This is a genomic window from Tsukamurella sp. NPDC003166 (genome assembly GCF_040611135.1).
GTDB lineage: Bacteria > Actinomycetota > Actinomycetes > Mycobacteriales > Mycobacteriaceae > Tsukamurella.
In genome coordinates this window covers 1-56539 of record NZ_JBEXNL010000012.1, presented here as the reverse complement: position 1 = coordinate 56539, position 56539 = coordinate 1, and the positions used below count along the sequence as shown (strand labels likewise).

At 71.0% G+C, this 56539-nt stretch carries 50 protein-coding genes and 3 tRNA genes (1 of these 53 cut by a window edge); 18 read left to right on the top strand and 35 right to left on the bottom strand.

What is annotated here, in order from left to right; all coding sequences use genetic code 11:
• A protein-coding gene (locus tag ABZX10_RS14665) for a DAK2 domain-containing protein (RefSeq protein WP_355540878.1) crosses the window boundary here: on the bottom strand, nt 1-706 show its 5' portion. 953 nt of this gene lie to the left of the window's left edge; only the first 706 of its 1659 coding nucleotides appear in the window; its start codon is at nt 704-706; its stop codon lies beyond the left edge, outside the window.
• Nucleotides 707-879: 173 nt separating this feature from the next.
• Between ABZX10_RS14665 and rpmB the strand changes: the two genes are divergently transcribed.
• The gene (gene rpmB / locus ABZX10_RS14660) at nt 880-1071 is read left to right on the top strand and encodes a 50S ribosomal protein L28 (protein ID WP_068521417.1); all 192 of its coding nucleotides are present in this window, start codon (nt 880-882) and stop codon (nt 1069-1071) included.
• A 90-nt stretch (nt 1072-1161) separates the two neighbouring features.
• On the opposite strand, the gene ABZX10_RS14655 is transcribed toward rpmB, so the two are convergent.
• Together ABZX10_RS14655 and ABZX10_RS14650 are read right to left on the bottom strand one after the other, a co-directional pair.
• Nucleotides 1162-1857, bottom strand: a complete 696-nt coding sequence (locus tag ABZX10_RS14655) for a uracil-DNA glycosylase (protein ID WP_355540874.1) — start codon at nt 1855-1857, stop codon at nt 1162-1164.
• Nucleotides 1854-2873 (bottom strand): thiamine-phosphate kinase, encoded by a 1020-nt coding sequence (locus tag ABZX10_RS14650; protein ID WP_355540871.1) that lies wholly within the window; start codon nt 2871-2873, stop codon nt 1854-1856. Before ABZX10_RS14650 ends, ABZX10_RS14655 begins: the two co-directional genes overlap by 4 nt.
• A 19-nt stretch (nt 2874-2892) precedes the next feature.
• Between ABZX10_RS14650 and ABZX10_RS14645 the strand changes: the two genes are divergently transcribed.
• Nucleotides 2893-3486 carry a DUF3515 domain-containing protein gene (locus ABZX10_RS14645; RefSeq protein WP_355540868.1) on the top strand — a complete coding sequence of 198 codons (594 nt, stop codon included), beginning with the start codon at nt 2893-2895 and terminating at the stop codon, nt 3484-3486.
• A 29-nt stretch (nt 3487-3515) separates the two neighbouring features.
• Here the strand turns inward: ABZX10_RS14645 and ABZX10_RS14640 are convergent, their stop codons facing one another.
• Both ABZX10_RS14640 and ABZX10_RS14635 read right to left on the bottom strand, forming a co-directional pair.
• The gene (locus ABZX10_RS14640) at nt 3516-4610 is read right to left on the bottom strand and encodes a D-alanine--D-alanine ligase family protein (protein WP_355540865.1); all 1095 of its coding nucleotides are present in this window, start codon (nt 4608-4610) and stop codon (nt 3516-3518) included.
• Nucleotides 4611-4686: 76 nt separating this feature from the next.
• Complete coding sequence (locus ABZX10_RS14635) at nt 4687-5718, bottom strand: NAD(P)H-dependent glycerol-3-phosphate dehydrogenase (protein WP_355540862.1); 1032 nt, start codon at nt 5716-5718, stop codon at nt 4687-4689.
• Nucleotides 5719-5836: 118 nt separating this feature from the next.
• Between ABZX10_RS14635 and cofC the strand changes: the two genes are divergently transcribed.
• The 3 genes from cofC to ABZX10_RS14620 all read left to right on the top strand — a co-directional run bounded on the left by cofC (nt 5837) and on the right by ABZX10_RS14620 (nt 9677).
• Complete coding sequence (gene cofC / locus ABZX10_RS14630) at nt 5837-6538, top strand: 2-phospho-L-lactate guanylyltransferase (protein ID WP_355540859.1); 702 nt, start codon at nt 5837-5839, stop codon at nt 6536-6538.
• Between the two features lie 86 nt (nt 6539-6624).
• Nucleotides 6625-8727, top strand: a complete 2103-nt coding sequence (locus ABZX10_RS14625) for an RNA degradosome polyphosphate kinase (RefSeq protein ID WP_355541119.1) — start codon at nt 6625-6627, stop codon at nt 8725-8727.
• Nucleotides 8724-9677 carry an NUDIX hydrolase gene (locus ABZX10_RS14620; RefSeq protein ID WP_355540856.1) on the top strand — a complete coding sequence of 318 codons (954 nt, stop codon included), beginning with the start codon at nt 8724-8726 and terminating at the stop codon, nt 9675-9677. Before ABZX10_RS14625 ends, ABZX10_RS14620 begins: the two co-directional genes overlap by 4 nt.
• Here the strand turns inward: ABZX10_RS14620 and ABZX10_RS14615 are convergent.
• Together ABZX10_RS14615 and ABZX10_RS14610 are read right to left on the bottom strand one after the other, a co-directional pair.
• The gene (locus tag ABZX10_RS14615) at nt 9660-10334 is read right to left on the bottom strand and encodes an LpqN/LpqT family lipoprotein (RefSeq protein WP_355540852.1); all 675 of its coding nucleotides are present in this window, start codon (nt 10332-10334) and stop codon (nt 9660-9662) included. The two genes, ABZX10_RS14620 and ABZX10_RS14615, sit on opposite strands and share 18 nt — an antisense overlap.
• 22 nt (nt 10335-10356) lie before the next feature.
• Entirely contained in the window at nt 10357-13698 is a 3342-nt protein-coding gene (locus ABZX10_RS14610; protein ID WP_355540849.1) for a BTAD domain-containing putative transcriptional regulator, read from the bottom strand.
• A 113-nt stretch (nt 13699-13811) separates the two neighbouring features.
• Here ABZX10_RS14610 and ABZX10_RS14605 point away from each other — a divergent pair, with 113 nt between their 5' ends.
• Complete coding sequence (locus ABZX10_RS14605) at nt 13812-14480, top strand: hemerythrin domain-containing protein (protein WP_355540846.1); 669 nt, start codon at nt 13812-13814, stop codon at nt 14478-14480.
• A 34-nt stretch (nt 14481-14514) separates the two neighbouring features.
• Here ABZX10_RS14605 and ABZX10_RS14600 read toward each other — a convergent pair whose 3' ends face one another.
• From ABZX10_RS14600 to leuC, 3 genes are all read right to left on the bottom strand, one after another.
• Nucleotides 14515-15237: an HU family DNA-binding protein gene (locus ABZX10_RS14600; protein ID WP_355540843.1), complete on the bottom strand. Its 723-nt coding sequence runs from the start codon at nt 15235-15237 to the stop codon at nt 14515-14517.
• Between the two features lie 168 nt (nt 15238-15405).
• Nucleotides 15406-15993 (bottom strand): 3-isopropylmalate dehydratase small subunit, encoded by a 588-nt coding sequence (gene leuD, locus ABZX10_RS14595; RefSeq protein WP_355540840.1) that lies wholly within the window; start codon nt 15991-15993, stop codon nt 15406-15408.
• Nucleotides 15994-16023: 30 nt separating this feature from the next.
• Nucleotides 16024-17457 carry a 3-isopropylmalate dehydratase large subunit gene (leuC, locus tag ABZX10_RS14590; protein ID WP_355540837.1) on the bottom strand — a complete coding sequence of 478 codons (1434 nt, stop codon included), beginning with the start codon at nt 17455-17457 and terminating at the stop codon, nt 16024-16026.
• Between the two features lie 86 nt (nt 17458-17543).
• Between leuC and ABZX10_RS14585 the strand changes: the two genes are divergently transcribed.
• Nucleotides 17544-18266: an IclR family transcriptional regulator gene (locus ABZX10_RS14585; protein ID WP_355540834.1), complete on the top strand. Its 723-nt coding sequence runs from the start codon at nt 17544-17546 to the stop codon at nt 18264-18266.
• A 30-nt stretch (nt 18267-18296) separates the two neighbouring features.
• On the opposite strand, the gene ABZX10_RS14580 is transcribed toward ABZX10_RS14585, so the two are convergent.
• The 4 genes from ABZX10_RS14580 to ABZX10_RS14565 all read right to left on the bottom strand — a co-directional run bounded on the left by ABZX10_RS14580 (nt 18297) and on the right by ABZX10_RS14565 (nt 21601).
• Nucleotides 18297-19433, bottom strand: coding sequence for an AAA family ATPase (locus tag ABZX10_RS14580; protein WP_355540831.1), 1137 nt, complete (start codon nt 19431-19433; stop codon nt 18297-18299).
• 2 nt (nt 19434-19435) lie between these two features.
• Nucleotides 19436-20473, bottom strand: a complete 1038-nt coding sequence (locus ABZX10_RS14575) for an aliphatic amidase (RefSeq protein ID WP_355540828.1) — start codon at nt 20471-20473, stop codon at nt 19436-19438.
• A gap of 54 nt (nt 20474-20527) precedes the next feature.
• Nucleotides 20528-21142 carry an AmiS/UreI family transporter gene (locus ABZX10_RS14570; RefSeq protein ID WP_355540825.1) on the bottom strand — a complete coding sequence of 205 codons (615 nt, stop codon included), beginning with the start codon at nt 21140-21142 and terminating at the stop codon, nt 20528-20530.
• A 105-nt stretch (nt 21143-21247) separates the two neighbouring features.
• Nucleotides 21248-21601, bottom strand: coding sequence for a MarR family transcriptional regulator (locus ABZX10_RS14565; RefSeq protein WP_355540822.1), 354 nt, complete (start codon nt 21599-21601; stop codon nt 21248-21250).
• A 145-nt stretch (nt 21602-21746) separates the two neighbouring features.
• Between ABZX10_RS14565 and ABZX10_RS14560 the strand changes: the two genes are divergently transcribed.
• On the top strand, nt 21747-22793 hold the full coding sequence (locus ABZX10_RS14560) for a substrate-binding domain-containing protein (protein WP_355540819.1): 1047 nt from the start codon (nt 21747-21749) through the stop codon (nt 22791-22793).
• Nucleotides 22794-22812: 19 nt separating this feature from the next.
• On the opposite strand, the gene ABZX10_RS14555 is transcribed toward ABZX10_RS14560, so the two are convergent.
• The 7 genes from ABZX10_RS14555 to ABZX10_RS14525 all read right to left on the bottom strand — a co-directional run bounded on the left by ABZX10_RS14555 (nt 22813) and on the right by ABZX10_RS14525 (nt 28249).
• Nucleotides 22813-24186: a cytochrome P450 gene (locus ABZX10_RS14555; RefSeq protein ID WP_355540816.1), complete on the bottom strand. Its 1374-nt coding sequence runs from the start codon at nt 24184-24186 to the stop codon at nt 22813-22815.
• A 38-nt stretch (nt 24187-24224) separates the two neighbouring features.
• Complete coding sequence (locus ABZX10_RS14550; protein WP_355540813.1) at nt 24225-25376, bottom strand: LuxR C-terminal-related transcriptional regulator; 1152 nt, start codon at nt 25374-25376, stop codon at nt 24225-24227.
• 142 nt (nt 25377-25518) lie between these two features.
• Nucleotides 25519-25591 (bottom strand) — tRNA-Glu (locus tag ABZX10_RS14545).
• A gap of 72 nt (nt 25592-25663) precedes the next feature.
• Nucleotides 25664-25736: transfer RNA gene (locus ABZX10_RS14540), tRNA-Glu, on the bottom strand.
• Nucleotides 25737-25773: 37 nt separating this feature from the next.
• Nucleotides 25774-25845: transfer RNA gene (locus ABZX10_RS14535), tRNA-Gln, on the bottom strand.
• A gap of 92 nt (nt 25846-25937) precedes the next feature.
• Nucleotides 25938-27452, bottom strand: a complete 1515-nt coding sequence (gene gltX / locus ABZX10_RS14530) for a glutamate--tRNA ligase (protein ID WP_355540810.1) — start codon at nt 27450-27452, stop codon at nt 25938-25940.
• Between the two features lie 23 nt (nt 27453-27475).
• Nucleotides 27476-28249, bottom strand: coding sequence for a fumarylacetoacetate hydrolase family protein (locus ABZX10_RS14525; RefSeq protein WP_355540807.1), 774 nt, complete (start codon nt 28247-28249; stop codon nt 27476-27478).
• Between the two features lie 89 nt (nt 28250-28338).
• Between ABZX10_RS14525 and ABZX10_RS14520 the strand changes: the two genes are divergently transcribed.
• Entirely contained in the window at nt 28339-29553 is a 1215-nt protein-coding gene (locus ABZX10_RS14520) for an MFS transporter (RefSeq protein ID WP_355540804.1), read from the top strand.
• 78 nt (nt 29554-29631) lie between these two features.
• On the opposite strand, the gene ABZX10_RS14515 is transcribed toward ABZX10_RS14520, so the two are convergent.
• The 3 genes from ABZX10_RS14515 to ABZX10_RS14505 are packed head-to-tail and all read right to left on the bottom strand — an operon-like array spanning nt 29632 to nt 33536.
• Nucleotides 29632-30651 (bottom strand): 3-isopropylmalate dehydrogenase, encoded by a 1020-nt coding sequence (locus tag ABZX10_RS14515; protein WP_355540801.1) that lies wholly within the window; start codon nt 30649-30651, stop codon nt 29632-29634.
• Complete coding sequence (gene serA / locus ABZX10_RS14510) at nt 30648-32234, bottom strand: phosphoglycerate dehydrogenase (protein ID WP_355540798.1); 1587 nt, start codon at nt 32232-32234, stop codon at nt 30648-30650. Before serA ends, ABZX10_RS14515 begins: the two co-directional genes overlap by 4 nt.
• Nucleotides 32235-32273: 39 nt before the next feature.
• On the bottom strand, nt 32274-33536 hold the full coding sequence (locus ABZX10_RS14505; protein WP_355540795.1) for a helix-turn-helix domain-containing protein: 1263 nt from the start codon (nt 33534-33536) through the stop codon (nt 32274-32276).
• Nucleotides 33537-33684: 148 nt separating this feature from the next.
• On the opposite strand from ABZX10_RS14505, the gene ABZX10_RS14500 reads away from it, so the two are divergent.
• Genes ABZX10_RS14500 through ABZX10_RS14485 form a run of 4 tightly spaced genes read left to right on the top strand, consistent with a single transcriptional unit; the run spans nt 33685 to nt 38754 of the window.
• Nucleotides 33685-35157, top strand: a complete 1473-nt coding sequence (locus ABZX10_RS14500) for an AMP-binding protein (protein WP_355540792.1) — start codon at nt 33685-33687, stop codon at nt 35155-35157.
• A 27-nt stretch (nt 35158-35184) separates the two neighbouring features.
• Complete coding sequence (locus ABZX10_RS14495) at nt 35185-36969, top strand: DUF3556 domain-containing protein (RefSeq protein WP_355540789.1); 1785 nt, start codon at nt 35185-35187, stop codon at nt 36967-36969.
• The gene (locus ABZX10_RS14490; protein ID WP_355540786.1) at nt 36966-38378 is read left to right on the top strand and encodes an NAD(P)/FAD-dependent oxidoreductase; all 1413 of its coding nucleotides are present in this window, start codon (nt 36966-36968) and stop codon (nt 38376-38378) included. Before ABZX10_RS14495 ends, ABZX10_RS14490 begins: the two co-directional genes overlap by 4 nt.
• A gap of 52 nt (nt 38379-38430) precedes the next feature.
• The gene (locus ABZX10_RS14485) at nt 38431-38754 is read left to right on the top strand and encodes a DUF4286 family protein (protein ID WP_068744563.1); all 324 of its coding nucleotides are present in this window, start codon (nt 38431-38433) and stop codon (nt 38752-38754) included.
• An 18-nt stretch (nt 38755-38772) separates the two neighbouring features.
• On the opposite strand, the gene ABZX10_RS14480 is transcribed toward ABZX10_RS14485, so the two are convergent.
• A complete protein-coding gene (locus ABZX10_RS14480; protein WP_355541116.1) occupies nt 38773-39759 on the bottom strand; it encodes a diiron oxygenase in 987 nt (328 codons plus the stop codon).
• 152 nt (nt 39760-39911) lie between these two features.
• Nucleotides 39912-40934, bottom strand: coding sequence for an AsnC family transcriptional regulator (locus tag ABZX10_RS14475; RefSeq protein WP_355540782.1), 1023 nt, complete (start codon nt 40932-40934; stop codon nt 39912-39914).
• A gap of 127 nt (nt 40935-41061) precedes the next feature.
• Between ABZX10_RS14475 and ABZX10_RS14470 the strand changes: the two genes are divergently transcribed.
• Both ABZX10_RS14470 and ABZX10_RS14465 read left to right on the top strand, forming a co-directional pair.
• Nucleotides 41062-42282, top strand: coding sequence for a M20 family metallopeptidase (locus tag ABZX10_RS14470; RefSeq protein ID WP_355540779.1), 1221 nt, complete (start codon nt 41062-41064; stop codon nt 42280-42282).
• Complete coding sequence (locus ABZX10_RS14465) at nt 42279-43619, top strand: MFS transporter (RefSeq protein ID WP_355540776.1); 1341 nt, start codon at nt 42279-42281, stop codon at nt 43617-43619. The genes ABZX10_RS14470 and ABZX10_RS14465 overlap by 4 nt, the downstream gene beginning before the upstream one ends.
• A 46-nt stretch (nt 43620-43665) precedes the next feature.
• On the opposite strand, the gene ABZX10_RS14460 is transcribed toward ABZX10_RS14465, so the two are convergent.
• The 5 genes from ABZX10_RS14460 to ABZX10_RS14440 all read right to left on the bottom strand — a co-directional run bounded on the left by ABZX10_RS14460 (nt 43666) and on the right by ABZX10_RS14440 (nt 48230).
• Nucleotides 43666-44034: a DoxX family protein gene (locus ABZX10_RS14460; RefSeq protein ID WP_355540773.1), complete on the bottom strand. Its 369-nt coding sequence runs from the start codon at nt 44032-44034 to the stop codon at nt 43666-43668.
• Complete coding sequence (locus ABZX10_RS14455; RefSeq protein WP_355540770.1) at nt 44031-44630, bottom strand: TetR/AcrR family transcriptional regulator; 600 nt, start codon at nt 44628-44630, stop codon at nt 44031-44033. The genes ABZX10_RS14460 and ABZX10_RS14455 overlap by 4 nt, the downstream gene beginning before the upstream one ends.
• Before the next feature lie 87 nt (nt 44631-44717).
• Nucleotides 44718-45731 carry a ketol-acid reductoisomerase gene (gene ilvC / locus ABZX10_RS14450; protein ID WP_355540767.1) on the bottom strand — a complete coding sequence of 338 codons (1014 nt, stop codon included), beginning with the start codon at nt 45729-45731 and terminating at the stop codon, nt 44718-44720.
• Between the two features lie 43 nt (nt 45732-45774).
• Nucleotides 45775-46278 (bottom strand): acetolactate synthase small subunit, encoded by a 504-nt coding sequence (gene ilvN / locus ABZX10_RS14445; protein ID WP_068744571.1) that lies wholly within the window; start codon nt 46276-46278, stop codon nt 45775-45777.
• The gene (locus tag ABZX10_RS14440) at nt 46275-48230 is read right to left on the bottom strand and encodes an acetolactate synthase large subunit (protein WP_068744573.1); all 1956 of its coding nucleotides are present in this window, start codon (nt 48228-48230) and stop codon (nt 46275-46277) included. Before ABZX10_RS14440 ends, ilvN begins: the two co-directional genes overlap by 4 nt.
• A gap of 306 nt (nt 48231-48536) precedes the next feature.
• On the opposite strand from ABZX10_RS14440, the gene ABZX10_RS14435 reads away from it, so the two are divergent.
• On the top strand, nt 48537-49049 hold the full coding sequence (locus ABZX10_RS14435; RefSeq protein WP_355540762.1) for a PH domain-containing protein: 513 nt from the start codon (nt 48537-48539) through the stop codon (nt 49047-49049).
• Between the two features lie 86 nt (nt 49050-49135).
• Entirely contained in the window at nt 49136-50980 is a 1845-nt protein-coding gene (gene ilvD, locus ABZX10_RS14430; RefSeq protein WP_355540759.1) for a dihydroxy-acid dehydratase, read from the top strand.
• Between the two features lie 60 nt (nt 50981-51040).
• On the opposite strand, the gene ABZX10_RS14425 is transcribed toward ilvD, so the two are convergent.
• The gene (locus tag ABZX10_RS14425; RefSeq protein ID WP_355540756.1) at nt 51041-52186 is read right to left on the bottom strand and encodes a DoxX family protein; all 1146 of its coding nucleotides are present in this window, start codon (nt 52184-52186) and stop codon (nt 51041-51043) included.
• 78 nt (nt 52187-52264) lie between these two features.
• Between ABZX10_RS14425 and ABZX10_RS14420 the strand changes: the two genes are divergently transcribed.
• Nucleotides 52265-53395, top strand: coding sequence for a PQQ-dependent sugar dehydrogenase (locus tag ABZX10_RS14420; protein ID WP_355540753.1), 1131 nt, complete (start codon nt 52265-52267; stop codon nt 53393-53395).
• A gap of 22 nt (nt 53396-53417) precedes the next feature.
• Here ABZX10_RS14420 and gatB read toward each other — a convergent pair whose 3' ends face one another.
• The 3 genes from gatB to ABZX10_RS14405 all read right to left on the bottom strand — a co-directional run.
• Nucleotides 53418-54929 (bottom strand): Asp-tRNA(Asn)/Glu-tRNA(Gln) amidotransferase subunit GatB, encoded by a 1512-nt coding sequence (gatB, locus tag ABZX10_RS14415; RefSeq protein ID WP_068744582.1) that lies wholly within the window; start codon nt 54927-54929, stop codon nt 53418-53420.
• Nucleotides 54930-54954: 25 nt separating this feature from the next.
• Entirely contained in the window at nt 54955-56178 is a 1224-nt protein-coding gene (locus ABZX10_RS14410; RefSeq protein WP_355540749.1) for a hypothetical protein, read from the bottom strand.
• 67 nt (nt 56179-56245) lie between these two features.
• Nucleotides 56246-56539: 6-phosphofructokinase (locus ABZX10_RS14405; protein WP_355540746.1), on the bottom strand; the 294-nt coding region annotated here is incomplete at its 5' end.

The window sequence follows — 56539 nt, the reverse complement described above, 5'->3', positions numbered from 1 at the left end:
CGTGGTGATGCACGTGCCCTTCGCTCTCGCCGACGTGCACGTGCGGCGCGATCCGCCGGCTGAACCGCGGCCGCTCGGGCGCGGTGCCGGCGGTGACCTCGACGAGCGCGTCGAGGAGCACGAGCAGCCCTCGGCCGCCGGCGTCGACGACCCCGGCTTCGGCGTTGTCGGCCAGCTGGTCGCGGGTGCGCAGCAGCGCGTCGAACGCCGCGTCCGCGGAGCCCCGCGCACAGGCGGGCAGATCCGCGCCGCCCGCGAGGGCGGCCCCGGCACCGTCGGCCCCCGCCCGCAGGACGGACAGGATGGTGCCCTCGATCGGCTCGGCGACGGCGGTCGTCACGAGGTCGGTACCCCGGCGCAGGCCGGTCGCGAGTCCCTCCGCCGTGAGGTCCGCGTCCGGGCCGAGCTCCCCCGCCAGACCGCGCATGATCTGGGAGACGATGACCCCCGAGTTGCCGCGGGCGCCGGCGACCGCCCCGGCGACCGTCGCCCGAGCCACCGCGTGCGGCCCCTCGGTGCGGTCCGCCACCTCCGCCGCGCGCGCCGCGGCACGGAGCGTGACCAGCATGTTCGTCCCCGTATCGGCGTCCGCCACGGGGAACACGTTCAGCGCGTTGATCTCGTCCACGGCACGTTCCAGGCCGAGGACCGCGCGCTGGAGCCAGGCGACCACCACGCGCCCGTCCGCCACCATCGGTCCCGTCACGACCGCAAGCCTAGTGGTCGGGTCCGACCGATACGGGCCCGCAGAGCGGTTTGGCTCCGTCGGCGGCCTCGGCTATGCTTGCAGGGTTGCCTCGCGTCCGGGCATGTGTTCCACATGTTCAGGGCCGGCGGGGCGAAGCACAGGTTTTCAACTATTGCGAGGAGTACACGACTATGGCTGCCGTCTGCGACGTCTGCGACAAGGGCCCCGGCTTCGGTAAGTCGGTCTCGCACTCGCATCGGCGTACCAACCGCCGGTGGAACCCGAACATCCAGACCGTGCGCGCCCAGGTCGCGCCCGGCCAGACCCGTCGCCTGAACGTGTGCACCTCGTGCATCAAGGCCGGCAAGGTCGTTCGCGGGTAGTACGCGAGGAGCGCTTTCCGCCAAGGCCCGTCACCTCCGAGGTGGCGGGCCTTGGCGTATCCGTTGCGTCCGAGGCCCGTGCCCGGCGGATCAGCGTGCCGCGGCGAGGTGCGGCAGCCGCCAGTCGATCGGCTCCGCTCCCAGCCCGGCCAACAACTCGTTCGCCCGCGAGAACGGCCGCGAGCCGAAGAAGCCCCGCGAAGCGGACAGCGGCGACGGATGCACCGACTCGATCCGCGGTGCATCCCCGAGCCGCGGCCCGAGCGACGCCGCGTCGCGGCCCCACAGGATCGCGACCAGCGGCGCGTCCCGGGCGACCAGCGCATCGATCGCGCACTCGGTGACCTTCTCCCAGCCCCTGCCGCGGTGCGAGGCGGCCTCGCCCGGACGCACCGTCAGGACCCGGTTCAGCAGCAGCACGCCCTGTCGCGACCACGGCGAGAGGTCGCCGTTCGCGGGCATCGGCAGGTCCAGGTCCTCGCAGTACTCGCGGTAGATGTTCTGCAGGCTCCGCGGGATCGGCCGCACCGACGGATCCACCGAGAAGGACAACCCGACCGCGTGCCCCGGGGTGGGGTACGGATCCTGGCCCACGATGAGCACCCGGACATCCGCGAAGGGCTGCCGGAAGGCGCGCAGCACGTTCGCGCCTGCGGGCAGGTAGCCCCGCCCCTCCGCGTTCTCCGCCCGCAGGAATTCGCCCATCGCGGTGATCTCGTCCGCGACCGGGGCCAGGGCACGCGCCCATCCGGCCTCGACGGTGTCCGTCAGGGGTCGCGCCGTCATCGTCCGTTCTCCTCGTCGCTCTCGGTGAAGGTGTTCCAGCCGCCCGCGGCGGGTCCCGCATCGCCGTCGACGGTGACGGTGCCCGCGGGCAGCGTCCCGGGCGCGAGCGCGGTGCCGATCGCGCGCCAGCCCTCCGGCAGGGCCGTCCGCGGGGGGAAGGCCGCGAGCAGGGCGTGGTCCTCGCCACCGGTGCGCACCCACCGATCCGCGTCGGCTCCGAGTGCCGCCGCGCAGGCGACCAGCTCGGCATCCGGGGCGAGCCGCGCACCGTCGAGCGCGATGGCGACGCCCGAGGCACCTGCGAGGGCCCGGGCGTCGCGGAGCAGACCGTCGGAGACGTCCGTGAGGGCGGTGGCCCCGGCCTCGGCGGCCTGCGGGCCGGCCGCGAGCGGCGGCACCGGGCAGCGGTAGGTCTCCACGAGGCCCTCGTGGCCGCCGACACCCGCGAGCAGCACGTCGAGGCCCGCGGCGGAGTGCCCGAGCGTGCCGCACACCGCGACCACATCGCCCGGGCGGGCGCCCGACAGCAGCACCGGCGCGCGGCCCTGCAGATCGCCGAGCACGGTCACGGCCAGCAGCACCTGATCGGTGCGCACCACGTCTCCCCCGGCGACGGCGCCGCCGGCGTCGGCCGCGCCGCGGGTGGTGCCGCGCGCGATCCCCGCGATCACGTCCGCGCCGGTGTCGGGCGGGCACCCCAGTGTGACCGTGAACGCGGTGCACACCGCGCCCATGGCCGCGATGTCGGCGGCGTTCTGCGCCATCGCGCGCCGCCCCACGTGCTCCGGAGTCGTCAGGTCGAACCGGAAGTGCCGACCCTCGACGATCGCGTCGGACGAGACCACGGTCCGGCCGTCGGCGGCGGCCACGACGGCGGCGTCGTCGCCCGGCCCCACCAGCACGCGGGGATCGGGCCGCACACCGGCGACGGCCAGCGCGATCACGCCGTCCTCCCCCAGTTCCGCGGCGGTGCGTGCAGGGGACTGCGCAGGGCTCGCCGGCTCCTGAAATGTCATCGCGGCTACGGTATCGGACGTGAGCGATGCAGACGACACGACCACCGAGAGCGCGCAGAGCGCCGCCCCGCGCACGCGCAGGAGCCCGGCCTTCCTCGCCACCGCGGTGGCCCTGCCGGTGGCGGTACTGGCCTGCTTCATCGCGTTCCTGATCCTGGCGCAGCAGAAGCAGGGCGACGCCCGCGACGCGGCGGAGGCCGGTCACCTGAAGTCGATCGCGGCACCGTCGTCGGGCGACGCGGCGTGCAGCGCCCTGCTCGGCGCGCTCCCGGCCGATGTCGACGGCTTCCGGCGCACCGACACCGCGGACCCCACCGGATTCGCACGCTGGACCAAGGAGAAGGCGGGGGCCGTCGAGCTGCGCTGCGGCACCGACCGGCCCGCGGAGCTGACCGCGACGGCGAAACTGCAGATCATCAACGGTGTGCAGTGGCTGCAGGCGGTCCCCGCGGGCGCGCCCGCCCCCGATGGGGGTGCCTACTGGACCGCTGTCGACCACCGCCCGTACGTCACACTCTGGGTGCCCGACGGTGCCGGGACCTCGGCCGTGCAGGCGACCTCGGACGCGATCCGCGCACGCCTGCAGCAGGCGTCACTGGATCTCGGGAAGTGACCGCGGGACGCACGGCCGGCCGGTGAGCCTCAGCGCAGGCCCGTACCCCGCGCCAACGCCGTCTCGATGAGCACCGTCAGCAGCTCGGCGTAGCCCACGCCCGACTCAGCCCACATCCGCGGGTACATCGATGTCGAGGTGAAGCCCGGCATGGTGTTGACCTCGTTGATGACCGGGCCGTCGGCGGTCTGGAAGAAGTCCACGCGGGACAGGCCCTGGCAGTCGAACGCGTGGAAGGCGCGCACCGCGAGGTCGCGGATCACCGACGCCTGCTCGTCGGTGAGGTTCGCGGGCACCGTGTACTGCGCGCGGTCGTCGAGGTACTTCGTCTCGAAGTCGTAGAAGGAGTGCTCGGCGTCGGCGGCCATCTCGATCTCCGCGATCGCGGACGCGGCGACGCTGCCGTCCGGCCGTTCGAGCACGCCGATCTCCACCTCGCGGCCGATGACGGCCGCCTCGATGATGACCTTCGGATCCCACTTGCGGGCCTCGGCGATCGCCGCCGGCAGCTCGGTCAGGTCGGTGACCCGGGTGATGCCGATCGACGACCCGCCCCGGGCGGGCTTGACGAAGAGCGGCAGCCCCAGCCGGTGCAGCACATCCGAGGGGACCTCGGTCTCGCGCTGGCGGAGCACGTGGAAGTCGCCGACCGGCAACCCGTCGGCCGCGAGCAACTTCTTCGCGAACTCCTTGTCCATGCCGGCCGCGGAGGCGAGGACGCCGGCGCCCACGTAGGGCACGCCGACCATCTCCAGCAGCCCCTGCAGCGTGCCGTCCTCGCCGTACGGGCCGTGCAGCACGGGGAAGACGACGTCGACGGCACCGAGCACGGAATCAACCGGGTCCGCACCGGCACCGGTCAGCGCCACCAGCTCGGCGCCGGGCAGGAAGGCGAGGTCGGTCGACCCCTCGGGGACGCTCGGGAGGGACCGATCGGCGAACCTCAGAGCCTGCGCGTCGCCGTCGGAGAGCACCCACTCGCCGGCGCGGGTGATCCCGACGGGGATCACCTGATAGCGCTCGGGATCGAGGTGCGCGAGGATGCTGCCCGCCGACACGCACGAAACCGCGTGCTCACTGCTGCGCCCGCCGAACACCACTGCCACCCTGATTCGCTCCGTCACGGTCGCCCACCTTACGTGGCGGCCGAGCGGAGAGCCACGCGGTCACCGGCGGGCGCGACCGCCCCGGACGGCGCGGCTACTCGTCGCCCTTCGGACGCCACTCGCCTCCGACATCGCGGTTGAGGAGGTCGTCCATCGCGCGGGAGACGGGGACCCCGTCGTAGCAGACGGCCCGCACGGCTTCGGTGAGCGGCATCTCGACGCCCACGCGGCGGGCGAGGTCGGCGATCGAGATGCACGACTTGGCCCCCTCGGCCACCTGCCCGTGCGCGGCGGCCTGCGCCTGCTCGACCGTCATCCCCTGGCCCAGGCGCGCGCCGAAGCTGAAGTTGCGGGACTGGGGCGAACTGCAGGTGGCCACGAGGTCGCCGACACCGGCCAGGCCGGCCAGGGTCAGCGGCTGCGCCCCGAGGGCAGTACCCAGGCGCAGGGTCTCCGCGAGACCCCGTGTGATGATCGCGGCTCGGGAGTTCTCGCCGAGGTTGATGCCGGAGGCGATGCCGCAGACCAGCGCGATCACGTTCTTAGTGGCGCCGCCGATCTCGCAGCCCACCACGTCGTCGCTGGTGTAGGGCCGGAAGTAGTCGGTCCGCGCCAGGTACTGGGTGCGGGAGGCGCGTTCGGCGTTGTCCGAGGCGACGACGGCGAGCGTGGGCTGCCCCTTCGCGATCTCCTTGGCGAAGTTCGGCCCGGTCAGCACGGCCAGGCGGTCCCGGCCGATGCCGGCGGCGTCGACGACCACCTCGCTCATCCGGTCGAGCGTGCCGATCTCGATGCCCTTGGCCAGGTTGACGACCGTGACGTCGGGGGGGATCAGGTGACCCCAGTCCTGCAGGTTCGCGCGCAGCGTCTGCGACGGGACCGCGAGCACCACCAGGCCCGCGCCGCGCATCGCCTCCGCGGGATCATGCGTCGCGGAGAGGTTCTCGGGCAGCACGCCCTCGGGCAGGTACTGGGCGTTGATGCGCGTGTTGTTGATCTGGTCGGCGACCTCCTGCCGGCGGCACCACATCGTGACCCGGTGCGGTTCCGGCCGCGTGGCCTCTGCGAACACCTTCGCCATCGCCGTGCCGAACGAGCCCGCCCCCATCACCGCAACGTCGACCATCGCACCCCAACTCCTCGCATCGCGCTCGCACCCACACCGACGGACGTGGGCATCGCAGGAGAGCGTATCGCCCGACCATGCGCGGCACCGTCGGTTCCGCACGCCTAGATTGGTCGTCATGACCGCACTGCGCGGCGCCGAGGCGCCCCCCGCCGTGGTGGTGGTGACCGCCGTGAAGTCACTCGACGCCGCGAAGACCCGGTTCGCCGCGCCCGGCGCCGGGCGGCGGGAGGCGGTTCCCGGGCTCGTGCTGGCGATGCTCCGCGACACGCTGGCCGCGGCGCGCGCCGTGCCCGCCGTCGCCGCCGTCCACGTCGTGTCGCCCGATCCCGTGGTCCGCGCGGCCGCCGCGAAGGCCGGCGCGTACACCGTCGACGAACCCCGGCCGGGCGGGCTCAACGCCGCCCTCGCCGCGGGCGCGGCCGCCGCGGTCGCCCAGTACGACGGGGCCGTGGCCGTGCTCGCGCTGCAGGCCGACCTGCCGGGCATCACCGCCGGCGAGCTGGGTGCGTTCCTCGCCGCGGCGAACGGCGTCCGCGCGTTCGTGCCGGACCGCGCAGGAACCGGCACCGCAGCGCTGTACGCGCCCGCGGGTACAGCGCTGCGCCCGGCGTTCGGTGTCGATTCGGCCGCGGCGCACCGGGCCGGGGGCGCCGTCGCGCACGCCGGGCCCTGGCCCGGTCTGCGCACCGACGTGGACACCCCCGAGGATCTCGCCGGCGCGCTCGTGGTGGGCGAGCACACCGCGGCGGCGCTCGCGGCGGCCGATCCGGACATCGCGTCGAACTCATGCGGTCCATGCGCCAGAATGGAGCGGTGACCACCGAGCCTCCCGCCTCCGCCGCCGAACCGACCGCCGCTCCGGGGGCCGTCGCCACCGAGAACTCCACGCCCCTCCCGGGCCGGATCACGGCGATCCCGACGGCGCCGCCCGCCGCACCGGCGGAGGTGACCAGCGACCTGCCCGAGGATCGGTACCTCAACCGCGAACTGAGCTGGCTCGACTTCAACGCCCGCGTGCTGGCGATGGCGGAGGACTCGTCGCTGCCCCTCCTCGAACGCGCCAAGTTCCTGGCGATCTTCGCCTCGAACCTGGACGAGTTCTTCATGGTCCGCGTCGCGGGGCTCAAGCGGCGCGACCAGATGGGGCTGTCGGTCCGGTCGGCGGACGGACTCTCGCCCCGCGAGCAGCTCCGGATGATCTCGCGTCGCACGCAGGAGCTGTCGCACAAGCACGCGCTGGTGTTCAGCGACGCCGTGCGTCCCGAGCTGGCGGGGCAGGGGATCGCTGTGCTGAGCTGGTCGGAGCTGTCGGCGGACGAACGCGAGCGGCTCACCGCGTACTTCCACAACCAGGTCTTCCCGGTGCTCACCCCGCTGGCGGTCGACCCGGCGCATCCGTTCCCGTACATCTCGGGCCTGTCCCTGAACCTGGCCGTCGCGGTGCACGACACCGCCACGGGCGGTGAGCATTTCGCTCGGGTCAAGGTTCCCGACAACGTGGATCGGCTCGTACCCGTGCGGTCCGAGCGGATGGACTACGCGGTGCTCCCCATGGAGGACCTGATCTCCGCCCATCTCGACGTCCTGTTCCCGGGGATGACGGTGGCCGAACACCACGTCTTCCGCATCACCCGCAACGCCGACTTCGAGGTCGAGGAGGACCGCGACGAGGATCTGCTGCAGGCGCTGGAGCGGGAACTGGCGCGGCGCCGGTTCGGCTCGCCGGTCCGGCTCGAGGTGGCCGAGGACATGTCCGAGCACATGCTCGAGCTGCTGCTGCGGGAGATGGACGTCGATCCCGCGGACGTGATCACGGTTCCCGGCCTGCTCGACCTCAACTGCCTGTTCGAGCTCTACGGCGTGGACCGGCCGGACCTCAAGGAGAAGCCCTTCGTACCGGTGACGCACCCGGCGTTCGGTGAGCGGGAGACGCCCAAGAGCGTCTTCTCGACACTGCGCGAGGGCGATGTCCTCGTCCACCACCCGTACGATTCGTTCTCCACCAGCGTCCAGCGGTTCATCGAGCAGGCGGCGGCCGATCCCCAGGTGCTGGCGATCAAGCAGACGCTCTACCGGACCTCCGGTGATTCGCCGATCGTCGAGGCGCTGATCGACGCGGCGGAGGCCGGCAAGCAGGTCGTGGCGCTCGTCGAGATCAAGGCGCGCTTCGACGAGCAGGCGAACATCAAGTGGGCGCGCAAGCTGGAACGCGCCGGCGTACACGTGGTGTACGGCCTCGTCGGGCTCAAGACCCACTGCAAGACCTGCCTGGTCGTCCGGCGCGAAGGTGCGACCATCCGCCGCTACTGCCACATCGGCACCGGCAACTACAACCCGAAGACGGCGCGCCTGTACGAGGACGTCGGCCTGTTCACCGCCGATCCCGATCTGGGCGCGGACCTGACGGACCTGTTCAACCGGCTCACCGGTTACTCCCGCAAGGAGGAGTACCGCAACCTCATGGTGGCGCCGCACGGCATCCGGTCGGGCATCATCGATCGGATCGACCGGGAGATCGAGCTGCACCGCGCCGGGAAGCCCTCGGGCGTGCAGCTCAAGGCGAACGCGGTGGTCGACGAGCAGATCATCGATGCGCTGTACCGGGCCGGGCAGGCGGGGGTGCCCGTCGAGGTCGTGGTCCGCGGCATCTGTGCCCTCCGGCCGGGCATGCCGGGGGTCAGCGAGAACATCACCGTCCGGTCCATCCTCGGCCAATTCCTCGAGCACTCCCGGATCCTGCACTTCCGCGGCGCGGACGAGTACTGGATCGGCAGCGCGGACATGATGCACCGCAACCTCGATCGGCGCGTCGAGGTGATGGCGCAGGTCAAGGATCCCCGGCTCACCCGGCAGCTGGCCGAGATGTTCGAGTCGGCGCTCGACCCCGCCACCCGGTGCTGGGTGCTCGACGCCGACGGCAACTGGAACGCCTCCCCCGTCCCGGGCGAGACGGTGCGCGACCATCAGCGGGAACTCATGCGCGCGCACCGCGCGAGCCAGCGGTGACCGGCGAGCACGACCGTGCCGTCGTCCGCGCCGCCGGGGGCGTGCTGTGGCGGCACGGCCCCGACGGTGCCGAGGTCGCCCTCGTGCACCGGCCCCGGTACGACGACTGGTCGCTGCCCAAGGGGCACGTCGAGCCCGACGAGCACCCCGTCGTGGGCGGGCTCCGCGAGGTGGTCGAGGAGACGGGCTTCTCCGCCCGCTTCGTCCGCGGGATCGGTCAGGTGTCGTACGACGTGCCGCGGCGCGGCCGGCACGGTCCGGGCGGAGCGACGGCGCGCAAGCGCGTGTCCTACTGGTCGGCGCTCGCCGGTTCCGGCGTGTTCGCGCCGAACGAGGAGACGGACGAGCTGCGCTGGCTCTCGGTGAAGGCCGGCACCGCGCTGCTGACCTACCCGATGGACAAGCGGATCCTGCGCGCCTTCGGCAAGCAGCCCGATTCGACGGCGACGATGCTGATCGTCCGGCACGCCAAGGCAGGACGGAAACAGGGCTATCAGGGCGATGATCTCGCGCGCCCGCTCGACCGGAACGGCCGGGCGCAGGCCGAGGCGCTCGTGGACCTGCTGGGCGCCTTCGGGCCGGGCAGGTTGCTCTCGGCTCCCCCCGTGCGGTGCACGCAGACCCTGGAGCCCCTGGCGGCCGAGACCGGCCTCCCCCTCGTCCTGGAGCCGACGGTGTCGGAGACCGCCTATGCGCGCGATCCCGCGGCGGCGCACCGTCGGATCCGCGAGATCGCGCGGACCGGTGAGGAATCGGGCACCGTTCCGGTCGTGTGCAGTCAGGGCGGGGTGATCCCGGAGCTCACCGCGTGGTGGGCGGGGGCCGACGGCGTCCGACTACCGCCCGCCCGCAACCGCAAGGCGAGCGTCTGGGTGCTCACCACGTCGGGCGGCCGCCTGCTGACCATGGACCACATCGACAGTCCGCTTCCGCTACACGCGAATACGTAGGTCCCGGTCGAGCCTCTGGACGGCGGCCTCGACGATCGCCTCCTGCGACCGCGCGCCCGTGACGCTGATCTGCGCGATGTAGGTCGCGTCGCGCCCCGTGATCACGACCGTCGATTGTCCGACGACGGCCGGCATACCGTCCAGGTCGTAGGTCGCGGCGATCTTGTACGCGCGGTGTCCGGCCAACGACTCCGTCCGCGGCGAACCGTGGGGTGCGTATCCGGCGAGGTTGCGCACCTCCCCCGGCGCGACGGCGAGAAGCGCGTCGTGATCGATCGCGCGGCCTGTGAGCCGCGACAGCAGGACCACCACGTTCGGCGTGTAATCCGTCGCGGCGACACCCGTGTACTTGACTGCGACGTAGGTGTTCTCGCCGGCCTGTTCCGTCGCGTCCACCCAGTCCGGCAGGGTCGGCAACTGGATCGTCGGCGCCGACGCATCGCCGACGTGCACGGGAGTCTCGGTGATGCCGACGTCCCGGAGGTAGTCGGCGATCGTCGTCTCGGCGCCGGGAGCCGCCGAGGCCGGCGACGCGGATGGGTGGGCGGGCGTGGCGTCGCCGGCCGAAACGCTGAGGCTGCACGCCGTCACGGAGAACACCGTCCCCAGCGAGATGAGCGCGGCGAGGAGACGGTGTACGAGGTTCGTCGAGGTCATGTTCCGACGGTGCGCCGGCCCACTAGGAGAACTCTTGGAGCCTGTTCCGCGCGGCCCGCGCCCACACCTCGTTCCCGCAGCGCTCCGCCAGCCGCACCGCCGCGCGGTAGTGGTCGGCCGCGCGCTCCGACTCGCCGAGTCGCGTCGCGAGATCGCCGAGGACCGTGTCGACGGGCCCGACCGCGTAGCAGCCCGTGTCGGCGCCGCCGAGTTCGCCGCGGTAGCGCAGGAGTTCGTCGTAGACGTCGGCGACCTCGTCGAGGCCGCCGATCGCCGCCACCGCGATTCCCCGGGTGGTGAGCAGCAGGGAGTGGAAGAAGTCCCGCCGCACCGGGCGGACCGCGCGCCGCACCCGTACCGCGTCGGAACGCCGACCCGCGGACAGCAGCGCCACCGCGACCGGATCGCACAGGACGTCCCCCGCGGACGAATCGATCGCGCCGAGGATCTCCGCGAACTCCGCGACGTCCCCCAGTGAGAGCCGGACGCTGAACTGTGCGAGCGCGATCATCCCCGCTCCGTCCGCGATCCGCTGACGAGCGAACACCTCGCCCGCTTCGCGGTAGTGCTCCGCCGCCTCGGCGAAGCGCCCACCCGCGTGCGCGAGCATCGCGTGGATCAACAGGTTGGAGGCGATCGCCTGCCCCCAGCGGAACATGCCCACGAGCCGGTCCATCTCCGCCAGGTGCGCCCGCGCCTCGTCCAATGCCCCTTCGGCACCCGCGGATTGCACGTGTGTGAAATGTCCGATGAGCCCGAACACCTCGCGATTCGCGGACTCCCCGAGGCCGATCAGCTCGTCCGCCAGTTCCGCCCGTTCCGCCGGCGGGGTGAGGGGGCGCGGCAGCGTCAGGTAGGCGACGAGCGCCAGCCCGCGCACGAGCGGATCACCCACCGTCGCGGACAGATCGAGCACCTCCCTCGCCGCAGCGGCCGCGAGCTCGTCCCGCTCGCCGTACACCTCCTCGATCAGGACGACGAGCAGGCGACATCGAACGTCCGGGGGCAGTTGGGTCTGCGCGAGCCGCTCGCGCACCGCATCGACGATCTCCGTGTCGACGGAGCCGTACCGTCGGGTGATCAAGGGCGTCGGCAGGTCCCACGCGGTGATGGCGGCGTCGATCCTCTCCGCGTCGGAGCGCTGCGCCAGCCGCACCGCCCGCAGCCTGGTCTCGCGGGCCTCGTCGAGTCGCCCGTCCGCGAGCAGCGTCCGGCTGAGCCGGCACAGGTGGGCGATCCGGTCCCGGGCGGCGTACCCCGGGATCCGGATGCACGCGCGCTCCGCGGCGCGCAGGTTCTCCGCGGCGACCTCGTAGGCGAACCTCGCGTCCGCGAGGTCGGCGGCGGCGAGGGCGTATCGCAGCGCCTCGGCGGCGTTGTCGGCGCCGAGGGCGGCGCCGTGGTGATGGGCGATGGCCGCCACCGCCGCGGGGTCGACCTCCTCCAACGCCCGGGCGATCCGACGGTGCCATCGCATCCTGCGCAGGCGCGGCAGGTCGCCGATGAGCGTGTCCCGCACCAGCACGTGGGTGAAGCTCACCGTGGTCGCGTCCACCTCGAGCAGGCCCGCGAGCTGGCCGGCGTCGAGACCGTCGAAGACGACCTCCTCCTCCACCTCCGCCGCCAGGACGAGCACGTCGAGGTCCGCCGTGCGGCCGACCAGGGCAGCGAGGCGGAGCACGGACACCGCGACGTCCGGCAGGCGCGACAGCCGCCGGCGCAGCACGTCCCGCACGCCGGCGGGGACCGCCGAGAGCGCGACGAGCTCGCCCTCGCTGCGCAGTAGGCGCGCGCTCTCCTTGAGATGGAAGGGATTTCCCCCCGTCCGCTCGAGCAGCCGCCGCATCGTGTCGGGCGACGGTGCCGTGTGCGCGAACTCGGCGACGAGCGAGGTGGCGTCATCGAGGGCGAGGCCGGGCAGCCGGAGTCGGAGCGGGTGCCGGACGGCGAGGGACCCGAGCGCGGTCTCGAGATGACGGCCGACCTCGTCGGGGCGGTACGCGCCGACGACCAGGACGGGGACCGCCGTCGCGACCTCGATCAGGAGGTTCAACGTCTCGGACTCCGCGCGGTGCAGGTCATCGAGGAGGATCGCCACGGGTCCGCTCGTCGCGGCCGCGGACAGGACATCGACGACGTCCTGGTGGAGCAGGAACCGGGACATCTCGGCGGAGCGTTCCGCGCCCGTCCGCCCCGTCGACTCCGCCCCCGCGAGCCGATTCACGAGCGCACGACACCGTCCCTCCCCGCCGCGTTCGCCCAGGGCCCCGAGCACCTGACTCCACGCCCACGCCGGAGGAGCGCCTTCGGCCTCGGGGCAACGGCCCGTGACCACCTCCCATCCGCGGGACCGCAGGACGCTCGCGACGTGCCCCAGGAGAGCGGACTTCCCGTCGCCCGCCTCCCCGGTGACCAGACACAGCCCGGGTTCACGCGTGGTGCGGACGGTCTCGGCCGCGTCGGCGATCGCGGTGACCTCCGTCGCCCGCCCCAGCAGGCCGCCACGCGGGGGTGCGGTGGCCTCCACCGCGCCGGTGCGGGCTCCGTCCGTCGCCGCAGAGACTGGAGCGGCCGGGCTCGCCGGCGTGGGCAGCGGTCGCCGGATCACATCGACGGGGATCCGCTGGGCCAGGATGTCCGCCTCCAGGGCCGCGAGCGCCGGTCCCGGATCCAGGCCGAGCTCGTCCGCGAGCACGGCGCGCGCCTCGCGCAGCGCGCCGAGCGACTCCCCCTGTCGCCCGGCGACGTACAGCGCGTGGGCGAGGATCCGCCACGCGTCCTCCCGGAGCGGGTGATCGCGCCGGAGGATGTCGGCGAGCAGCGCGGCTCCCGTCGCGTCACCGCACCGCAGGACGGCCTCGGCCTGCCGCACCCGGGCATCGGCGTGCAGTTCCTGGAGCCGTCCGATCTCGACGGTGGCCCAGGACGACGCTGCGAATTCGGCGTACGCCGGACCGTTCCACAGCGCGAGAGCATCCTCGAGGAGGCGGCGCGCGGCGGCCGGCTCCGCCGTCGAACCGGATTCCTCCAGCACTGCTTCGAACCGCCACGCGTCCACCTGCGCGGTGTCGAGTCGGATCGCGTATCCGGGCGCTCGACTCACGAGGATCTGCGCTGGCGCCCGCGGCGCGCGCTCGGGCTCGAGCTGCCGCCGGAGGTTGGAGACGTAGGCCTGCAGCGCTGCCAGCGCGCGGCGCGGGGGCTCCCCGTGCCACAGATCGTCGATGAGCCGGTCGACCGACACCACCCGGCCGCGGGCGATCACCAGGAGGGCGAGCACGGCGCGCTGCTTGGGGCCGCCGAGCTCGATCCGACCCCGCCGATCGAAGGCCTCCAGCGGCCCCAGTACCCGGATCTGCACCATAACGGTGCTCAGTGTAGGTGCCCCGGGCCGCCTCCGGGTGCGGCTTCCAAGTGCGCTACAAGCCACGGGGGCGATCGTCGGCACACATCCGCACCGACTGAGAAGGAGTCCCCATGACGACGACGGCGCACCGCCCGCAGACCGAGGAGATGGTCATCGTCCACACCCTCTTCCGCACCCACCTCGCAGCCCTGCCCGACCTGGTATCCGCTGTGCCGGACGGCGATCGATCACGCGCCGCCGACCTGGCCGGTTGGCTGACCGAACTGCTCACCGGCCTGCACCACCACCACGTCGGTGAGGACGAACTGATGTGGCCGGTGCTGGCGAGCAGGGCCCCGCAGGATCGCCTCCTCGTCCTGAGGATGGAGGAACAGCACAGCCGCATCGCCGATCTGGTGGCGGGCTGCCATCGGGACGGGGCCGCGTTCGCGGCGTCCGGTCGGCGCGCGGACGGCGGGACACTGGCGGCCACACTGCGCGACCTGAACGAGTCCCTCGCCGAGCACCTGTCGGACGAGGAACGGCACATCCTGCCGATCGTGCGAGAGGTGATGAGCGTCGACGAGTGGCGGGCGCTGGCCGACCGGGGCAACGCATCGATCCCGAAGGAACGGCGCCTCGTGTTCCTGGGTTTCATGCTCCACACGGCGACCCCGGAACAGCGGAATCTGCTCATGGCGCAGTTGCCGCTGCCGGCGCGCATGCTGTGGCGCCTCGTCGGCCGAAGGGACTTCGCGCGGGCGTACCGACAGATCTACGGCGTCGGCCCGCAGTGGTGAACACTGCGGGCCGGCACCGTCGAGGAGTCGCGCGCTACTTCTTCGCGGCCTTCTTGGCCGGGGCCTTCTTCGCCGGAGCCTTCTTGGCGGGGGCCTTGGCCGCGGTCTTCTTCGCGGCGGTGGTGGTCTTGGCCGGAGCCTTCTTGGCGGGCGCCTTGGCCGCGGTCTTCTTCGCGGCGGTGGCGGTCTTGGCCGGAGCCTTCTTGGCGGGCGCCTTGGCCGCGGTCGTCTTCGCGGCGGTCGCCTTGGTGGCCTTGGCCGGAGCCTTCTTCGCGGCGGCCTTGGTCGCGGCGGCCTTCGCCGGAGCCTTCTTCGCGGCGGCCTTGGTCGCGGCGGCCTTCGCCGGAGCCTTCTTCGCGGCGGCCTTGGTCGCAGTGGCCTTGGCGGCCGCCTTCTTCGCGGCGGTCTTCTTCGCGGGCGCCGCCTTGGTCGCGGTCGCGGAGCTGCGACGTACGGCGGGGCCCGAGGACGGCAGCTTGGCCGAACCCGAGATCACGGCCTTGAACTGCGCGCCGGGGCGGAACGCGGGAACCGAGGTGGGCTTGACCTTGACGGTCTCGCCGGTGCGCGGGTTGCGGGCGACACGGGCGGCGCGCTTACGCTGCTCGAAGACGCCGAACCCGGTGATGGTGACGGATTCGCCGGCGTGCACGGCGCGGACGATCGTGTCGACGATCGCCTCGACGGCTGCGCCGGCGGCGCGGCGGTCGGTGCCCAGCTTCTCGGTGAGCTCTTCGATCAGTTCTGCCTTGTTCATGAACAACTTCCCTCTGCGGTCGGTGGCTCACCGCTGAGCCAACTAGGGACACCGTAAACGCAGAATTGCATTCAATCCAAGAGCCACGCCATATTTGATGGCGGGTGTGTCGGAAAGACAAGCGGCGGCACCGGTTCGATCCGGCGCCGCCGCTTGCCTCTTCAGAAGCTAGATCGTGACGGGTTTGTATGCGGGCCTGCGGTTTTCGAACTCCGAGATCGCGTCCGCCTGCTGCAGGGTGATGCCGATGTCGTCCAGACCGGCCATGAGGCGGTGCCGGACCGGGTCATCGATCGTGAAGGGAACTACCAAGTCCCCGGCGGTGACGGTCCGGTCCTCGAGGTCGACGGTGACCTCGAGCCCCGGGTCGTTCTCGAGGGCTTTCCAGAGCAGCTCGACGTTCTCCTGCTCCACGAGAGCGGCCACGAGACCGGCTTTGCCCGAATTCCCCCGGAAGATGTCCGCGAACCGCGACGAGATGACGACCCGGAACCCGTAATCCATCAGCGCCCAGACCGCGTGCTCGCGGGAGCTGCCGGTGCCGAAGTCCGGGCCCGCCACCAGGACCGAACCACGATCGTACGGCGGGGTGTTGAGGATGAAGTTCGGATCGGTGCGCCAGGCCGAGAACAGGCCGTCCTCGAATCCGGTCCGCGTCACGCGCTTGAGGTAGACCGCGGGGATGATCTGGTCGGTGTCGACATTGGTGCGGCGCAGCGGGACACCGATGCCGGTATGGGTGACGATGGCTTCCATCTTCTACTCTCCTTCGACTGCGGGCGGGCGCTAGGCGCCGGCGACGGGGGCCAGATCGGCCGGGGCGGACAGGGTGCCGCGGACTGCGGTCGCCGCGGCGACGGCCGGCGAGACCAGGTGTGTACGGCTGCCCTTGCCCTGACGTCCCTCGAAGTTCCGGTTCGACGTGGACGCCGACCGCTCGCCGGCGGCGAGCTGGTCCGGGTTCATGCCCAGGCACATCGAGCAGCCCGCCTGACGCCACTCCGCGCCGGCGTCCAGGAAGATCTGTCCCAGCCCCTCCTCCTCGGCCTGCGCGCGTACCCGCATGGAGCCCGGTACCACCAGCATTCGGACACCGTCGGCGACCTTGCGCCCGCGGAGGATCTCGGCGACGGCCCGCAGGTCCTCGATGCGGCCGTTGGTGCACGACCCGACGAAGACCGCGTCGACCGCGATGTCGCGCAGCGGTGTGCCGGCCTCGAGGCCCATGTACTGCAGGGCCTTCGCAGCGGTCTCCTTCTCCCCGTCCGAGCCGAAGGACTCCGGATCGGGGACCGAGGCGCTCAGGGGCGCACCCTGTCCGGGGTTGGTACCCCAGGTGACGAACGGGGTCAGCGCGCTGCCGTCGATGTCGACCTCGGCGTCGAAGGTCGCCCCCTCGTCGGTGCGCAGGGCGTCCCACGCCTCGATCGCCGCGTCCCAGTCGGCACCCTTCGGCGCGTGCTCGCGACCTTCGAGGTAGTCGTAGGTGATCCGGTCGGGGGCGATCAGGCCGGCGCGGGCGCCCGCCTCGATCGACATGTTGCAGATGGTCATGCGCGCCTCCATCGACAGCTGCTCGATGGCGCTGCCGCGGTACTCCAGGACGTAGCCCTGGCCGCCGCCAGTGCCGATCTTGGCGATGATGGCCAGGATCAGGTCCTTCGAGGTGACGCCGGGCTGCAGCTCGCCGGAGACGTTGATCGCCATCGTCTTGAAAGGCTTGAGCGGCAGGGTCTGCGTGGCGAGCACGTGCTCGACCTCGGAGGTGCCGATCCCCATGGCGATCGCGCCGAAGGCGCCGTGCGTGGACGTGTGACTGTCGCCGCACACCACCGTCATCCCGGGCTGGGTCAGGCCCAGCTGCGGGCCCATCACGTGGACGATGCCCTGCTCACCGTCGCCCATCGAGTGCAGGCGCACACCGAACTCCGCACAGTTGCGGCGCAGGGTCTCGACCTGCGTGCGCGAAATCTCGTCGGCGATCGGCTGGACCAGCGTGTCCGTGGGCACGTTGTGATCCTCGGTCGCGATGGTCAGGTCGGGACGGCGCACCGGGCGACCGGCCAGACGCAGACCGTCGAAGGCCTGGGGACTGGTCACCTCGTGCACGAGGTGCAGGTCGATGTAGATGAGATCGGGCTCGCGCGACGCGCCCTCGCCCTCCCCCTTGACGACGACGTGCTGGTCCCAGACCTTCTCTGCCATTGTCCGCGGCTGCATGATTCCCACCTGCTCTGTGATCGGGCCCCGCCGGTGAGCGCGGGCTGCGCGTTGAATCCCACCATGCGAGAGCCTAGTATCGAACTATGGGACAGGATACCGCACCGACCGACGCCCCCGAAAGTCTCACCCCGGTGAGCGGCATCGGCGTGCTGGACAAGTCGGTGGCCGTGCTGCGCGCCGCTGCCGCGGAGCCCGCGACGCTGGCCGACCTGTGCGGCCGCACCGGCCTCCCGCGGGCCACGGCGCACCGTCTGGCCGTGGGACTCGAGCTGCACGGCTTGCTCACCAGGGACGGGGACGGCCTGTGGCGCCCCGGTTCCGCGCTGCGGGAGCTGGCGGCCAGCACCGCCGACGCGTTGGTCGACACCGCTGCCATGGTTCTGCCGCGGCTGCGGGAGATCACCGGGGAATCGGTGCAGCTCTACCGCCGCGAGGGCGATCACCGTGTGTGCATCGCGGCCGCCGAGCCGCCCTCCGGCCTGCGCGACACGGTACCCGTGGGCTCGCGACTGCCGATGACGGCGGGGTCCGGCGCGAAGGTGTTGGCCGCCTGGGGCGATCCGCGGGCCGAATCGTCGTTCAGCGAGCGCGCCCTCGCGGACATCCGCAAGCGCGGCTGGGCGCAGAGCGCCGGCGAGCGCGAAAGCGGCGTCGCCAGCGTCTCCGCACCCGTGCGCAATGCCCGCGGCGAGGTGATCGCGGCGATCTCGGTGTCCGGCCCCATCGATCGCATGGGGCGGCGCCCCGGCGCGCGCTGGGCAGCGGATCTGCTCCAGGCGGCCGAGGCGCTCCAGCGCCGGATCTGACGGAACCGACGGCGCCGGGACCGACGACCGCTACGGGGCCCCGGTCACCCGGCAGCGGACAGCGGCACCGTCGACCTCGAGGACGGCACCGACCCTGCTCGACGTGTCCGCCATCCGGGCGGCGCGGTGGGCGATGACGGCCTCGGCGACCACGGGCCAGGCGTCGTGCCGGATGGCGCGGCGCACGGACCGCGCGCCGTAGACCGGATCGAAACCGGTGTCCACCAGATGCTTCGCGACCGCGGCGTCGATGCTCAGGTCCACGCCGCGCTTGCGCGCCCGCTCGGCGAACACGTCCAGTTCGTGCTGTGCGACGGCCAGCGCGGTGCCACCGGAGAGCTCCTCGAAGAGCGTGACCTCATCGATCCGATTGAGGAACTCGGGATCGAAGAAGCGCGCGATCGACTGCTCCGAGATGCGGTCCAGGCGCCCCTCGAGGATCCGGTCCACGCGTTCCGACGCCGCCGCGGGGAGGACCCGCGTCACCGACCGCCCGGCGCGGTGCCACGGGCGCTCCTGCTCGGCCCGGAGCTCGCGGCTGCCGAGGTTGGAGGTCATGAACACCAGGCAGTTACGGAAGTCGTAGCGCTGCTGGCCGTTCGCGAGGGTCAGCTGCCCGCGGTCGAGAACGTGCAGCAGCGCCCGCAGGACCGTCGTGTGCGCCTTCTCGACCTCGTCGAACAGGACGATCCCCGGCATCGAGACGGTGCCCTCGATGCGGTCCCGGTCGAACACGCTCAGGCCCTCCTTGGAGCCCGAATAACCGGGTGGCGCACCGGCGAAGGACGCCGCGTAGTGCTCCTGCGCCATGGCGGACATGTCCACCTGGCAGAAATCGTCCGGGCCGGTCCGCAGCGCGGAGGCGAGTTGCCGGACGATCTCCGTCTTGCCGGTCCCCGTCGGGCCGACGAGCAGATGACTCGCCAGGGGGCGCGTCTTATCGGTGAGGCCGGCCTGCACGACGGAGAGGGTCTTGAAGATCGACTCGATCGCATGGTCCTGGCCGAAGACGTTCGCGCGCAACTGCGCCAGGATCCGCGCCGCGTCGACCCGCCCCACCGCCGCCTTGGCGAACTCGGCATCGGTGGGACGGGAATCGGAGGGGCCGGACGCCCGGCCGCCGATGTCGACTCCCTCGGCGGCCAGGCGATCGGTGATGAAGGGCACGGCTACGCCTCGTGGGTCTTCTCGGTGGGGATGGTGCCGACGGGACACTCGGCCACACCGATGGTGTCGCGCGTGAAGGACTCGACCTGCTCGCGGGCGGCCTCGGCGTCGGTGACCCACAGCTTGTAGAAGTCGAAGGGGCACTCCGCGACGCCCTTGTCCCCCTCGCCGGCGGCGTGGATGCCCGTGTAGCCGCGGTGGAGGATCTTGAACAGGTGGTTCTGCGACTGGTCGTGCTTGCGCGCGTCCCGGATCGTCGAGACGGACAGCTGCGCATACTGGATGCCGTACTCCTCCTCGCCCGTCTCACCGAGCGTGCGGCCGTCGAAACCGATGATCGACGAGTGACCGAAATAGGAGTAGACACCGTCGAACCCGGCGGCGTTCGCCACCGCCACATAGCAGTTGTTCGCCCATGCCATCGCCTTGGCCATCAGCACCTGCTGCTCCTTCGCGGGGTACATGTAGCCCTGGCAGCGGACGATGAGCTCGGCCCCCTTCATCGCGCAGTCGCGCCAGATCTCGGGGTAGTTGCCGTCGTCGCACACGATGAGCGAGACCTTGAGTCCCTTCGGGCCGTCCACGACATAGGTCGAGCTGCCGGGGTACCAGCCCTCGATCGGGGCCCACGGGATGATCTTGCGGTACTTCTGCACGATCTCGCCCTGGTCGTTGATGAGGATGAGAGTGTTGTACGGCGGCTTGTTCGGGTGGTCCTCGTGCTGCTCACCGGTGATGGAGAAGACGCCCCAGGTCCCCGCCTTGCGGCACGCGTCGGAGAAGATCTTCGTCTCCTCGCCGGGGATCGCCGCGGCGGTGGCGTACATCTCGTCGGGGTCGTACATGATCCCTTGCGTCGAGTACTCGGGGAAGACCACGAGATCCATGCCCGGCAGGCCGGACTTCATGCCGACGACCATCTCGGCGATCTTGTGGCAGTTCTCGAGGACCTCCTCGCGGGTGTGCAGGCGGGGCATCTTGTAGTTGACGACGGCGACGCCGACGGTGTCCGGGCTGGAGGAGATGTCTCCGTGACGCATGATGGTGCCTTTCGTTGAGTACTGCTCGGTGGGATTGCAGTGCGGTGGAGGGGGTTACACGGATTCGGGAGCCGGCATCGGCAGCTTCGGCAGCGCCGTGGCGGCGACGGCGCTCACCACGATCAGCGCCACCGCGATGACGGTCGCCCACATCGCTGCGGTGCCACTGGTGGGCCAGTTCCCGCGCCAGATCATGAGCGCGGGCACGGTGCAGGTCAGGTGCGAGCCGATGAGGATCAGCCACCCGGTGAACGGCGACAGGGCGGTGACACCGCACGCCAGGATGAGGAAGAACATGAGCCACATGAGCGCCCACACGAACCAGATCACGCCGAACACGGGGTCCGCGGCGAAGGAGAAACCGCCGAACACGATCGCCATGGCGGCCACGAAGATCGAGTACCACCCGAGGCCGCGGCCGTCGTTGCCCATGAGGTTGTTGACGCCGACGAACAGGTAGGTGAAGCCGAACAGGTAGCTCGACCCCGCCCCGAAGATCCCGTGGAGGTCACCGTCGGCGGCGACGACGGCCAGCGTCGGGAGGACGACCTGCATCGCCCCGACGAAGAGGTTGAACACGCCCGCCTCGCGGGCGGAGATCGCCCCGAGGAACCAGGCTCCGTTGACGAACAGCACGGCCCCGACGAAGAGCAATCCGATTGTGGTCATCGCGACTCCCGATTTATTACCGATTCGGCACTATCTCTTATCGGTAGTATTCGCGCGCCCTGCGCCGCGTGTCAGCGGAATCGGCGAAAACGTGTCGGGAAAGAGTCAGGACAGGCGGGCGACGAGGGATTCCCACACGTCACGGCCGGTGTCCGAGATCGTCAGGAGCACGCTGCGGCGGTCGCCCGGGGCCGGGCGGCGGTACGCCAGGTTGCGTTCGACGAGGCGGTCGACCAGCCGGGTGGTGGACGACGGGGTGGTGCCCGTCCGGGCCGCCAGCTCCCCGACGGTGGCGCCCCCGACCGCCGCGAGCAGACGCAGGGCACGGAAGTGTTCGACGGTGAGGTCGTGCTCGGCGAGCGCGGGCGTGAGAACGTTCATGACGAGATCGTCGGCGTCGCACACCGCCTCGAAGACGGTGCGGTCCGGCGCCTCGGTGAGCTCCATCCGCCCGCTCATGTCCGCCTCCCGAACGCCCGCCCTGCCATTGCAATACGGCCACAACTGTAGCGCGAACCGCCCTTCGTGCGAAGCCGCTCGGCGTACGCTGGCGGCTGAACACCCGGTCCGTGGTGCCGGCACTTCCGATGAGCGGACGTCAGCGATGAGCGAATACACCGTGGGGCTGCTCTACCCTCGGCGTGGCCCCGCGGGCCTGTTCGGCCCGTCGTGCCTGAGCTGCACCACTCTCGCCGCGGACGACATCAACGCGCGAGGCGGGATTCTGGGCCGCGAGCTCGCGGTGCGCCCGATCGATTCCGCCACGGGCGTCGACAATGTCACGCGCGAGGTCGAAAGCCTCCTGGCCGCGGGCGCGATCGATGCGATCGTCGGCTGGCACACCTCCGACGTGCGCCGCGCGCTCTCGGCCCGACTGGATCTGCGGGTACCCTACGTCTACACGGCACTCTACGAGGGCGGCGAGTCGACCGCCGGTGTCTTCCTCACCGGCGAGACGCCGGAGGCGCAGATCCGCCCCGCGCTCGAGTGGCTGCGGCGCGAGCGCGGAGTGGGCCGGTGGTGGATCGTCGGCAGCGACTACCTCTGGGCGCGCGACAGCGCCAAGGCGTGCGCGCGGTTCGCGCGCGGCCTGGGCCACGACATCGCGGGCGCCGCGTTCGTCCCGGTCGGCACCGACGACTTCTCCACGGTGATCGCCGAGATCGCGCGGTCCGGTGCCGACGGGGTGCTGATGCTGCTGCTGGGTCAGGACGCGGTCGAGTTCAACCGGGCCTTCGCCGCCGCCGGCCTCGACGATGCCTTCCTCCGGTACTCGCCGCTGATGGACGAGCACATGCTCATGGCCTCGGGCGCCGACGCCACCGGCGACCTGTTCGCCTCCGCCGGATACTTCGACTCGGTGGTGACCTCTGAGTCGATGGAGTTCGGCGCGCACTACTTCGGGCGCTTCGGCCCGAACGCGATCACGCCCACGTCGATGGGCGAGTCCTGCTTCGAGGGCATGCTGCTCCTGGAGTCGCTGCTCACCACCGCGCGCAGCACCGACGTGCGCGACATCATGGCCGGCGTCGAGCGCGTGCGCTACGACGGTGCCCGGGGCACGATGGGGCTCCGCGACGGCCACACCCGGCAGACGATGTACCTGGCGCAGGCGGAGGGCTGCGACTTCGACGTGATCGATCAGCTGTGATCGGTGGGGCGCGCCCGGGTCACGCGGCCCGGCGACGTACTCGCGCCGGCACCGGCGCCGCCGCAACCATGGTGAACGGCACCGCCGTGGGGAAGTCCGGCCGCACGGATTCGACCGCCACCGCGCGGACGATGCCGGCCAGTGCCAGCGTCGCCTCCAACATGGCGAAGTGATCGCCGACGCACGAGCGCGGCCCCGCCCCGAACGGGAGGTACTGCCAACGGTCCAGGGACCGCATCCGATCCGGCCGGAACCGGTCCGGAACGAAGGTCAGTGGGTCGTCCCACAGGGCGGGATCGCGGTGCACCGCATACGTTCCGGCGATCAGGATCGTGCCCCGCGGAATGCGGAACCCGCCCACCAGCACCTCCTGGACCGCCTCGCGTCCCACCGCGGGCGCGGGGGGACACAACCGCAGAGCCTCATGGAGCACCTGCACCGTGAAGGTGAGCGCCGGCAGGTCGTCCGGGGTCGGCGGCCTGCCACCGAGCGCATCGACCTCCGCGCGGACCGCCGCCTGGATCTCGGGGTTCCGCCCGAGTTCCCACAGCGTGTACGCCAGCGTCGTGGCCGTGGTGTCGTATCCCGCCCCGATGAACACCAGCAGCTCCGCGCAGATCTCCTCGTCGGTGAGGGTGCGGCCCGTCTGCGGGTCGGCGGCCTCCATCAGCGCGCGCACCAGCGGCGCCGCACCGTCGGGGTTGTTCCGGGATGCGGCCACCACCTCCCCCGCGAGCCCCAGGGTCGAGGCCACCGCCGCGCGCGCCCGGGCGCGGGCGGGAGTCGGCACGACCCGCGGGGCCCGGACCGGGCGCAGCGCACGATCTGCGACGTAGCCGTTGGCGATCCTCATGTTCTCCCCGATCCGATCCGCCCGGTCGTCGATGTCGAGGCCGAGGATCGAGCGGCTCAGCGCCCGCAGGGTCAGCCGGCGGCACTGCGCATCCAGGTCGACGACGGCCCCGTCACCCCACTCGCCGGCCACTGCGTCGGCCGCCCCGACCATCTCACCGGCGAAGCCCCGGACGTGCCGCTTCGTGAACAGCGGCTGCACGGCCCGGCGGCGCGGCAGCCACGGCTCGTGCGGCAGATCGAACAGGTTGTCCCCCATCAGCCAGCGCATCTCGCGGTGCACGATCCCCTTCTCGATGAACGCGTCCGACCGGCCGAGCACATCGTGGATCGCCGCGGGGGAGGTCGCGAAGACCACCATCGGCGCGGCGGGACCCCACATCGCGGCGGTCACCGGCCCGCCCGCGTCCCGCACCGGGATCTGGCCGGTGTGGTACTCGCGGATCGCGCGGATCCGCTGCAGGAACGGCAGCGGACACCGCAGTGGTAGCGGCGCGCTCGATGCCGCGATCCCCGAACGACGGTGCAGCCTCTCGACCACGATGACCACCTCCGATCCCGCGCGGAGCCTCCGCGATCTCATCGGATCACGTCGGAGCGGCGCCGCGCCTCCCTCATATGAAGGAGGCCTCGGCCGGGGCGGGGCGCCGTCCCCCCGAGAGCGAGCCTGTGCAGTACCACCGCCAGCTCGGTCTGCCGCGAGGTGTTGGTCTTCTGGAACAGGTGCCGCAGGTGTGTGCGTACGGTCGACCGTGCGACCCGCAGTGCGTCCGCGATCGCGGCGACGTCGAGACCCTCGGCGATCATCACCGCCACGCGCGCCTCGGCGTCGGTGAGGCCGAAGTAACGGCGCAGCAGCTCCGGCCGCGGGCCGTCCGGCTCGGCAGCGCCGTCCGCCAGGATGACCAGCGCGCGCCCGGCACCGTCATCGACGGACCGCACCGGCAACACCGCGGCGACCAGCGGCGGGAGGCCGGACGGACGGGGCAGCAGCACGACCGCGCCGGTGCGCGGGTGTGCTCCCGTGGCGTGACCGATCGCCGTCCGAAGCTCGGCCGCCGCGCGCGGCACGGGCGTGAGCCGGCCGGCACCGTCGAGCCGGATTCCGTCCCGCTCATCGAGCACCCTGTGCGCGGCAGCGTTGATGTGCTCGGTCTCGCCGTTCGCGGTCACGACCACCAGGGCTCTGTCGACGGTGTCGAAGGCGGCGCTCAGCCCCCGCGCCGCACGGGTCTCGTGCGCGAGCCGGGCGTGGAGTGCCAGCGACCGCCGCACGTGCGGCGCGAGCAGCCGGATCGCTGCGAGACGATCCCGGGTCGCGTAGTCACGCCGGCCCGGGGGTGCGACGAACACCAGGGTGGTCGCGGCATCGACCTGGACGAAGACGCCGTCGCTGAAACCGTTCGGAACCACCCAGTCCGCGTGGAACTCGGTTCCTCGATGGCGCCGGATCAGGTCCGCGCCCGGAACCGGCTCGCCGATCGGGCCGGCGTGGATCGCTTCGACGACGCCGTCCAGCGCGCCGTAGTACGCGTGGTAGTCCGCGACGACGGTCGGCGCGAGCGCCGACACCGTGATCACGCGCGAGCCGTCAGCGCTCGTTCGCACCAAGCCGCCACCGACGGCGCCCACGACGCCCAGGACCTCGTCGACCGCGGCCGACCAGGGCGTCGTCCCCGCGCCCGCGGCATAGATCGTCTCGACGAGGCCGGACAGGCGCGCGACACCCATGACCGCTCCCAGGTGGCTGCGGGAACTGCTGTCCGACGATGATCCCACCCGCGGGCCCGGGTGTCACGGGGTCGGCAGCGGGGGGACCACCCGCCGAGACGCGAATGGCCCGGATCGCCTGATCCGGGCCATTCGCCGTGCGTACCCCCGATGGGATTCGAACCCACGCTACCGCCGTGAGAGGGCGGCGTCCTAGGCCGCTAGACGACGGGGGCTAGAACTGGTGCCACTGCGCCGAGGCGCCGCAGCGAGTTCGATGAAGGTAACACAGCACCTGCACCGAAACGTACCCCCGATGGGATTCGAACCCACGCTACCGCCGTGAGAGGGCGGCGTCCTAGGCCGCTAGACGACGGGGGCTAGGACACGCCCCCGCTCGCGCGGGGGCGTTGTCACGCTGGCCTACCAGGACTCGAACCTAGAACAACTGAACCAGAATCAGCCGTGTTGCCAATTACACCATAGGCCATTGACTCTTCTCGAGGCCGTATCCGACCTCGTTTTGAGCCGCGATCCAGCTTACCCAGCCGCACAGGGAACGCCAAATCGCCAGGTCATCCCCTACTGGGGCGCGGCACCGTCGGCCGGCACCAGGGTGCGCGCCGAGGCCAGCCGACCCAGGGTCCGCTCCCGACCGAGGAGCTCCAGCGACTCGAACAGCGGTGGGCTGATCGGCGAGCCGGTGACGCCCACGCGAATCGGCGCGTAGGCCTTGCGGGGTTTGAGCTCCAGCTCGTCGATCAGCGTGCTCTTGAGCGCGTTCTCGATCGACTCGGTGGTCCAGTCCGTGACGCCGGCGAGCGCCTCCGAGGCGGCGTCCAGCACCTGCCCCGCGTCGGCCTTGATGTTCTTGGCCGCTGCCGCGTCGTCGACCCGGAACTCGGCCTCGTCGACGTAGAGGAACTTCAGCAGGTCCCACGCGTCCGAGAGGACCACGATGCGGGTCTGCACGAGCTCCGCCGCGGTCGGGAACTCCGGGCCGAGGCGGGCACCGTCGACGAAGCCCCGCTCGACGAGGAAGGACCGCAGGCGGGCCTCGAAGTCCTCCGGCGTGAGCAGCCGGATGTGCTCGGCGTTGATCGCGTCGGCCTTCTTCTGGTCGAACCGGGCCGGGTTGGAGTTCACCCGGTGCACGTCGAACGCGGCGATCATCTCATCGAGGCTGAACACGTCGTTGTCGGCGGAGATGCCCCAGCCGAGCAGCGCGAGGTAGTTGAGCAGCCCCTCCGGAATGAAGCCGCGGTCGCGGTGATGGAACAGGTTGGACTCGGGGTCGCGCTTGGACAGCTTCTTGTTGCCCTCCCCCATCACGAAGGGCAGGTGCCCGAACTCGGGCGTGCGCTCCGCGACGCCGATCGCCACCAGCGCCTCGTACAGCGCGATCTGCCGCGGCGTGGAGCTGAGCAGGTCCTCGCCGCGCAGCACGTGCGTGATCTTCATCATCGCGTCGTCGACGGGGTTGACCAGGGTGTACAGCGGGTCGCCGTTCGCGCGGGTGAGCGCGAAGTCGGGGACGCTGCCCGCGGCGAAGGTGGTCTCGCCGCGCACCATGTCGTTCCAGGTGAAGTCGTGGTCGGGCATCCGCAGGCGCACGACGGGGCTGCGGCCCTCGGCGAGGTAGGCGGCCTTCTGCTCCGCCGTGAGGTCGCGATCGAAGTTGTCGTAGCCCAGCTTCGGGTTGCGGCCGGCGGCGACGTGGCGCGCCTCGACCTCCTCGGGGGTCGAGAACGCCTCGTAGGCGTAGCCGCCCTCGACGAGGCGCCGCACGACGTCCAGGTGCAGATCCTTGCGCTCCGACTGCCGGTACGGCCCGTACGGCCCGCCCACCTCGGGTCCCTCGTCCCAGTCCAGGCCGAGCCAGCGCAGCGATTCGAGGATCGCGGCGTAGCTCTCCTCGCTGTCCCGGGCGGCGTCGGTGTCCTCGATGCGGAAGACGAAGGTGCCGCCGGTGTGTCGCGCGTGGGCGAAGTTGAACAACGCGGTGCGCACCATGCCGACGTGCGGCGTGCCGGTGGGCGACGGGCAGAAGCGCACGCGCACGGTCGCGTTCGACGGTGCGGGGGTCGAATCAGTCACGCCGTCCAGCGTAGTCGGCGCGCCTATCGGTCCTCGGCCAGGCTGGTGAGCGTACCGATCCCCTCGACGGTGACCGCCACGTGCTGGCCCGCGGTGACGGGGCCGACGCCCTCCGGCGTGCCGGTGAGGATCACATCGCCCGGCAACAGGGTCATCACGGACGAGATCCACTCGACGATGTCGCCGATGGAGTGGATCATCAGCGAGGTGCGGGAGTCCTGCTTGATCTGGCCGTCGAGCTCGGTGTAGATCCGCGCGTCCGACGGGTCGAACTCCGTCTCGATCCACGGGCCGAGCGGGCAGAACGTGTCGTAGCCCTTGCCGCGCGTCCACTGACCGTCGTGCTGCTGCTGATCGCGCGCGGTGACGTCGTTCGCGACGGTGTACCCCAGGATCACGTCCTTCGCGCGCGCGGCCGGCACGTCGCGGCAGGGCTGGCCGATCACGACGGCGAGCTCGCCCTCGTAGTCCACCTGCTGCGAGCTGCGGGGCAGCTTGATCGGCGCGAGCGGGCCGATGATCGAGGTGTTGGGCTTGATGAAGATCACCGGATCCTTGGGCGCCTCGCCGCCCATCTCCGCCGCGTGCGCCGCGTAGTTCTTGCCGATGCAGACCACCTTGCTGGCGAGGATCGGCGCGAGCAGGCGCACGTCGTCCAGCGCCCAGCTACGGCCGGTGAACTCCGGTGTGCCGAAAGGATGCTCGGAGATCTCGCGGGCCCGGGCACCATCCTCCGGGTCACCCTCGATGGCCGCGAACGCGACCCCGTCACTGCTGGCGATTCGTGCAAGGCGCATACGGCGAGCCTACCGGTCGACGGCAATACTTCGACCAGCTAGGCTTCATCTCACAATGTAAGCTACGCGTTCCACTGATTGGGATTCATATGGAGATGTCAGCCGCCCGCCGCTGGTGGATCCTGGTGGTGTCCATGACCGCCGCGATCACCACGACCGCCGCCGTGAACGCCGCCGCGTTCCTCATCCCGCAGCTCATCCGCAGCGGCCTCCCGGTGCAGAGTGCGGGCCTGTTCGCCGCGGCGGCGCCCGCGGGCCTGCTGCTCACGACGATCCTGTGGGGCGCCCTCATCGACCGGTACGGCGAGCGGCGGGTCCTGCTGATCAGCATGGCGGGGGCAGCAATCGCGCTGGCGGCCACCGTCGCGTCGTTCGCGACGCGCGCCCCGCTGTACCTATCGGCGATCGGCCTCTTCTTCGCCTCCGCGATGGCCGCCAGCGGGAACGGCGCGAGCGGCCGGATCGTGGTCGGCTGGTTCCCCGCATCCAGCCGCGGCACCGCCATGGGGATCAGGCAGACCTCGCAACCCCTGGGCATCGCGATCCTGTCGCTCACGATGCCGTTGCTGGCCAATCGCATCGGCCTCACCGCGGCGATGACGGTCCCACTGATCGTGGCCGTCGTGTCCCTGATCCTGGTGTGGGCGTTCATCATCGACCCACCCCGCCCCGAGACCGGGCCGGCGGCGACCGCGGCGCAGGTGAACCCCTACCGGGAGGACTCCTTCCTCGCCCGCATCCACGCCGTGTCGCTGCTGCTGGTTCTGCCCCAGGGCGCGATCTGGACCTGGGGCATCACCTGGCTGATCGTCGGACTGCACTGGGCGCCGGCGACGGCGGGTCTCCTGATCTCGGTGAGCCAGCTGTTCGGCGCCCTCGGACGGATCGCCGCGGGCGCATGGTCGGACCGACTGGGATCGCGCACCGCCCCGATCCGGTGGATCGCACTGGCGGCCGCCGCAGCGGTGGGCGGACTGGGCGCGCTCGCCGCGATCGGCTCCCCTGTCGCAGTGGTGGTGTTCCTGATCGCCTCAGTGGTCACCGTCGCCGATAACGGGCTGGCCTTCACCGCCATCGCCGAGAAGGCCGGCCCGTTCTACAGCGGCCGCGCGCTGGGCATCCAGAACACCGGACAGTTCGTCGCCACGACCGCGGCCGGGCCGATCCTGGGTGCCCTGATCCACGCGACGAGCTTCGGCGCCGCCTTCGCGATCGTGGCCCTGGCGCCGCTGCTCGCCTATCCGCTCGTCCCCTCCGACGCGAAGCCCGCGGACCTGCCGGAGGCGGCACCGTCGACCCCCTGAATATGACTTAACAGCGTTAGCCCATAGAGAACCCGCAGGTGGAGATATGGGCTAACGCTGTTAAGTCAGGGGTGGGGGTTACGCCGTGAGGGCGGCGGCGATGCGGTCGCCGACCTCGGCGGTGCGGATCGGGGCGTCGCCGCGGGCGGCGAGGTCCGCGGTCACCGCGTCCTCGATGCGCTGCGCGCCCTCGGCGTTCCCGAGGTGCCGCAGCAGCATCGCCGCGGACAGGATGGCCGCGGTGGGATCCGCGACGCCCTGGCCGACGATGTCCGGGGCGCTGCCGTGCACGGGCTCGAACATCGACGGGTTGGTTCCCGTCGCGTCGATGTTGCCCGACGCCGCCAGGCCGATGCCGCCGGAGATCGCGCCGGCCTCGTCGGTGAGGATGTCGCCGAAGAGGTTGTCGGTGACGATCACGTCGAACCGCGACGGGTCGGTCACCAGGTAGATCGTCGCCGCGTCGATGTGGCTGTAATCCACCGCGACGTCGGGGAACTCCTGCGCCACCTCGTCGACGGTGCGCTGCCACAGCGAGCCGCCGAAGACGAGCACGTTCGTCTTGTGCACCAGCGTCAGCTTCTTCCGCCGGGTGCGCGCGAGCTCGAAGGCGAAGCGCACCACGCGCTCCGCGCCGAACCGGGTGTTGACCGAGGTCTCGTTGGCGACCTCCTGCGGGGTGCCGACACGGATCGCGCCGCCGTTGCCCGTGTACGCGCCCTCGGTGCCCTCGCGGACCACGACGAAGTCGATCTCGCCCGGGTTCTTCAGGGGCGACTCGACGCCCGGGAAGAGCTTCGACGGGCGCAGGTTCACGTGGTGGTCCAGCGCGAAGCGCATCTTCAGCAGCAGCCCGCGCTCGAGCACGCCCGGCGGGACCTTGCGCGGGTCGCCGATGGCGCCGAGCAGGATCGCGTCGTGCCCGCGCAGCGACGCCAGGTCCTCGTCGGTGAGCAGCTCGCCGTTGCGCTCGTAGCGGCGCGCGCCCAGGTCGTACTCGGTGGTCTCGATCTCGCCGACCACCGCGCGCAGCACCTTGAGCGCCTCCGCCGTCACCTCGGGGCCGATGCCGTCCCCGCCGATCACCGCGAGCTTCACGAGAGATCCACCTGCGCGATGGTGGTGGCCGCGACGGCCTCGCCGATGGCCTGCTGGACCTCGGCGGGCACGGCCTGGCTGACGCGCAGCAGCACCGTCGCCCCGTCGCCCTCGGCGTCCTGGCTGAGCGCAGCGGCCTGGATGTCGATGCCGGCATCCCCGAGGAGCGTGCCGATCTTGCCCAGCGAGCCCGGCTGATCGCCGTAAGCGATGAACAGGTTCAGGCCTTCGGCGCGCAGGTCGAAATTGCGGCCGTTGATGTTGGTGACCTTCTCCACCCGGCTCAGGCCCGACAGGGTGCCCGAGACATTGGCGACGGTGCCGTCGCCGTACACGGCGCGCACGTCGACCAGGCTGCGGTGGTTGGGGCTCTCCGAGACCTTCTCCAGCTCGACAGTGACGCCGCGCTCCTCCGCGAGGGCGGGGGCGTTGACGAAGGTGACGGCGTCCTCGATGACGGCCGAGAACAGGCCGCGCAGCGCCGAGAGCTGCAGGATGTCGACGTTCTCGCTGGCGAGCTCGCCGCGGACGGTGACGCCGATCTTCTCGGGCAGCTGCCCGGGCAGGCCGCCCAGCAGCACACCCAGCTTGCGGGTGAGCTCGAGCCAGGGCGCGACCTCCTCGTCGACGGCGCCGCCCTTGACGTTGACGGCGTCCGGCACGAACTCGCCGGCGAGGGCCAGGCGGACGCTCTTGGCGACGTCGGTGCCGGCGCGGTCCTGCGCCTCCGAAGTGGAGGCGCCGAGGTGCGGGGTCACGACGACCTGCGGCAGCTCGAACAGCGGGCTGTCGGTGCAGGGCTCGGTCTCGAAGACGTCGAGGCCAGCGCCGAAGACGTGGCCCGAGGTGATCGCGTCCGCGAGGGCCTGCTCGTCGATGAGGCCGCCGCGGGCCGCGTTGACGATGACGACGCCCTTCTTCGTGCGGGCGAGCGCCTCACGGCCGATCAGGCCCTTGGTCTCCGGGGTCTTCGGGAGGTGCACCGAGATGAAGTCGGCGCGCTCGAGCAGCTCGTCCAGCGTGAGCAACTCGATGCCGAGCTGCGCGGCGCGGGCCGGGCTCACGTAGGGGTCGTACGCGACGATCTTCGTCTCGAAGGCGGCGAGGCGCTGCGCGACGAGCTGACCGATGCGACCCATGCCGACGACGCCGACGGTCTTGCCGAGGATCTCGACGCCGTTGAACGAGCTGCGCTTCCAGGTGTGCTCGCGCAGCGTCTTGTCCGCGGCCGGGATCTGGCGGGCTGTGGCGAGCATCAGCGCGACGGCGTGCTCGGCGGCAGTGTGGATGTTCGAGGTGGGGGCGTTGACCACGAGGACGCCGCGCTCGGTGGCGGCGGGCACGTCCACGTTGTCGAGGCCGACGCCGGCGCGGGCGACGATCTTCAGCTTGGTGGCGGCGGCGAGGACCTCCGCGTCGACGGTGGTCGCGGAGCGGACGAGCAGCGCGTCGGCCTCGGGGACCGCGGCGAGCAGGGCCGGGCGATCGGGGCCGTCGACCCACTTCACCTCGACGCCGTCACCGAGCGCCTCCACAGTCGACGGTGCCAGCTTGTCGGCGATCAATACCACGGGACGGGTCACTTGCGCTCCTCATTCACGGTGCCTGTTGCACCGCTCAGCTTAGTGACCAGCGTCGGGGGCCTTCCGCGCCGGGTTGCCGGGAGCGTGCCGGCCGAAGATCCGGCGCACCGCCAACGCCACCTCCACGTCCAGCCGGTCGTCGCCGATCTCGCGGCCCCGCCGCGCCACCGCGCGGCGCACCCGGTACTTCACCGAGTTGGCGTGCAGGAGCTGCTGTTCTGCGGTGGCCTTGAAGCTACCGCCGGTGCGCAGGAAGATCTCGAGCGTGCTGCGCAGGCGATCGTCGGCGGCGGACACCCCGGTCAGCTCCCCGAGCACGCCGTCGGCCCAGGCCCGCGCCGCGGCGACGTCGTGTGCGACGAGGGCCGCCAGGCCGACCCCGGGATCCGTCGCGACCAGCAGCCGCGCGTCCGTCGCGTCCGCCACCCGCCGCACCTCGCGCGCCGCCCGGTTCGTCGCGCGGAAGCCCTCGAGCCCTTCCCGCGGCGGCCCGAACACGACGCGCGGCGCCTCCGGATCGGCTGCCGCGAAAGACCGGGCGGCGGCGATCGCCGCCTCCCCGTCCGCCACCGGCAGCCACGCCCAGGCGGTGAGGCGGTCCACGGCCACCGATAGCGGAGGTGCAAGAGTCTCGATCGCGGCGCCGAGGTCCCGCAGGAACCGCTCGATCCGCTCGACCTCGTCGACGCCCTCCGCGTACCAGGCGACCAACCCGATGTGGTTCGCGCGCAACGGGTACCGGATGCTGGCGGAGGCCGCGGCGACGCTCGGCACCTCGCCGTCCAGCACCTCGAGGACGCGCACCGTCCGGGCCCCGCTCCGGGCGTCCACCCACGCCGCCCGCTCCGCCTCGTACTCGTCGAGGACGCGGCGGGTGACGACGTCGTTGTAGTCGAAGGACCAACCCACCAGCCAGCGCATCGCGGCCTCACGCAGGTCCTGCTCCACCCCGGCCTCCGCGTCGACGGCGTCGCCGATGAGGGCGATCATGGTCTGCTGCCCGAGGTAGTACGCGCGGACGAGGGAGGTGGCCGCCATCCCGCGCTGCGCCACGCGCCGCGGGTACTCGAGCGCCGCGAGCGGGACCTCGATCCGCTCCACGGGGACGTCGAGCACGACGGCGTGGGTGACGTTCTCGACGTTGGCCTCGACGCTCGCGGCCAGCGCGCCGAGGATCGCGTCGTCGGCCCGCAGGTCCGGGAGGTCGGCCGCGATCCGCTCGGTCATGGCGTCGGAGACCGCGCGCCGGGGCGCGGCGCTCAGCACCCGGGCGATCAACCGTCGGGGCGCGTCGGGGTCCATCGCCAAATCCTAGGCCCATTGCGCTCCCACGCGACGAGGAATTCGTCTCCGAAGGACGAATTCCTCGGCACATCTCGTCGCCGGTGGACGATGTGACCTCGGTCACGCGCGCCCTACCGTGGATGCACCCACCGGACTAGGAGCCACCGTGACCTACGACTTCACCACCTTCGCCCACCTGCCCGCGGTGCGCGCCGCCGCGGCCCCGGACGCGCCCGCGGTCGCCGACGACGCCGTCGACCTCGACAACGCCGCCTTCGACGGTGCCGTGCGCAGCGCCGCCGCCGTCCTGCGCGCGGCCGGCGTCGGCCCCGGCGACGTGGTCGCGGTGAAGTTGCCGAACACGGCGCTGCTCGTGGTCACCCTGTTCGCGTCCTGGCACCTGGGCGCGGCCGCGACCCCCATCAATCCGTACCTCGCGCAGCCCGAGGTCGAGTACCAGGTGCGGGACGCGGGCGCGGCGGTCCTGGTCACCGATGCCGGCGCGCCGGCGGGAGTCACGGTGATCGCCGCGGAGGCGCTGCTCGGACACGCGCCCGACACCGCGGAGCCGGTCGCGGCACCGTCGGACCTCGCGCTGCTGATCTACACCTCCGGCACCACGGGGCGCCCGAAGGGCGTGATGCTCGACCACGCGAACCTGGTCGCGATGAGCGAGATGTCCTCGGCGGCCTTCGAGTTCGACGCCGACGATCACAGCCTGCTGATCCTGCCGCTGTTCCACGTCAACGCGATCGTGGTCTCGACGCTCAACCCGTTGCGCGGCGGCGGCCGCGTCACCATCGCGGGCCGGTTCGACCCGCGCACCTTCTTCGACGTGCTCTCCGAGACCGGGGCGACGTACTTCTCCGCGGTACCCACGATCTACACGATGCTGGCGGGGCTGCCGCCCGAGGTGCGGCCGGACCTGTCGAGGGTGCGCTTCGGCGTGTGCGGGGCCGCGCCGGCGAGCCGGGAACTGTTGGAGGGCTTCGAGGCCCGCTACGGATTCCCCTTGATCGAGGGCTACGGCCTGTCCGAGTGCACCTGCGCCGCGACGTGCAACCCGCTCAACGGGATCCGCAAGGTGGGGAGCGTGGGGCTGCCGTTGCCGGGCCAGCAGATCCGCATCGTCGACGGTGCCGGGGCCGACGTCCCCGCCGGAGAGCCGGGCGAGGTGCTGCTCGCGGGTCCGAACATCATGCGCGGCTACCTCGGCCGGCCCGAGGAGACCGCGAAGTCCGTCGTCGACGGGTGGCTGCGCACCGGCGACGTCGGTATCCTCGACTCCGACGGCTATCTCCGCCTCGTGGACCGCGCGAAGGACATGATCATCCGCGGCGGGGAGAACATCTACCCCAAGGAGATCGAGACCGCGGTGTACGGCGTGAGCGGCGTCGCCGAGGCGGCCGTGATCGGCCGGCCGGACCCGAAGTACGGCGAACTGCCGGTGCTCTACGTCTCCCCCGCACCCGGGGTCCGCCTCGACGTCGATGTCATTGCGACGCACGCCCGCGCGCAGCTCGCGAAGTACAAGCAGCCCGTCGCGATCACCGTGCTCGACGCGCTGCCGAAGAACCCCGTCGGCAAGATCGACAAGCCCTCCCTGCGTCGCCTCGACGCCGCCGCCCCGACCGCCTGATCCCCTCCCCCCGGAAGGACATCTGTCATGGGATTCATCAAACCCGACCTCCCCGAGGTCGATCCGGCGGAGTTCATCACCCGCCCGCTCCAGGACCGCCTCCGCTTCGCCACCCAGCGCTGGGTGGACCACGGCTTCGGCACGCAGAAGGTCGCCTTCGTCGTCTACGTCGTGAAGCTGCTGGTGCTGTACGCCTTCGGCGGCGTGCTGTTCGCCACCGCCACCTCGGGCCTGCAGTTCTGGGAGGTCTCGACCTGGTGGAACCAGCCCATCGTGTACCAGAAGCTGGTGCTGTGGACCACCCTGCTCGAGGCCATCGGCGTCGCCGGCGCGTGGGGCCCGCTGACCTTCAAGATCAAGCCGATGACCGGTGGAATCCGGTTCTGGGCCCGCACGGGAACGATCCGGCTGCGCCCCTACCCCTGGGTCCCCGGCACCGCCGGCACCCGGCGCACCGCGCTCGACGTCGGCCTGTACTGGCTGCTCCTCGCCTCGCTCGTGCTGGGCATCGCGCTCCCCGGCGTGACCGTGACCGACTCGTCGCCGTACGAGCTGGTGGTGCCCTGGCTGATGATCGCCCCGGTCGCGCTGCTCATCCTGATCGGCCTGCGGGACAAGACGATCTTCCTCGCCGCCCGCGGCGAGCAGTACATGCCGGCGCTGATCATGTTCGGGCTCCTGCCGCTGCTCTCCTTCGCGACGATGATCGTCGGGCTCAAGCTGCTCATCGTGGTGGTCTGGGTCGGCGCCGGGATGTCGAAGATCGGCAAGCACTTCATCAACGTCATCCCCGTGATGGTGTCCAACTCTCCGTGCATGCCCTTCAAGGGCCTGCGCCGCGCCCACTACCGCAACGCCCCGCACGATCTGCTGCCGTCGCGGCTGGCCCGGTTCATGGCGGAGGGGCTCGGCACGTTCGTCGAGATCGTCGCGCCGCTCATCCTGTTGTTCTCGATGAACCGCACGGTGACGGTGGTCTGCGCCGTGTTCATGGTGTGTTACCACCTTTTCATCATTTCGACTTTCCCCCTGGCGGTTCCGCTCGAGTGGAACCTGCTGTTCGCGTACACCGCGTTGTTCCTCTTCGTCGGGTTCCCCGCGCAGGACGGCTACTCGGTGCTCGACATGTCGCCGGCCTGGTTGATCCTGGTGATCGTCGCGGCTCTCGCGTTCTTCCCCGTGCTGGGCAACATCCGGCCCGACAAGGTGTCCTTCCTGCCCTCGCTGCGGCAGTACGCCGGCAACTGGGCGACGGGCATGTGGGCCTTCGCGCCCGGCGCCGAGGAGAAGTTGAACCGGGTCCAGCGGCAGACGACGAACACCGTCGACCAATTCGTCGCCACCGGCGTCGAGCGCGAATGGGCCGAGACCCTCATGAACATGGGCCTCGGCTGGCGCGCGATGCACAGCAACGGCCGCGGCCTCTTCTCGACCCTGCTGAGCCACGTGCCCGACGTCGAAGAGCGGACGCTGCGCGAGGGCGAGCTGGTGTGCAACACCATGATCGGCTTCAACTTCGGCGACGGCCATCTCCACGACGAGACCCTCATCGCCGCGGTCCAGGAGCAGGCGGGATTCGAGCCGGGCGAGCTGATCGTGGTCTGGGCCGAATCGCAGCCCGTCACCCGCATGAGCCAGGACTTCAAGATCATCGACGCCGCGCTGGGCGTGGTGGCGCGCGGCCGGTGGAGCGTGACGGAGTGCGTGACGACGCAGCCCTGGCTGCCGGACGGCCCCGTCGCGTGTGAGATCACCTGGTCGGCGGACCACGACCGCTTCCCCCTCGGCACCGGACTAGGCTCGCGGGCATGACCACCGGCACCGTCGTCGGCAGCGGGCCCAACGGGCTCGCCGCCGCGATCACCCTCGCCCGCGCGGGCGTCGAGACCACCCTGCTGGAGGCGGCTAGCACGGTCGGCGGCGGGCTCCGGTCCTTCGAGGGCATCGTCCCCGGTCTCATCCACGATCACTGCTCGGCGATCCACCCCATGGCCGTGGGCTCGCCCTTCCTCGCCACCATCGACCTCGAGAGGCGCGGGTTGCACTGGCGCTCCGCCGAGCTCGAGTGCGTGCATCCGCTCGACGACGGGACGGCGGGGGTGCTGCGGCGCACCGTCGGGGACACGGCCGAGGGTTTGGGGCCCGACGGTGCCGCCTGGCGCGCGTTGTTCGGCCGACCCGTGACGAACATGGACAAGATCGGGCCGTCGATGCTGGGACCGCTGCTCCGGATGCCGCGACATCCCCTGGCGCTCGCGGAGTTCGGCGCACCGACGGTGCTCCCCGCCGCCGTCCTGGCACGGGCCCTCCGAACGCCGCAGGCCCGCGCACTGTGGGGCGGCGTCGCGGCGCACGCCTTCCGGCCCCTGCACGAGCCGATGAGTTCGGCGATCGGCAAGGGCATGCTGACCGCGGGGCACACATACGGTTGGCAGGTCGCCGAGGGAGGCTCCGGTGCGATCGCGAACGCCCTGGCCGCGGAGTTCCTCGACCTGGGCGGACGGATCGAGACCGATGCGCGGGTGACCGCCGCGAACCTGCCCGCGAGCGACCTCACACTGTTCGACCTGGACCCCGCGCAGGTCGCGAGCATCCTCGGCGACCGGCTTCCGGCGCGAACACAACGCGCGTTCGGGCGATTCCGGCGCGGCCCCGGTGCCTTCAAGGTGGACTTCGCCGTCGAGGGCGGCGTGCCCTGGACCACCCCCGACGCACGCCGCTCCAGCACCGTCCACCTGGGCGGCGAGTTCGCGGAGATCGCGGCGACGGAGAAGGCCATCGCGGCAGGACGGATGCCCGAGCGGCCCTTCGTCCTGGTGGGCCAGCAGTACCTCGCGGACCCGTCGCGGAGCGTCGGCGATGTCCATCCCGTGTGGTCGTACGCCCACGTGCCGAGCGGCTACGCCGGCGACGCCACCGAGGCGATCATCGCGCAGATCGAGCGCTTCGCCCCAGGCTTCCGGGAGCGCATCGTGGGCACCGCCGTGTGCTCGACGACGGAGATGTCGCGGTACAACGCCAACTTCGTCGGCGGCGACATCAACACCGGTTCGAAGGACCCGCTGCAGCTGGTGTTCGGGCCGCGGATCACCTTGCAGCCCTACGACCTCGGCGTGCCCGGCATGTACATCTGCTCCGCCGCAACGCCGCCCGGGCCCGCCGCGCACGGGATGTGCGGATTCCACGCCGCGACGCGAGCGCTCGACCGGCTCGGCCGCTGAGCGCCCCGAAGTCCCAACGATCGGGGCACCGTCGCCCCGGAACGGAGATCACATGACCGAGATCCTGCTGCTGGTGCGGTCCGCCGCCGCCTCGCCCGAGGTGGAGGACGAGTACAACGCCTGGTACGACGAGGTGCACGTGCCGCAGATCCTCGAGCGCGTGCCCGGCGTGACCTCTGCGCGGCGCTACCGCCTCGCCGACGCGCAACTCGCCCCGGCGGACAAGCTGCCCGTCGCCTACCTGGCCGAGTACCGCATCGAGACCGACGATCCCGCGGCCTCGGCGGCCGCGCTCGGCGCGGCCCTCACCGACGGCACGCTCGACATGAGCCGGACCATCGCGCGGCCCGAGATCCTGTTCTACCGGCCGGTGTAGCGCTCCCCGGCGACCGGCCTACTGCGCGGCGTAGGCCGGCTCGCTGCGGAACCGGGAGATGCGGCCGTCGATGCCGCAGATCCGCCACATGAGCTTGCTCAGCGGGTTCATGAGGCCGCACTTCTCGGCCATCATCCGCACGTCGCCGAAGACGTCGCGCTTCATCTGCTGCGACTCGTCCGAGCGCCAGAAGATGTCCTTCTTCACCGACCGCGGCACGTCGAAGGTCTCCCAGAACTCCTTGGGCGGCATCATGATCATGGTCACCATCACGCGCATGGTGATCGGTAGCATGAGCGAGAGCACGAGCCGCGGGAAGGCGCCGCGCGTCGGGATGCGGTGCTCGAGCAGCTGATGCGCGAAGCCGATGTGCCGGGCCTCCTCCGCGACGTGGATCTGCATGATCGAGCTCATCGCGGGGTGCTGCTCCGACCCCGAACGCAGGAACTGCTTCTGCAGGTGGTCGATCGGCTCCTCGCCGCCGAGCACCATCATGTAGAAGTACAGCGGCGTCATGGTCGCGAAGAGCGGCACGATCGGCGAGATCCGGCGGAGGAACCAGCTTCCGCCCGGGACGTCCATGCCCACGCGGTTGACGAACTCCTGGAACATCAGCGTGTGCTGGCACTCCTCCTTCGCCTCGTGCGTGGCGTAGCGGAACTCCGGCGAGTTGTTCGGGAGGGCCGCCGTGTACTGCATGATCCCGCGGATCAGCATCGACTCGAACTGCAGGCCCACCTTCGCGACGTTGGCCTGGCGCCACATCCCGATCTCGATCTGCTTGGCCAGCGGCTGTGCCTGGTACCACGGGTGGCGGCCGATCGGATCGAAGCGGGAGTCGCACACCCAGCGCGGATCGTCGGGGACGATCGCCAGCTCCGGGTCGTCCCAGTCGATGTCGAGGTACGGGTCGAAGTTGCGGCGCACCGAGGCCTCGGAGAGGTCCGTCAGCGCCTGCTCGTACTCGGCACGCCCGGGGAAATCGTCGCCCATGGTCCTGCCCATGTGGGTCAGGGCGAAACGTGTCGCCATCTGATCGACTCCTACTGCTCGATGATAGGTGTTGTCGGCGACACTATCATTCATCACTGCTGGTTTCTTGTCTTCACCGAACCTCTGATTGGCCGGGGCCCGGCTCGGGCGCGCGACCGGCCTCGTCAGGCGAAGTCGGGCAGCGGAACGAGGTCCACGGCGCGCCCGTCGGAGTCGAGTACCCGTCCGATGTGCTTGATCTTGCGCAACACGATCGTCCGGTCGTCGATCAGCGCCGTGGGACACAGTCGCGCGATCCGCACTTCGAAGTCCAGTAGGTCCTCCGGGCGGTGGAACCAGGCGTTGACCAGGAGGTTGTGCCGGCCGGCGAGCGTCGCGACCATTCGACGGTCGGGCAGGTCGGCGATCGCCGCCATCGCAGCCGCGAGGTCGCCAGGAGGCAACCGCAGCCACAGGTAGACCAGGGTCTCGTGCCCGGAGATCGCTGTCGACAGGTCGCAGCGAAGGCTGAGCCATCCGGATTCGAGCAGGCGGGCCACGCGTCGGCGCGCGGTGTTGACACTCACGTCGAGCCGGGTCGCGAGGTCGGTGGCCGACACCCGGCCGTCCACCGCCAGCGCCCGCACCAGCGCGCGGTCCGTCTCGTCGATCTGCGGTACCGGCGCGCCCGTGAGCGGCACCGCGACCCGTCGCATCCGCCGCTCCTGCTCCGGATCGAGCGCGTCGAGACGCCACCGCGAGCCGTGTGCGACCACGGTCGTCGACACCACCGGCTCGACCACGCTCACCCCGTCGACCGCCCGGAGCGCATGCAGTTCGTCGGCCATCGCGGACGTGCTCGGCGCGACCAGCGTCCCGAGGAGCGACCGAGCCCCGGCCACCTCGTCGAGCGTCACCAGCGCGCTCCGGGCGCACAGGCCCGCCACGGCCTCCGCGCTCCGCGCCGGCGCCACGTCGATCCGGACGAAGACGAGGCGCGAGTACGGGCTCGCGACGTACGCGGCGATCCACGCGCGACCGCCGGACTCGAGGTTCGCCCATCGCCGCGCGACCGTCGTGGGCGCGACGCCGATCGCGGCGCCGATCTCCGCCCAGGTCGCACGCGGGGCGATCTGCAGCGCGTGCAGGATCGTCAGATCCACCTCGTCGGTGCCCCGGGACCGGTCCGCGGCGGCAGATTCGATCATGTGTCGCGCCTCACAGCTCAGAATATAGAATATTCGTGCAGATCCAGAGTTCACCTCGACGCGATACCTACCTTGGTCTTCCAACCGGATGTGTCTCCGGTCACAGACCCGGAAGGAAGGAAGATCGATGAACCTTGTCGACGACGCCGCGCAGATGCAGGGCGACCTGGAGCAGCTGCGGCAGCGGCTGCACGCCACCCCCGAGGTGGGGCTGATCCTGCCGCGCACTCAGGAGATCGTGCTCGAGCAGCTGGACGGCCTCGGCCTGGAGCTGACCACCGGCACCCGGACGACGTCCGTCACCGGCGTGCTCCGCGGCGGCCGACGCGATCCGGAGAACCCCGCCACCGTGCTGCTGCGCGGAGACATGGACGGGCTCCCCGTCGCCGAGGACACCGGCCTCGACTTCGCCTCGACCAACGGCGCGATGCACGCCTGCGGCCACGACTTCCACACCACCTCCCTCGTCGGCGCGGCACAACTGCTCAGCCGCCACCGCGACAACCTGGCGGGCGACGTGGTGTTCATGTTCCAGCCGGGCGAAGAAGGCTTCGACGGCGCCGGCGTGATGATCGACGAGGGCGTGCTGGAGGCTTCCGGACGACGACCTGACGCCGCCTACGCGCTGCACGTGATCTCGACGATGACCGCGAGCGGCGTCTTCACCTCCCGCCCCGGGACGATGATGTCGGCCTCGCACAAGCTGGTCGTGACGGTGCGCGGCGCCGGCGGCCACGGCTCGATGCCGTTCCGCGCGAAGGACCCCATCCTCGCCGCCGCGCAGATGATCGCGGCGCTGGAGACGATGATCACGCGGACCTTCGACATCTTCGACCCCGTGGTCCTGTCCGTCGGGTCGATCCACGGGGGCACCAAGGCGAACGTCATTCCCGAGACGGTGACCTTCGAGGCCACCGTCCGGCGATTCAGCCGCGAGAGCGAGGAACTCCTGGAGCGGGCGATCACGCAGACGCTGCGGGGCGTCGCCCACGCGAACGGCGTGGACGTCGATCACGAGCTCATCGCCGAATACCCGGTCACGATCAACGACGAGTGGGAGACCGCCTTCGGCGCCGACGTGGTCCGCGAGGCCCTCGGCGAGGAGCGGTTCCTCACCGCGAAGAACCCCATCGCCGGCTCCGAGGACTTCTCCCGCGTGCTCGAGGAGATCCCCGGTGTGTTCATGAACATCGGCGCCACCCTCCCCGGTCTCGACCCGGCGTCCGCGCCGCTGAACCACTCGCCGCAGGCCGACTTCGACCCGTCGGTGCTCCAGGACGGCGTCGCGGTCTACGCGACGCTCGCCGAGCGGCGCCTGGACCTGCTCGCCGCGGGCGGTGCCCGATGACCGCCACGATGCCCAAGCCCTCGGACTCCCCCGCGCCCCAGGAACCCGCCGCGGCCGGACCGGCGAAGCGACAGAGCACCGCGAAGACGCTGCTCGGCGTCGGCTCCGGTAACGCGATGGAGTGGTTCGACTGGGGCATCTACGCCGTCTTCGCGCCGTTCTTCGCCGCCCAGTTCTTCCACACCGAGGATGCCGCGTCGAGTCTTCTCAAGACGCTCGCCGTGTTCGCGGTGGGCTTCGTGGCACGGCCCTTCGGCGGGATATTCTTCGGCTGGCTCTCGGACCGCCTGGGCCGCAAGTCCGCGATGTCCTGGACCGTCGCCCTCGGCGCCGGTGGCAGCCTGTTGATCGGCCTCACCCCGAATTACGCGACCATCGGCGTCGCCGCCAGCGTGCTGCTGGTGATCGCCCGCCTGGCCCAGGGACTCGCGCACGGCGGCGAACTGCCCGCCGCGCAGACGTACATCGCCGAGGAGGCCCCGCGCGAGCGACGCGGGCTCTGGTCATCGATCATCTACGTCTCCGGCACGGTGGGGCAGCTCGCGGCTCTCGTACTGGCCGGGATCCTCGCGTCGTCACTGTCTGACGATGCCATGCATTCGTGGGGCTGGCGGATCGCGTTCGTCCTGGGCGGTGTCTTCGGCTTCTATTCGCTGTACATGCGGACGCGACTCGAGGAGAGCGAGATCTTCGAGGGCCACAAGGCGGCGCGCGGGTCCACCGATGCGCCGAAGCGCTCCGTCTTCGACGGCGTGCGCCGGCACCCCAAGCTGCTGTTGCAGATCTGCGGGATGGTCCTGGGAATGACGGTCCTGTACTACGCGTGGGCGGTCTCCGCTCCCGCCTACGCGATCGCCGTGATCAAGGTTCCGAAGGCCGACGCCCTCTGGGCCGGTGCCGGGGCTCAGCTGGTGTTCCTCGCGCTGTGCCCGCTGTGGGGCAGGCTGTCGGACCGGGTCGGCCGCAAGCCCGTGATGATCTCGGCGGCCGTCGCGATCGTGGCGCTGACCTTCCCCCTCAACGCGATGCTCACCCCGTCGGCCTGGAGTCTGTTCGCGGCCATGTCGCTCGCGATGGTCCCGCTGTCGGCACTCGCGTCGGTCACCGTCGCGGTGTACGCGGAGATCTTCCCGACGAATATCCGCACCCTCGGCCTTGCGCTGCCCTACGCGCTGTGCGTCGCGGCGTTCGGCGGCACGGCGCCCTACCTGCAGACCTACTTCGGCTCTCTCGGCCGACCCGAGGTGTTCCTCGGGTACGCGATGGCACTGGGCGTCGTATCGATCATCACGATGTGCACCGTGCCCGAGACCCGGGCCAAGGACTTGACCGCCTGAGGGTGTCGGTCATGCCGAGGGGCGCCCGCCACGAGCGGGCGCCCCTTCAGGCGTACGACAGGATCAGCACGAGGGCCGAGAAGCCGAGCATGCCGAGGCAGTTCACCCAGAAGGTCGAGCCGAGGAAGCCAGCGCGGACGTGCGCGACAGCTGCGCAGACGAAGTAGGCGACCACGCCCGCGTTCGCCGCGAAGCCGACGCCCGGATAGTGGAGGCCGGCGAGCAGCCCCGCGACCGCGACCAGCTTGATCACGACGAGGGTCCACCACCAGTCGCGCGGGAACCGGACCCCGTCGAGGCAGTCGCGGATGAAGGCCGGCGGGCGCAGGGACATCAGCGCGTCGCCGAGCAGTACGACGGAGAGCGCGACCGTGAGCCACGGCCAGTGCGGCGTATCGATGAAACCGGTGGTCATTGTGGAACTCCCTCTCCGAGAATCTGTCCGATCGCCTCAACGAGGCGCTCCGCCGCGGCCTCCCGCGTGATCGCGCCGCCTGAGGTGGCGAACAGCAGGCCGATGTAGACGAAGTAGAGGCTGCGCGCGGCGGCGCCGGGATCGGCACAGCCCGCGGCCGCGAAGACCTGCTCGAAGTCAGCCTGCAGCTCGTCGCCGAGGTCGCCGAACGTGCGGGAACGGTGCCTGCCCCGCGCGAGGACCGCTGCGTACTCGCGGGAGAGGTCACCGTCGGCGTTGAAGTAGGTGACGAACGGCCGGACGACCTCGACGAGGCGCACCGTCGCCTCCCCCGGCGTCAGCGGCGGCAGCACCGCCGCGGGCTCGCGGCCCGCGTGCACGGCCGCGATCCAGTCGTCGACGATGGCGATGAGCAGCGCGTCCTTGTCACCGACCCCCATCACGGTCCCGACGCTGACGCCGGCGTCGGCGGCGATGCCGCGCACCGTCGTGCCCGAGAAGCCGCGCTCGCGGAACGAGCGGTCGGCGGCGGCGAGCACCCGCGACCGAGTGTCGGCCTTCGCCTCCGCCCGCGACTGAACATGTTCATTGAACATGTTCAGACGGTAGCGCGGGACGTCCGGACGCGCAAGAGCCCCGTCGAACCTGGACGGTTCGACGGGGCTCCGGGCGTGCGGTGAGACCTAGGCAGTCTCGGTGATCGGGCGATCGACCCAGCTCATCAGGTCGCGCAGCTTCTTGCCCGTGACCTCGATCGGGTGCTCGGCGTTCTCCTTGCGCAGGCCCTCGAGCTCCTTGTTGCCGCCCTCGACGTTCGCGACGAGGCGCTTGACGAAAGTGCCGTCCTGGATGTCCGTGAGGATGTCCTGCATGCGCTTCTTGGTGTCGGCGTCGATGACGCGCGGGCCCGAGAGGTAGCCGCCGAACTCCGCGGTGTCGGACACCGAGTAGTTCATGCGGGCGATGCCGCCCTCGTACATGAGGTCCACGATGAGCTTGAGCTCGTGCAGGCACTCGAAGTAGGCCATCTCGGGGGCGTAGCCCGCCTCGACGAGCACCTCGAAGCCGACCTTGACGAGCTCCTCGGTGCCGCCGCACAGCACGGCCTGCTCACCGAAGAGATCGGTCTCGGTCTCCTCCTTGAAGGTGGTCTTGATGACGCCGGCGCGGGCGCCACCGATCGCGGCGGCGTAGCTCAGGGCGAGCGCCTGGCCGTTGCCGGTCGGGTCCTGGTCCACCGCGATGAGGGCGGGGACGCCCTTGCCGTCGACGAACTGACGACGCACCAGGTGGCCGGGGCCCTTGGGGGCGACCATCGCGACGGTGACGTTGGCCGGGGCCTCGATCAGCTTGAAGTGGATGTTCAGGCCGTGGCCGAAGAACAGCGCGTCGCCGTCCTTGAGGTTCGGCTCGATGTCGGCCTTGAAGATCTCGGCCTGCGCGGTGTCGGGCGCGAGCAGCATGATGACGTCGGCCCACGCGGCGACCTCGGCGGGCGTGCCGACGGTCAGGCCCTGCTCCTCGGCCTTGGCGCGCGACTTCGAGCCCTCCTTGAGGCCGATCCGCACGTCGACGCCGGAGTCGCGCAGGCTCAGCGAGTGCGCGTGCCCCTGCGAGCCGTAGCCGATGACGGCGACCTTCTTGCCCTGAATGATGGAGAGGTCGGCGTCCTCGTCGTAGAACAGTTCGATTGCCACGGTGGTTCCTTGTCCCTTCTGAAAATTTTTTGCAGTAGTTAAGTTAGCGGGTCGCGGTGATCGACTTGGGGCCGCGTCCCAGCGCGATGACGCCGGACTGGGCGATCTCGCGGATCCCGAAGGGATCCAGGACCGCCAGCAGCGCGTCGAGCTTGTCCGGCGTACCGGTGGCCTCGATGGTCACCGAGTCGGGCGAGACGTCCACGATCTTGGCACGGAACAGGTCGACGGTGTCGGTGACCTGGCCACGTGTGGCGGCGTCGGCGCGCACCTTGATGAGCATGAGCTCGCGCGCCACCGACGACGTCGAATCCTGTTCGACGATCTTGAGCACGGAGACCAGCTTGTTGAGCTGCTTGGTGACCTGCTCGAGCGGCAGCTCGTCGACCGTGACGACGATGGTCATGCGGCTGACGCCCTTGAGCTCGGTCCCGCCGACGGCGAGGGACTCGATGTTGAAGCCGCGACGCGAGAACAGCGACGAGACGCGGGCGAGCACGCCCGGCCGGTCCTCGACCAGAACGCTCAGCGTGTGCGTGGTGCTCACTTCTGCTCCTCCGAACGCTCCATCGCGGCGTGGATGACGGCGGGCTCGTCGGCCGCGTCGTCCTCGTCGAACAGCGGACGGATGTCCCGTGCCGCCATGATCTCGTCGTTGCTGGTGCCCGCGGCGACCATCGGCCACACCTGGGCGTCGGCGCCCACGATGAAGTCGATGACCACCGGGCGGTCGTTGATCTCCCGCGCCTGCGCGATGATCGCGTCGACGTCCTCGGCGCGCTCGCAGCGGAAGGACACGCAGCCCATCGCCTCACCGAGCTTGACGAAATCCGGGATCCGCATCGAGTGCGTGGACAGGTCGGTGCTCGAGTAGCGCTGGTCGTAGAACAGCGTCTGCCACTGGCGGACCATGCCCAGGTTGCCGTTGTTGATGATGGCGACCTTGATCGGCGCGCCCTCGATCGCGGCGGTGGCGAGCTCCTGATTGGTCATCTGGAAGCAGCCGTCACCGTCGATCGCCCAGACCTCCTTCTCGGGCGCGCCCATCTTGGCGCCGAGCGCCGCGGGGACCGCGTAGCCCATCGTGCCGAGACCGCCCGAGTTCAGCCAGGTACGCGGCTTCTCGTACTTGACGAACTGCGCGGCCCACATCTGGTGCTGGCCGACGCCGGCGCAGTAGATCGCGTCGGGCCCCGCGGCGATACCGAGGCGCTCGATCACGTACTCGGGGCTCAGCGCACCGTCGGACGGGGTGTTGTACGCCAGCGGATAGGTCGCGCGGACGCCGTCCAGGTACTCCCACCAGGCGGTGAGGTCCGGGGCGGCGATGGTGGCGCGGTCCTCGGAGATCGCGGCGATGAGCTCGGCGATGACCTCCTTGCAATCGCCCACGATCGGGACGTCCGCGAACCGGTTCTTGCCGATCTCCGCCGGGTCGATGTCGGCGTGGATGACCTTCGCGTCGGGCGCGAAGGAGTCCAGCTTGCCGGTGACGCGGTCGTCGAACCGGGCGCCGAGGGTGACCAACAGGTCCGAACGCTGCAGCGCGGCCACGGCGCCGACGGTGCCGTGCATGCCGGGCATGCCCATGTGCTGCTGATGGCTGTCGGGGAAGACGCCGCGCGCCATCAGGGTGGTGACCACCGGGATACCGGTCAGCTCGGCCAGCTTGAGCAGTTCCTCGGACGCCTCCGCCTTGAGCACGCCGCCGCCGACGTAGAGCACCGGCGACTTCGCCGCGGCGATGAGCCGGGCGGCCTCGCGGATCTGCTTACCGTGCGGCTTGGTCACGGGCCGGTAGCCGGGCAGGTCGATCTGCGGCGGCCACGAGAAGACCGTGTCCTCCTGCAGCACGTCCTTCGGGATGTCGACCAGCACGGCGCCGGGGCGGCCGCTCTGCGCGAGATAGAAGGCCTCGGCGATGACGCGCGGGATGTCGGCCGCGTCGTAGACGAGGAAGTTGTGCTTGGTGACGGGCATCGTGATGCCCGAGATGTCGGCCTCCTGGAAGGCGTCCGTGCCGATCAGCGGGCGGCCGACCTGACCGGTGATCGCGACGATCGGGACCGAGTCCATCTGCGCGTCGGCGAGCGGGGTCACCAGGTTGGTGGCGCCGGGACCGGAGGTGGCCATGCACACGCCGACCTTGCCCGTGGCCTGCGCGTAGCCGGTGGCGGCGTGGCCGGCGCCCTGCTCGTGCCGGACCAGGACGTGCCGCACCTTCTTCGAGTCGAGCAGCGGGTCGTACACCGGGAGGATGCACCCGCCGGGAATGCCGAAGACCGTGTCGACGCCGATCTCCTCGAGCGACCGGACGACCGACTGCGCACCGGTGACCCGCTCGGGGGCTACGGTACGGGCGCCCTCGAGGTGGCCGCTCGCGACGTCGGACGCCACGTGCTGCTTCGAGGCGGCGGGATGCGCGCCGGGGATCCCGGCGCCGGGCTTGCGGGCCCCGGGCTTCTGCCCTGGGTGGGGCCGAGCTGTAGGTGCGCTCACGATGTGACCTTCTCGTGCTCTAGCGTTGCTCTGCTCAAACATGGACTATCGGCGTGCGATGCGTCGCCCGAAGCTATCCGGGCAACAAAAAACCCCCGTCAGCGGTGGCTGAGCGAGGGTAGCGCGTCGATGCTGGTGTGAAACGGCTGTAACCGGTTCAGGCGGCGACGCGCCGACCGATTACGAGGAGCTGGTAGCTGTGTTTCACACAAGTGAAACTAGGCGTCCGTGTGCATTCGCGTCAAACCAGTGAGTCACACCGTCTCATATGTTGGGAATCGGCTGCCGCGTGAGACAATGCGTGTTATGAGCGAGACTCCCGCCGCGCCGGCGTCCACCGGCGCCACGCGCACCGTGACCACCGACCACACCGCGGACACCGCGGTGCCGATCGCCGCGGGCGACCGGGTGGTCTTCAAGCACCCGTCGATCGCGCTGATCGGGGTGGCGCTGTTCGCCGTCTGCCTCGCGCCCATCGTCGGCCCGTGGACCGTCGGCCGCTCGGTCGACGGCAGTACAGCGGGCGTCGGCGCCGCCGTCCTCGGCTGGGCACTGCTCGTCATCCCCGTCCTGCTCGCCCTGTGGATCCTGCGGGTCCGCACCGTCATCGGTCCCGACGGTGTCCGGTCCGTCCGCGTCCTGCGCGCCACCACCATCGCGTGGGACGAGATGTCGGGGATTAGGATCGGGAACAACGGTGCGGTGTACGCAGTCCGCGCCGACGGTTCCGAGGTGCGACTACCCGCCGTCACCATCAGCCAGCTCCCCCGCGTCGCGGCCGCCTCCGGTGGCCGGATCCCGGACGTCACCGCGGAATAATTCCCGCGGAACAGGCCTTCACCTGTTCACGGGGAGCGCATTCCTCACCAGCCCGCACGATAGAAAAGATCCGAGGCGAGAAGCTCATGCCACCGCTCCGCTCACGCACCACCACCGTCGGACGAGAGGCGGCCGGCGCTCGCGCGCTCTGGCGTGCCACCGGAATGACGGACGCCGACTTCGGCAAGCCGATCATCGCGATCGCCAACTCCTACACGCAGTTCGTGCCCGGTCACGTGCACCTGAAGAACGTCGGCGAGATCGTCGCGGAGGCGATCGTCGCGGCGGGTGGCGTCGCGAAGGAGTTCCACACCATCGCCGTGGACGACGGCATCGCCATGGGGCACGGCGGCATGCTGTACTCGCTGCCCAGCCGCGAGATCATCGCCGACTCGGTCGAGTACATGGTCAACGCGCACACCGCCGACGCGCTGGTCTGCATCTCGAACTGCGACAAGATCACCCCCGGCATGCTCAACGCCGCGATGCGCCTGAACATCCCCACGGTGTTCGTCTCCGGCGGCCCGATGGAGGCCGGGACGTCGGTCGTCATCAACGGCGTCGTTCGCCCGGGCACCGATCTCATCGACGCGATGATCGCGTCCGCCGACGGCAATGTCAGCGACCAGGAGCTCCTCGAGGTCGAGCGCTCGGCATGCCCGACGTGCGGCTCGTGTTCGGGCATGTTCACCGCCAACTCCATGAACTGCCTCACCGAGGCCCTCGGCCTGTCGCTGCCCGGCAACGGCTCCACGCTGGCGACACAGACCGCGCGCCGCGACCTGTTCACCCGCGCGGGCGAGCTGATCGTCGACATCGCCACGAAGTACTACCGGGACGACGACGAGTCGGTCCTTCCCCGCTCCGTCGCCACCCGCGAGGCCTTCGAGAACGCCATGGCGCTCGACGTCGCGATGGGCGGGTCGACGAACACGGTGCTGCACATCCTGGCCGCTGCGCAGGAGGGCGAGGTCGCCTTCGACCTGCATGACATCGACCGCATCTCGCGCAAGGTCCCGTGCCTGGCGAAGGTGGCGCCGAACTCACCGAAGTACTACATGGAGCACGTGCACCGGGCCGGTGGCATCCCCGCGATCCTCGGCGAGCTCGACCGCGCGGGCCTGTTGAACCGGAATGTCCGGCCCGTCCACGCGCCGTCTCTTGAGGCATACCTCGCCGACTGGGACATCCGCAGCGGCACCGCCACCGACACGGCGATCGAGCTCTTCCACGCCGCACCCGGCGGGGTCCGGACCACCGAGCCCTTCTCCACGTCGAACCGGTGGGAATCGCTCGACACCGACGCCGCCGAGGGCTGCATCCGCGACAAGGAGCACGCCTACACGGTGGAGGGCGGCCTCTGCGTGCTGCACGGCAACATCGCGCAGAACGGCGCCGTCCTCAAGACCGCGGGGGTCGAGGAGGAGCTGTGGCACTTCCAGGGCCCGGCGCGCGTCGTCGAGAGCCAGGAGGACGCGGTGCACGCGATCCTGTCGAAGGAGTTGCAGGCCGGCGAGGTCCTGGTCATCCGCTACGAGGGTCCCGCGGGCGGCCCGGGCATGCAGGAGATGCTGCACCCCACGTCCTTCATGAAGGGCACGGGCATGGGCAAGAAGTGCGGTCTCGTCACCGACGGTCGCTTCTCCGGCGGCTCGTCGGGCCTCGTCATCGGCCACGCCTCCCCCGAGGCGGCGTCGGGCGGCAACATCGGCCTTGTCGAGAACGGCGACGAGATCCTGATCGACGTGCACTCGCGCACCCTCAAGGTCCTCGTCGACGACGAGGAGCTCGCGCGGCGCCGCGCCAAGATGGAGGCCTCCGAGCGCCCCTGGCAGCCCCGGGACCGGCAGCGCACCGTCAGTACTGCGCTGCGCGCCTACGCCGCCCTGGCGACGTCCGCCGACCGCGGTGCGGTCCGGCAGGTGCCCTGATCGAGCGCTGAACGCGAAGGAACCCCGGCCGGGCGGCCGGGGTTCCTGCGTCTCACCGGGTCAGCGCTTGACGAGCGGGTTCGCGCCGTTGAGGAGGACCCACACGGTGACGGCGCCCGCGACTGCCACGACCAGCCAGATCACCGAGCCCGCGTGTGGCCGCCGGGCCCACCCGCGACCGAAGTCCAGCGACAGCCTGCCCGGGCCGGCGAGCAGGATCGCGACGGCGGCCAGGACGAGCATGAGCTCGTACTCGACCCCGTTCGGCGCGAAGAAGACGAAGCCGTGGCCGGCGGTGGTCAGCTTGAACAGCCCCGCCGAGAGCATCACGCCGACCGCACCCGCGGCGGCGATGGGGGTCAGCAGGCCCAGGACGAGCATCGCGCCGCCGCCCAGCTCGATGACGCCGGTGCCGATCGAGAGCACCTTGGTGAACCGCTGGAAGCCGACCGACGGATCGTTGCCGTTCTGCAGGTACCGCGCGAACCCGTCGATGCCCGGCCCGCCCCAGATCCCGAACAGCTTCTGCACGCCGTGCGCCGCAAGAATCACACCGACGGCGACCCGCAGCACCAGCAGACCGAGATCGGTGGTGCCGCGGCGCGCGGCCTTGCGGGCCTCGTCGAGCTCTGCGGAGGCGTCACCGACGGGCTTGCCGAATCGGCGCCCCTGCGGCGGCGCGATCTCCTCCGTCGCGGCGGTCTCGAGCGGGATGCCCTCGGCCTCCGCCCGGGCCTGGGCGGCGCGCTCGCGGCCCCGTCGGCGGTTGTAGCGCTTGCCGAACTCGTCCCGCTCCTCGCTGGACAGTGCGCCGGCCCGGCCCGCGACCGGGGCGGCGTCCGGCGTGCCGCTGGCGGAGATCGCCGCGGTGGCGGCGCTCGCGGACGCGATCGCCGCGGCGAGATCGCTCGTGTCCGGCACGGCCGCCGTCGGGGCGTCGTCGCCCGACGGTGCCGCCGGCGGGGTGTCCTGCGTGCCGGACGCGCTCGCGGACGCCGAGGCCGGGGCCGTTCCGGCGGGCTCGTCGCGGTAGCGCGGGAGCACCGGTCCGATGCCGGTGTCCGAGTCGTCGTGGGGATCCAGGACGAATCCGCCCGTCGGATGCCGCTCCCCGAACCGGGGCAGGTCCCCCGTGGACGAGAAGTCGTACGGCGACCCGGCCGCGCTCTCGCTGGTCTCTTTCTCGATTCCGTCCTTGTCGCTCACACGCCCCACCCTAAGGGGCGCGCACGGTGCGGGCCGGGAGCGAACCGCGCCCGGAGACCGAATCGGTAGGGTGGCGGCATGAGTGAGGGGTCCCGGCGCGCGCGTGTCCGCGCGCGACACGCCGTCGTACTCGCGGCGGCCGCGGCGCTGCTGGCGGGCTGCGTCGACTTCTCCGGCAGTGAGGCCGCCCCGTTCACCGGGCCGCCGACGGGCGAGGCCACGACCACGACGCGCACGCCCGGTCCCGCCCTGCCCAGCGCGGTCCCCAAGCCGCCGGGCCCGTGCATCGACCAGGATCCGATGGTCCTCGCGACCTGCCTCACCGAGCCGACATCGCTGATCACCACCGGTGATCTGGAGCATGCGTACGTCTCCGAGCGCGGGGGCTCCATCACCTACACCACCACGGACCTGCCGAACCGCGAGATCCTGCGGATCGGGGTCGACACATCGGGCGACGGCGGGCTGCTGTCGATCGCCCTGTCACCGTCGTACGACGAGGACCGGCTGTTCTACGCCTACGTGAGCACTCCCACCGACAACCGGATCGTGCGCGTGACGCCGGGAGACGAACCGAAGGTGATCCTGTCCGGAATCCCCAAGGGCGCCACGGGCAACGCCGGCTCGATCATGTTCCGGGGCCGCGACCTGATCGTCGCGACCGGCAACGCGGGCGACGCGAATGCGGCGCGCGACCCCGGGTCGCTCGCCGGCAAGGTTCTGCTGCTGCCCTCGCCGAACACGATCTCGCCCGTCCGGCCGAGGGTGCTCGCGAGCGACGGTGGGGTCCGGCAGTCGGTGTGCGGCTTCGCCCAGGGCGGGCCGATCTTCATCGCCGATCAGGGGCTCACGCAGGACCGGCTGCGCGTGATCACGAACCCGGGCTCGCCGGATTCGGTGGTGTGGAGCTGGCCGGACCGTCCGGGCCTCGCGGGCTGTGCCGTCGTCAAGGGCGCGGTGTTCGTCAGCGAGTCGCGCGCGGGCAAGGTCGAGATGGTGCGCGTGCCGAAGGACCCGGTCACTGCCGACGGCGAGCCCGTCCAGATGGTCGACCGCACCCGCTACGGCATCTTCGGGCGCCTCGCGATCGGTCCGAAGGACCTCCCGCAGGGGCTGACGACGAACAAGCCGAACCCGCAGGCCCCCACGGACGATCGGGTCGTCCTCCTCCCGATCCCCAGCAGCGAGGCCGGCGGCGGGAACGACTGACACTCCCGCGGGCCGCGCCCGGCTACTCGCAGGCGGCGAGCACCAGCTCGCGCACGCGTGCCGCGTCGGCCTGGCCGCGGGTGGCCTTCATGACATCGCCGACGATCTTGCCGGCGGCCTGCACCTTGCCGCTGCGGACCTTCTCGACGATGTCCGGGTTGGCGGCGAGCGCCTCGTCGACGGCCTTCTGCAGGGCTCCGTCGTCGCGCACCACCTCGAGGCCACGCGCGGCGACGACCTCGTCGGGCTCGCCCTCGCCGTCGAGCACGCCGACGATGACCTGCTGCGCGAGCTTGCTCGTGAGCTTGCCCTCGTCGATGAGCGCGATCACGCGCGCCACCTGGGCGGGGGTGATCGCCAGGGCATCGAGCTCGACCTCCCGTGAATTCGCCTGCTGCGGCAGGAAGCTCCCCCACCACGAGCGAGCGGCGTCCGGGGTGGCCCCGGCGTCGACGGTCGCGATGATGGCGTCGATGGCGCCCAGGTTCACCAGGTCGCGCATGACCTCGTCGGAGAGCTTCCACTCCTCCTGGATCCGGGCACGGCGCAGCCACGGCAGCTCCGGGATCGTGCCGCGCAGCTGCTCGACGAGCTCCGCCGCCGGCGCGACGGGGCCGAGGTCCGGGTCCGGGAAGTAGCGGTAGTCGTCCGCCGTCTCCTTGGGGCGCCCGGCCGTGGTGGTCCCGTCGCCCTCCTGGAAGTGCCGGGTCTCGAGGACGACGGTGCCGCCGGCGTCGAGCACCGCTGCCTGACGGCGCATCTCGTACCGCACCGCGACCTCGACGCTGCGCAGCGAGTTGACGTTCTTGGTCTCGGTGCGCGTGCCGAACTCCGTCTGCCCGACGGGCCTGAGCGAGACGTTCGAATCGCACCGCATCGAACCCTGGTCCATCCGGACGTCGGAGACGTCGAGCGAGGCGAGCAGGTCGCGGAGCGCGGTGACGTACGCGCGGGCGACCTCGGGGGCCCGCTCCCCCGCGCCCTCGATGGGGCGCGAGACGATCTCGACCAGCGGCACGCCGGCGCGGTTGAAGTCGAGGAGCGAGTGCGAGGCGCCGTGGATGCGGCCGGTGGCCGAACCGATGTGCGTGGACTTGCCCGTGTCCTCCTCCATGTGCGCGCGCTCGATCTCCACCCGCCAGACGGTGCCGTCCTCGAGCGGGACGTCGAGGTAGCCGTCGTAGGCGATCGGGTCCTCGTACTGGCTGATCTGGTAGTTCTTCGGCTGGTCCGGGTAGAAGTAGTTCTTCCGCGCGAACACCGAGCTCGGCCGGATCGAGCAGTTCAGTGCCAGGCCGATGCGAATGGCCGAGCGCACCGCCTCGTCGTTGACGACCGGCAGTGCGCCCGGCATCCCCAGGCACGTGGGGCAGACCTGGGTGTTGGGCTCGGCGCCGAACTCGGTGCGGCAGCCGCAGAACATCTTGGTGGCCGTGCCGAGCTCGACGTGGACCTCCATGCCCATCACGGGCTCGTAGCGGGCCACGACGTCCGCGTACTCGGGGAGATCCAGTTCGGCAAGCTCGGCACTCATGGCGTCAAGCCTAATGCTCCGCCGGTCAGCGGCTGGACACCGCCACCGCGTCAGCGGTCACCGTGACCGTCGAGGAGACGTAACCGGAGTCCGAGCCGGTGATCGGGCGACCGTCGCGGCCGGTGGCGGTGAAGTTCCACACCTGCGAGCCGCTGATGCTGAGCTGTCCGTCACGGACGTCACCGCTGAGGTCGATCTCGTCCACGTTGGGCGCGGTCCAGCTGTAGGTGCCCTTCTCGCCGGAGAAGTCGGACTGCGGGCACCCCGACGGGTAGCCGTCCTTCGAGGCCGCGCACGCCGAGTAGCGCGCGGCGATCTGCTGCCGCACCGACGTCTTGGCGGCGTCGCTGAGGCCGAAGCCGATGTTGAGGCTGCCACTCACGCTGAAGCGCGAGAGTCCCTTGACCGACGCCTGGCCCTTGTCGTCGGTCGAGCTGTACTTCAACTTCTGTGCCACCAGATTCTTGTTCGACGATCCCAGGTCGAGGGCACCGGGGAACACGTACACGACACCGGACTCGGGCAGCGGCTTGCCGAGGATCGTGACGTTCTTCTTGTCCGAGTCGTAGCTGAAGTACGGCTTGAGCTGGACCGCAGCGGTCGCGAGCTTCCAGTCGTCGCCGACCTTCTCCATGCTCAGCTCCTCGTCGTAGGACACCTGGCCGATCGTGACGGTCAGGTGGACCGTGCCCATGTAGCCGCCGGACTCGCTGACGATCTTGAGGTCCTTGATCGGCGCGAGGTCGCGCTGCTTCCGGAGCACCTCGTCGGTGAGCAGCTCGGTCGAGGCGGGCGCCTCCTTGCCGTAGCTCAGCGCCTTCTTCGCGTCACCCGCCTGGAGCGCGGCGAAGTAGGCCTTGACCGTCGCGCCGGGCGAACCTGTGTCGCCGCCACCACCGACGCTCTTGACGATGGCGATGCCGGCGATGAGCACGATCACCAGCAGCACGGCGCCGCCGCCGATCAGGGCGGGGATCAACCAGCCCGGCCGCGGCTTCTTCGGGGCGCCCGGGCCCGGCGGGAACCCGGGCGCTCCGGGACCCTGCGGGCCCTGGCCGCCGGGGGGCGCGAAGGCCGGTTGGGCCGGGTACTGCGGGTTCGACGGTGCGCCGAACTGCGGGTTCGACGGTGCGCCGAACTGCGCGTTCTCGCCCGACTGCCAGGTCGGGCGCAGCTGCGTCTGCTCGTGGGGGTCGGACGGATCCTGGCCCGGGTAGCCGCCCGGGTTCGAGGGAGGGTTCGGATTCATACCGGCGAGTCTGCGGTGCACTTCTTAAGGCTCGCTTCAGAGAGGCCAGTGGTCGCGCTCCGGAGGTTCAGCCGAAGAACTCCGCGGCGTCGTCGTAGCGCTCCCGCGGGACCCGCTTGAGTTGCTTGACCGCCTCCGCGAGGGGCACGAGCCCGATGGACGTGCCACGCAACGACACCATCTGCCCGACCTTCCCCGCATGGGCCGCATCAGCGGCGTTGACGCCGTAGCGGGTGGCCAGCACCCGATCCGCCGGCGTCGGCGTACCACCGCGCTGCACATGCCCCAGCACAGTGGTGCGGACCTCCTTGCTGATCCGCTTCTCGATCTCCACCCCCAACTGGTGCGCCACCCCCGTGAA

Bases quoted from the DNA above. Each gene is read 5' to 3' on its own strand.
- ABZX10_RS14465 (WP_355540776.1), top strand. From the start codon at position 42,279: ATGACCGCCACGATGCCCAAGCCCTCGGACTCCCCCGCGCCCCAGGAA.
- ABZX10_RS14635 (WP_355540862.1), bottom strand. From the start codon at position 5,718: ATGGTCGACGTTGCGGTGATGGGGGCGGGCTCGTTCGGCACGGCGATG.
- ABZX10_RS14475 (WP_355540782.1), bottom strand. From the start codon at position 40,934: ATGATCGAATCTGCCGCCGCGGACCGGTCCCGGGGCACCGACGAGGTG.
- ABZX10_RS14570 (WP_355540825.1), bottom strand. From the start codon at position 21,142: ATGACCACAATCGGATTGCTCTTCGTCGGGGCCGTGCTGTTCGTCAAC.
- leuD (WP_355540840.1), bottom strand. From the start codon at position 15,993: ATGGAAGCCATCGTCACCCATACCGGCATCGGTGTCCCGCTGCGCCGC.
- gatB (WP_068744582.1), bottom strand. From the start codon at position 54,929: ATGAGTGCCGAGCTTGCCGAACTGGATCTCCCCGAGTACGCGGACGTC.
- ABZX10_RS14655 (WP_355540874.1), bottom strand. From the start codon at position 1,857: ATGACGGCGCGACCCCTGACGGACACCGTCGAGGCCGGATGGGCGCGT.
- ABZX10_RS14455 (WP_355540770.1), bottom strand. From the start codon at position 44,630: ATGTTCAATGAACATGTTCAGTCGCGGGCGGAGGCGAAGGCCGACACT.
- ABZX10_RS14605 (WP_355540846.1), top strand. From the start codon at position 13,812: ATGACGACGACGGCGCACCGCCCGCAGACCGAGGAGATGGTCATCGTC.
- ABZX10_RS14525 (WP_355540807.1), bottom strand. From the start codon at position 28,249: ATGCGCCTTGCACGAATCGCCAGCAGTGACGGGGTCGCGTTCGCGGCC.
- cofC (WP_355540859.1), top strand. From the start codon at position 5,837: ATGACCGCACTGCGCGGCGCCGAGGCGCCCCCCGCCGTGGTGGTGGTG.
- ABZX10_RS14410 (WP_355540749.1), bottom strand. From the start codon at position 56,178: ATGAATCCGAACCCTCCCTCGAACCCGGGCGGCTACCCGGGCCAGGAT.
- ABZX10_RS14560 (WP_355540819.1), top strand. From the start codon at position 21,747: ATGAGCGAATACACCGTGGGGCTGCTCTACCCTCGGCGTGGCCCCGCG.
- ABZX10_RS14520 (WP_355540804.1), top strand. From the start codon at position 28,339: ATGGAGATGTCAGCCGCCCGCCGCTGGTGGATCCTGGTGGTGTCCATG.
- ABZX10_RS14610 (WP_355540849.1), bottom strand. From the start codon at position 13,698: ATGGTGCAGATCCGGGTACTGGGGCCGCTGGAGGCCTTCGATCGGCGG.
- ABZX10_RS14480 (WP_355541116.1), bottom strand. From the start codon at position 39,759: ATGGGCAGGACCATGGGCGACGATTTCCCCGGGCGTGCCGAGTACGAG.
- ABZX10_RS14585 (WP_355540834.1), top strand. From the start codon at position 17,544: ATGGGACAGGATACCGCACCGACCGACGCCCCCGAAAGTCTCACCCCG.
- ABZX10_RS14435 (WP_355540762.1), top strand. From the start codon at position 48,537: ATGAGCGAGACTCCCGCCGCGCCGGCGTCCACCGGCGCCACGCGCACC.
- ilvD (WP_355540759.1), top strand. From the start codon at position 49,136: ATGCCACCGCTCCGCTCACGCACCACCACCGTCGGACGAGAGGCGGCC.
- ABZX10_RS14495 (WP_355540789.1), top strand. From the start codon at position 35,185: ATGGGATTCATCAAACCCGACCTCCCCGAGGTCGATCCGGCGGAGTTC.
- ABZX10_RS14490 (WP_355540786.1), top strand. From the start codon at position 36,966: ATGACCACCGGCACCGTCGTCGGCAGCGGGCCCAACGGGCTCGCCGCC.
- ABZX10_RS14575 (WP_355540828.1), bottom strand. From the start codon at position 20,473: ATGCGTCACGGAGACATCTCCTCCAGCCCGGACACCGTCGGCGTCGCC.
- ABZX10_RS14420 (WP_355540753.1), top strand. From the start codon at position 52,265: ATGAGTGAGGGGTCCCGGCGCGCGCGTGTCCGCGCGCGACACGCCGTC.
- ABZX10_RS14460 (WP_355540773.1), bottom strand. From the start codon at position 44,034: ATGACCACCGGTTTCATCGATACGCCGCACTGGCCGTGGCTCACGGTC.
- ABZX10_RS14470 (WP_355540779.1), top strand. From the start codon at position 41,062: ATGAACCTTGTCGACGACGCCGCGCAGATGCAGGGCGACCTGGAGCAG.
- ABZX10_RS14485 (WP_068744563.1), top strand. From the start codon at position 38,431: ATGACCGAGATCCTGCTGCTGGTGCGGTCCGCCGCCGCCTCGCCCGAG.
- ABZX10_RS14615 (WP_355540852.1), bottom strand. From the start codon at position 10,334: ATGACCTCGACGAACCTCGTACACCGTCTCCTCGCCGCGCTCATCTCG.
- ABZX10_RS14505 (WP_355540795.1), bottom strand. From the start codon at position 33,536: ATGGACCCCGACGCGCCCCGACGGTTGATCGCCCGGGTGCTGAGCGCC.
- ABZX10_RS14600 (WP_355540843.1), bottom strand. From the start codon at position 15,237: ATGAACAAGGCAGAACTGATCGAAGAGCTCACCGAGAAGCTGGGCACC.
- ABZX10_RS14650 (WP_355540871.1), bottom strand. From the start codon at position 2,873: ATGACATTTCAGGAGCCGGCGAGCCCTGCGCAGTCCCCTGCACGCACC.
- rpmB (WP_068521417.1), top strand. From the start codon at position 880: ATGGCTGCCGTCTGCGACGTCTGCGACAAGGGCCCCGGCTTCGGTAAG.
- ABZX10_RS14565 (WP_355540822.1), bottom strand. From the start codon at position 21,601: ATGAGCGGGCGGATGGAGCTCACCGAGGCGCCGGACCGCACCGTCTTC.
- leuC (WP_355540837.1), bottom strand. From the start codon at position 17,457: ATGCAGCCGCGGACAATGGCAGAGAAGGTCTGGGACCAGCACGTCGTC.
- ABZX10_RS14550 (WP_355540813.1), bottom strand. From the start codon at position 25,376: ATGGGTGTCGCGCGCCTGTCCGGCCTCGTCGAGACGATCTATGCCGCG.